Source organism: Pseudarthrobacter sulfonivorans (assembly GCF_014712225.1).
GTDB lineage: Bacteria > Actinomycetota > Actinomycetes > Actinomycetales > Micrococcaceae > Arthrobacter > Arthrobacter sulfonivorans.
Window position 1 is genome coordinate 401956 of record NZ_JACXBW010000001.1, and the last position, 56513, is coordinate 458468.

Below are 56513 nucleotides of genomic sequence, written 5' to 3' on the forward strand. Positions count from 1 at the left end.
GGCGTCGCTTCGGGAACTCGGCCTGACTGAACAGGACGTCGAAGCGGCCGTGGACCTAGCCACCAAAAACCCCTATGCCAACCCCCGCGAAATCACTCCAGCGGGCATCCGCCGACTGCTCACGCGAGCCTTGAACGGAGATCCCGTTGACGCCTGACAAGGTCCCACTTCCTTAAACCCAACGCGGGGTCACTCCACGCCCGATTCCGGAGGGATATCGGGCGTGGAGTGACCCCGTGTTGCTGTCGGCGGCTAAGCGTCGGTGCTCTTCCGCCGCCTTCTTTCGTTGTGCCGCAGCTGCAGGATGCGCGCTCCACCGGCGATCGCTACAAGGATCCCGCCCCCGACGGCAGCTATGAAGAAAGCCACCCCCTGCGCAAGGCTGCCCTCCCAGCCGAGAAACCGGACTGCGACCATGTCCTGGTTCTGGATAAAGAAAATGATCAAAAGCACCAAGACCACGAGGCTGACCGCCACCGCACTCCAGATGACCGCGGCCCTGGTTGTGCGGGTCCTGTCAGCCGCACTCTTCGCAGCTGGAGAGGCAGGCGCGATGGGTTGGGACGGCGCGATCGGTTGGCCCGCGGGTTGGGACGGCGGGATGGGTTGGGACGGCGGGGTGGGTTGGGACGGCGGGGCGGGAGGCAGGTCTGAAGGTCGCAGCGGTTCTTCTGAGCTCATACCGTCATTCTGCCCCTCCATGAGGGCTTTCGGGGCCAACCGGGCCGGTGACCCGGGGACTCATCGATTGCTCCCTACGGGCCCTTTTGAGGCGCCAAAACGGCCGTTACGGAGCAATCGATGCGAAACGCGGTCAGGCCGTGGCGTCGGCGGCCAGCCGTTCACCGTTGTAGAACTCGAGGCGCCAGCCGTCGTTCACGTGGTGGTGCGCGAGGTTGAGTACGGCGTTGTCGATGCTGTGCAGGGTGCGGCCGGTCGCGCGGCTCAGGCTCACCCGCAGGAGTGTGCCGTGGGCGACCACCAGGACACGGCGGCCGCGGAACTCCTCAGCCAGAGTCTCCAGCGCGGTCAGCCCGCGGACGGCGGCCTCGTCCTCGCTTTCGGCGCCCTGGAAACCGCCGGGGATGCGCAGGGCCTCCAGTTCAGGACCGGCCTGCATGCCTTCCGCCAGCCCGAAGCTGCGTTCGGTGAGCTCCGGGACGTGCCGGGCGACGCTGAGCCCGAGCCCCTCCGCAATCAGGTTGGCCGTTTCCGCGGCGCGGCTGAGCGGCGAGGACACCACGGTGTCCCATTCGTGGGCGGAAAGGTTGGCGACGGCGTCGCGCGCCTGGCCGCGGCCGACGTCGTTCAGTGGAATGTCAGTGGCACCCTGGAGCCGGCGCTGGGCGTTCCAGTCAGTCTGGCCATGGCGAACGAGGGCGAACGTCGTAAGGGTCATGCCTTCCATTGTCCCCGACGGCGGGTGGGAACCGGACATGGCGGGGCAGCGCCCGAACTACCCGGCTTCAAGCGGCGTCGGTTACGGCGGGCCTGGCCGCGAGAGTCCGAGCCGCGGATAGAGGACTTCGAACCCCTTGTTGAGGCCGCCGTTCAGCGCCCCGATGACGTGGCCGCCGTTGGGAACCTCATAGTTGGTGACGGTCATGCCCGCGGCCGTGGCTGCGGCCCCCAGACGGCGGGACGCCTCCAAGTAAACGGGGTCGTCGGTGGATGCCGTGAAGATCGCGTCCGTGTCAGGGTACGTCCGCTGTTTCAGGATGTTGATGGGTTTTACCGCGTCGTAGGCTGACTGGCTGCCGCCAAACATTTCCCTCAGGTTGGTCTCGGGCTCCTCGGCGCCCGGGTATTCCTCACCGGATATGTCCAGCACGTTGCCCCAGACCGAGGGGTGCTTTGCGGCGAAGGAAATGGCGCACTGTCCACCGTGCGAGTATCCGGCGATGGTCCAATATTTCCTGTCGTCGATGATGTTCAGATGGCTCCGCGCCCAGTCCACGACATCGCGGTTGATGAACGTCTCGGGGCGCCCGTGGAGGGGCGAATCCAGGCAGAGGTTGTCCACGTAGGGGTCGCCCAGCTGGTCTGCCACGATGACGATCGGCGCCAGTCCATCGTGGTGCGAAGCGTAGTTGTTCAGGACAGCGGCGATAAACTGCGGGTCCGGAGTCCCAGGCTGCCCCATCATCAGCACCACCAGCGGAAGGGCGGGCGGGTTGGGGACCTGCGCCGCAGGGGGAAGGTATAGCCCCGCCGGACGTGAGGCGAAACCGGAGATCTTCGGCGGAATGACCACCTCGGCGGTGGTTCCTTCGGCCGGCAGGTCTGCCGGCGGCTTCCAGTTCTCCCACAAGGGCGCCTGATGCTGGACCGGCGCGTGGGGTTGGACGGGGTCCAGGTCCACCTTCGGGGCGAGGGAAATTCCCAGGAACGAGGCCACGGTGGGGTGCAGCCCGTAAAACGCGTTGATTCCCAACGTGGCCGTGGCGGCGAAAAGCAGGGCACCCACGACGGCCAGGGCTTTCCGCCAGGGACGTGATCTGCGCAGATTTGCCCCGCAGACCCCCAGCCCGGCGAACAGGAGAATGACCCAGATCCTCACATGCCATCCAAGGGGGCCGCCAAACGCGTGCATGAACCGTTCCGTGACCACCAAAACCGCGGCCCCGGCGAGGGCGCCGGCAACCCCCGCCAGCCACGAAACAGCCGCCACGCGCCGCGGACGGCGCAGCAGAAGGGCCACGGCGCAGAGGGCACTGAGCACGTAGCAGACGACGATCACAGGCCCCTCAACAATATTGAGGGCCAGTACGGATGAATCCATGGCACCTATTGAAGCGTCGGGCGGCCGCCCGCCCCTGCTCCCGGGCCTTATACCTGCCCGGGCGTCCGCGGGGTTTGCCGGACCGCTGAACCAAGACCGGGCTACCCACCCGGTCACCCCGCCGATGATACCGGGTGGTCAGCCATCCAACGACTGGCACGGTCAGGATGGGCAGATCCTCAGCGGGCGCCGCCGGCCGGACCGTTTCCCACCAGCGGAACCACGGTGACCGAGCCGAGGTTGCGCAGCGAGCCGCGAGCCTCCGCCTCCAGTTCATGCGCGACGGCGGCGAACTCCCCCAGGTGCGTACCGCCCGTGGCCGGGACGGTGATCTCCGCGTGCAGCCGGTGCCCGCTCCACCGCAGACGCGAGGAACTTCCCTCCGGCGCATTCTCGGCGACCAGCGCTGCGAGCCGGTCCGAAAGGGCAGGGTCGACGCCGTCCAGCAGCCGCCGGCCGACGTCGCGGACAGTGCCCCACAACAGGACGCCGATGGCCGCGGAAATGAGCAGGCCCACGATGGGATCCGCCAGCGGGAAGCCCAGCCAGATGCCCACAACCCCGGCCATGACGGCCAGCGACGTGAAGCCGTCTGTCCGGGCGTGGACGCCGTCCGCGAGCAGCGCCGCCGACCCGATCCGGCGGCCCACCCGGATCCGGTAGATGGCCACCAACTCATTGCCGGCAAAGCCCACCAGCCCTGCCGCCAGTACCCAGCCCAGGTTGTGCACGGGCTGCGGCTCAAAGAAGCGGCGGATGGATTCGACGGCGGCAACCACCGCAGAAAGGGCGATCATGGCCACGATGAACAGCCCTGCCAAGTCCTCGGCCTTGCCCAGACCGTAGGTGAACGTCCGGGAAGCCGGCCGCCGGCCGAGCACAAACGCTATCCAGAGCGGGACCGCCGTGAGGGCGTCGGAGAAGTTGTGGACCGTGTCCGCCAGCAGTGCCACCGATCCGCTGATCAGGACGATGGCCAGCTGGAAGAGCGATGTCGCACCGAGTCCGAGCAGGGAGAGCTTGACGGCCCGGATGCCCTGGCTGCTGCTCTCCAGGGCATCATCCACGGAGTCCGCGGAGTCGTGGGAGTGCGGGACGAACAGGTTCTGAAGCCAGCCCTTGAGTGCGGAGGCGTGGTGAGGTTCGTGACCGTCGTGACTGTGGTCGCGGCTGTGGTGCCCATCCTCCGCACGGTGAGTCCCGCCGTCGGGCGTTTCCGGCTGCGCGTGCGGGTGACTTTCGGCATCGGCTTGCTTGCGGCTCATTTCCCGGCCTCCCGCGGCATGGGTGCCATGCCATGGGTCGGGGCTGTACCCATGGAGTGCTCCGCCTGATGGATCGCGTCGGCCACCAACTGCCAGGCGTGGCCGTTTTGCAGGCGGTAGAAGACCTTGGTCCCCTCCTGGCGGGTGGCGACCAGCCGTGCCAGCCGCATCTTGGCCAGGTGCTGGGAGACGGCCGCAGCCGATTTTCCGGCAATCTCGGCGAGCGCATTCACGGGAAGCTCCCCGTCACGGAGGGCCAGGATCAGCCGCACCCGGGTGGCATCGGCCAGCATCGCAAAGACTTCCACGGCCAGCTCCACGTACGGGCTGCCCGGCGTCAGCTGACAAGCCTGCGTATCTGCATTCATACGCAGATACTGACACAGCAGACTGGTTGGTTCAAGTAAGGGGAAGCGCTGGCTTGGCCTGCCAACGTTCTATGTCGAGGAAGGCTGCGAACTCGGAAGCTGCATTGTTCCCCTCCCCTGGCTGACTCTTGTGTCCCCAGAACCGCATCGTACGCCCCTGGGCTCCTGCCGTCATGAGCTTCACGACTCGATCAAAACGAGCAAAATGGCAAGTGGGAGCCCTCAAAGGAACGGCTCGCCAGACTCTGGAACGTCACCGCCGGGGGCGGCGAAGGTGCACAGCTGGGCCAGCAGCAACTCCCAGCGGACAAATGTCCCATTGGTCCACGACCATCCAAACGGACCCGCCTCACGCGCAGTGATGAGCTGCACCGAAGCGATGCGCTCCTACGTATACCGATGTGCCCGGTCCAGGCCGGCGCCAAGCTCGTCCTCGCTGATTCGCCGTATTCCCCTGCCCCTCGTAGCAGGGCCATCTGTAGGGGGCAGAATACTCTTGACGCATATACCCCCCAGGGGTATATTTGAGGTGTTGTCAGTGAAGTGGTATGTCCAGGCCGGTGCCCCGCCCCGCCGTCACAGCCGTTCAACCCCAGCGCCCATCACTACGTCGCGAAGGAAGAGATCTGACATGTCCGGATCCGGGAATGACTCCCACAACCACCGCCCCGGCGGGGTAGGCGTCCATAGCCACGGGGACGCGGCCCACGACCATGCAGGCCACGGCGCTGCGGCGCACGGCGGCCATAACCACGGCGCCGACGACCACACGGTGCACACTCACGGTCAGCATGCCGGCCACAGCACGGCCATGTTCAAGAACCGGTTCTGGCTCACGCTGGTCCTGTCGGTGCCTGTTGTCTACTTCAGCCCCATGGTGGGGCACCTGCTGGGCTACATGCCGCCTGAGTTCCCCGGTTCGGCCTGGATCCCCGCCGTGCTGGGTACGTTCATCTTCTTCTACGGCGGCCAGCCGTTCCTGCAGGGCGGCCTCCAGGAGCTGAAGAACCGCCAGCCCGGCATGATGCTCCTGATCGCCATGGCCATCACAGTGGCGTTCGCAGCGTCCTGGGTCACCACCCTGGGAATCGGCGGCTTCGACCTAGACTTCTGGTGGGAGCTGGCCTTGCTGGTGGCCATCATGCTCCTCGGCCACTGGATTGAAATGCGCGCCCTCGGCTCGGCCCAGGGCGCCTTGGATGCCCTCGCCGCACTGCTGCCGGATGAGGCAGACCGCGTCACCGACGACGGCACGGAGACGGTGCCCGTTTCGGAACTTCGGGAGGGAGACGTTGTCCTGGTCCGTTCCGGCGCCAGGATGCCGGCCGACGGAACAGTTGTGGACGGCCAGGCAGAGTTCGACGAATCGATGATCACCGGCGAGTCCAAGACGGTTCCCCGGACCGTGGGTGACGCTGTGGTGGCAGGAACCGTGGCCACGGACAACAGTGTCCGCGTCCAGGTGACCGCAGTCGGCGAACACACTGCCCTGGCCGGGATCCAGCGCCTCGTGGCCGAAGCCCAGGCCTCCTCCTCGAAGGCACAGGCCCTGGCCGACCGCGCCGCGGCATTCCTGTTTTACTTCGCGGCCGGTGCCGGCATCATCACTTTCATTGTGTGGACCCTCCTGGGCAGCGTGCCGGAGGCCGTCACCCGCACCGTCACCGTCCTCGTGATCGCCTGCCCGCACGCACTGGGCCTGGCCATTCCGCTGGTGATCGCCATTTCCACTGAACAGGCGGCCCGGGCAGGCGTGCTGATCAAGAGCCGCATGGCGCTGGAACGCATGCGCACCATCGATGTGGTCCTCTTCGACAAGACCGGCACGCTGACCACGGGCGAACCTGACCTGAAGAGCGTTGCCGTCGCGCCGGGCGCGGACGAGGACAGCCTGCTGGCGCTGGCCGCCGCCGTCGAATCCGACAGCGAACATCCTGTTGCCCGGGCCATCGTCAGGGCCGCCAACCAGCGGAACCTCGCACTGCCGCAAGCCACAGGCTTCAGCTCGCTGACCGGACGCGGCGTCCGCGCCAGCGTGGACGGACGCACCGTTCACGTCGGTGGGCCCGCCCTCCTGCGCGAGCTCGGCGTCGTCGTCCCCGTTTCCCGGGCGCGCTCCACCCAGGGCTGGATGGACCGCGGCGCCGCCGTCCTGCACGTGATCGACGGCGACACTGTACTCGGGGCGGTCAGCCTCGAAGACAGCGTCCGGCCCGAGTCCCGGCAAGCCGTGGCGGCCCTTCAGAACCGTGGAATCAAGGTGGCGATGATCACCGGAGACGCACATCAGGTGGCCCGGGCCGTGGCGGAGGAGCTGCACATCGACGAGGTGTTCGCAGAGGTCCTGCCCGCGGACAAGGACAAGAAGGTCGCCGAACTCCAGGCCCGCGGCCTGAAGGTGGCGATGGTGGGCGACGGCGTCAACGACTCCCCCGCGCTCGCCCGGGCCGAGGTGGGAATCGCCATCGGCGCCGGAACCGACGTCGCGATGGAATCGGCAGGCGTTGTCCTGGCCGGAAACGACCCGCGGGCGGTGCTGTCCTTGGTGGACCTCTCCCGGGCCAGCTACCGGAAGATGTGGCAGAACCTGGTGTGGGCCACCGGCTACAACGTCCTGTCCGTCCCGCTGGCCGCGGGCGTCCTGGCCTTCGCCGGCGTAGTGCTCTCGCCCGCCGCCGGTGCGGTACTGATGTCCGCCTCCACGATTGTTGTGGCACTCAACGCCCAGCTCCTGCGGCGCATGAAGCTGAATCCCGCGGCCGCCCAATGAAACGCTCTCTCACTTACCGCGGGTTTTTCCCGGACGCTCTCTCACTTGATGCAGGTTTTTCCCAAACGCTCTTCCTCCGGGGAGCCCTGGCCGCAGGGGTTCTGGCAATCATCGCCGGGATCTTCGGGATGCACGTGATGACCGGCAACCATGCCGCCCACGGTGATCACGCGGCAGGGCTGCAGGCGGAACGGGGTCACACGGGCCACACGGACGCGGTCGACGCCGACGCTGACCACGCCGCGGTAGGCCACCCGTTGGTAGGCCACCCGTTGGTAGGGCACACGTTGGTAGGGCACACGGACGCGGGCCACGCGGTGGCCGCCGGCATCACCTCCTGTGCAGGGTCGTGCCACCGTGTGCACGAGCCGGGAACGTCCTGCGTACCGTCCGCCAAGGCAAGCGCGTTGGCGGTCTTCCCGCCCCACGAAAACGGCCTCGTCTTCCCGGCAGCACAAGGAGGCCGCACCGGTCGGGGCGTCAACCACGTCCACATTCCCCCCAGCCCAACACCCTGCGAACTGTCCATCAGCCGGACGTAAACCGGAACTGCGCCGCGCACAAGACCACCAGTTCCCCCTACGTTAAAAGGACCCTTCCATGAACACGAAGCTTCGAAGCATCTCGATCGCTGCCGCGCTGGCAGCTTCCCTGGGCCTGGCCGGCTGCGCAGCCGGTTCCGCCCCCGCCGGCGGAAACGCCATGTCCGGCATGCATGGCACCGCCGGCCCCACGGCGAGCATGATGCCGGACGCCAACGCCGACCATAACCAGGCGGACATCATGTTCGCCCAAATGATGGTCCCGCACCACACACAGGCGGTGGAGATGAGCGACATCATCCTGGCCAAGCAGGGCATCCCGGCCGAAGTCACCACCCTGGCCGGCCAAATCAAGGCAGCCCAGGCGCCGGAAATCAAGACAATGCAGGGGTGGCTGGAGACCTGGAACCAGCCCGCCGGCATCATGGGTGCCACCACGATGCCCGGCCATGGGATGGGCGGCATGGTGGACGCGGGCGGCATCGACAGGCTCAAGGCAGCCCAGGGGACGGACGCCGTACGGTTGTTCCTCGAACAGATGATCGGCCACCACGAAGGCGCCATCGATATGGCCCAGCAGGAGATCCGAACCGGGAAGTACCCGGCCACCATCGAGCTCTGCCGGGACATTGTCACTTCGCAGCAGGCAGAAATCATCGAGATGCAGGCCCTGCTGGGCACCCTCTGAGCACCGTCCCGTCCCGGGTTTTCGGCCCCCGGGGCGGGGCGTCCGGGCGGGGCGTCGGGACATCGCTGGGGCCTCTCGTGTTAAGTTGAAAGATGCCCGGCCGTACCCGGTCCGGCGCCCCGGCTGGAAAGAGAAGTTCCGTGGAATCCCCCGCACCTGCCCCCGACGCCGCCCCCGTGAGAATCCTGACCGTCTGCACCGGCAACATCTGCCGTTCCCCGGTAGCCGAACGGCTGCTGCAAGCAGGGCTGGACCAGGTGATGCCGGGCGCGTTTGTGGTGACCAGCGCGGGGACCCGGGCCATGGTGGGCGACCCCATGCAGCCGCTGTCGGGGGACATCGTGCGCACGTTCGGCGGGAACCCTAACGGCTTTGTGTCCCGCCAGCTGACCGGCAAGATCCTGCGCGGCGTGGACCTGGTGCTCACCATGACCTCCGGCCACCGCGGCGAAGTGCTTCAGCTGGACGCGTCCCTGCTCAAGCGCACCTTCACCATTCGTGAATTTGCCCGGATGCTCGACGTTCTGGACAACCGCACCGACGGCACCTCGGGTACGGCGGACCGTGCAGGAACGGCCGACGGCGGCGATCCCCTGGGTGCCAACACCGCCTTCTGGCGCGGACTGCCCGCCCGGGCCGCGTCGGTGCGGCACCTGTCGCTGCCGGCGGATTCCCTCGAGAACGACATCATCGACCCCTACCGCCGCGGGCCGGAGGTCTACCGCCAGATGGAAGACGAACTCGCACCCGCGATCATCTCCGTGCTGCGCCACGCCCGGCTGAACGCGCCCGCATAACCCGGCACGCCGGCGTCGTGCGTTCACTTGCCGGCGAGCAGAGCAACGCGGGGTCACTTCCTGCCGCTCCCAGGCCCCGGAAGGGCAAGGAGTGACCCGCATTGGGTTACGTGAAGCGTTAGGAAAACGAAACACGCCTCCCCATGGCGGAACAGTCCCCGGGGGCGGACACTAAGTCATGGTCACCCCAAGCGGTCCTGAGCGGATCGGCCCCGGCACTACGGGCCACGAAAATCTTGCCCCTGAGGGGCAAAAACGGCGGCGCCTGATCGCGGCCGTGTTGTCCCTCTTGTTGGTGGCGGTGGTGGCTGTATCGGCCCTCGTCTTCAGCCGCCCGCCGGCGGAAGTTGCTGCGCCCGCAGCCGCGGCCACGGAAACTCCTACGCCCACGCCGTCCGAGACGACACCGCCGCCTCCACCGGCACCCGCGCCTCCGCCGCCGCCCGAGCCCATCGCGGAGCTCCCTGCCGTTCCCATGAACATTCTGCTGATCGGCAGCGACAGCCGCGCCAACGCCAGGGACCAGGCGTCCATCACCCAGGCCACCGGCGAGTACCAGGACCAGCGGGCCGACTCCATGATGCTGGTCCACGTCCCCGCAGACCGGCGGAGCGTGCAGGTGGTCTCCATCATGCGGGACCTGTACGTAAACATCCCCGGCTACGGCGCCTCCAAGATCAACGACAGCCTGTCGGTGGGCGGCATCCCGCTGGCAGCACGGACCGTGGGCGAACTGACGGGCACTCCCATTGACCACACCGTCATGCTGGACTTCAACGGGTTCAGGGCACTCACGGACGCGCTGGGCGGCATCGACGTGGACGTCGCCGTGCCGTTCCAGTCCACGCACGACACCCAGCACGTGTTCACCCAGGGCGTCAACCACCTCGACGGACAGGCCGCGCTGGAGTTCTCCCGCGAGCGCTACGCCTTTGTGGACGGCGACTTCCAGCGGGTCCGGAACCAGCAGACGTTCCTCCGCGCCGTCCTCGCCCGGCTGACCAGCGTCGGCGTCCTCACGGACGTCAATGCCTTGCGGGGCCTGGTGAACTTCGCCGGGACCTACCTCACCGTGGACCAGGGCTTCGACCCTGTCAGCGTGGCCGTCCTGGCCTATGCGATGCGCGGCATCGACCCCAACAGTTTCGTATCCCTCACACTGCCGACGGCCGGCACGGGCATAGCTGCCGGCGGTGCCTCGGTGGTGTTCCCGGACTACGGCGGGATCGCCCAGATGTCCGCGGCCTTGCGCGAAGGCAGGCTGCCCGAGTACGCGGGAGCCCGCTGACGGGGGTGGCCGGCGCCGAAAACACAGATGGCCCCCGGCTTGCGCCGGGGGCCATCTGTGTTCAACTCCGGGTGGGGTCCGGGTGCAGGGGCGTCGGCCCCGGATCCGGGATGGGCAGCGGCCCGGGAGGCTCCGGCGTTGGTACGGGGCTGGGCCTGGCCGGTCCCGGGTGCCCGGGATGGGTGGGATCCGGTGTTAACGGGTCAGGCCCGGGCTCCGGCGGAAACGGCTCGGGTTCGTGCACTGGCGGGATGGTCATGAAGCTTCCCCTCTCACGCTGGGCGGATGCGCCTTTGCGTGATCAGGATACGCCCGCCAGCGTTTCCCGATCTATGGCCGGACGCTCTCTCACTTAATGGGCGAAATCCCCGGACGCTCTCTCACTTAATGCGGCAAATCCCGGAACGCTCTATCACTGCCGACGCCGGTGCACCGGGAAGTGATAGAGCGTCGGTGAAAAACCCGCGTTAAGTGAGAGAGCGTTTGGTAGGGCGGGCCGATGCCTTGCGAGCAAAACCCTACGCGGGGCGGCGCAGGTGGTGCGGTTGGTAAGCCGGGGCGTGGCTGATGTCGTCGGCGTCGTGCATGGCGCGGACGGCGAAGGCCACCACGAGGCGGGCCTCGGCGGCGTCGGTGGACCTGATCGTCAGGCTCCTGGTGCCGGCTGGCACGGAAGGGGTGAACACCTGCAGGTTCCGCGAGCCCACGCTGGCCGAATCCTTCAGTGTGTAGACCGTGCCCCAGTGATCCTCGATGGTGATTTCGGGGACCGCGGCTCCGGCAGCGGATTCCACATGTATATTGACCACCAGACAGGTGCTCCAGACCTCCACGGAGAGCACCGTGAAGTCTGCAGCCTTCGTCATGTGCAGCCCGAACGTGGGCGGCAGAAGCATCTGGCGGAGGGTGCCTTTCGGTATCAGGTTTCTCATCATTGACCCCAATTTACAAAGTGTGTTTTTAATTACCGCGCGGTAACGAAGCCCTGTCAAGGGTCTGGCCGCGTACTTTGTGGCAAGCCACACTGAGCGTTATCCGAAGCCCAAAGTGGGTACGCCTCCAGTAGGCTCTGCACCGGCAGGGACGCGCGACGATGGGGTGGTTTGTCTTGGAAAACAGCGGTTTGACGCAGGCAGTGCGCGAGGCCGGGGCGGTGGAGCTCATCCTGGTCCGGCATGGCGAAAGCGAAGGCAACGTGGCGGCCACGGAGGCCAGCCAGGCCGGTGCCGACGTGATCGATGTGCCCGCCCGCGACGCGGACGTCACGCTGTCCCGTACCGGCCAGGACCAGTCGCTCGCGCTGGGCAGGGCCCTGGCGTCGATCGAGGAGGAGCTCCGGCCCGACGCCGTGGTGTCCTCCCCTTACGTTCGGGCGCATCAGACGGCCGAGATTGCAGTGGAAACCGCCCGGTGGCCTGTCAAGGTCCGCACCGACGAGCGCCTCCGAGACCGTGAACTCGGCATCCTGGACATGCTCACCCGCCAGGGCGTGGAGCGGCGGCTCCCGGACGAAGCCGAACGCCGGCGCTGGCTGGGCAAGTTCTACTACCGCCCGCCCGGCGGCGAGTCCTGGGCGGACGTTGTGCTGCGGCTGCGCTCCGTCCTTGGCGAACTGAACAACCTGGGCAGCGGGCAACGGGTGATGCTGGTGTGCCACGACGCCCTGATCATGCTGGTCCGCTACGTCCTGGAAGGGATGACCGAAGCCGAACTCCTGGACCTGGCCGCCAGCACCTCGGTCCTGAACGCGTCCATCACCCGCTATGTGCGCCCCCAGGGGCAGGGCCCGTGGACGCTGGAGAGCTTCAACATGGCGGACCACCTCACCGCCCAGGGCGTCGAGGTCACCGAACACGCCGGGGATGCCGATGTCCACCCCCGGTAGCCCGCCTGCCGATGGCCCTTCTGCCGATGACGGGGCAGGTTCTGGCGGCACCGGCTCCGACGGAACGCCGGCGGCCGGCTCGCGGGCGACGCCGGTCACGCCGTCGCTGCTGCGCGGCTGGCCGCTGCCGTCGGCCGGGGAGGACAAGTACTCCCGCGGCGCGGTGATGGTGATCGGCGGCGCCCGGGCCACACCGGGCGCCGCCCTGCTGGCCGGAATCGCATCGCTCCGGGCCGGGGCGGGCAGGCTCACCATGGCCGTCGCCGAATCTGTGGCCGCCCAGCTGGCTGTCAGCTTCCCGGAGGCCGGCGTCATAGGACTTCCGGAAACCAGGGACGGCTCCGTGCGGGGCTCCGGCCTGGACCCGATTTACGGCGATCTTGAGAGCGCCGACGCCGTTCTGATCGGGCCCGGACTGGACGATGCGGACCGCACGGAAGATTTGCTCAGGACTCTGCTGGAAAGGGATCACGACGGCGGCAGTAGCGACGGGGGCTCCGGAACCGGAGGTGCCACCATCATTCTGGACGCCTACGCCCTGGGCTGCCTGCCCCGGTTGGGCGATGCGCTGGAACCGTGGCATGGGCGGCTGATCCTCACCCCGAACCCGACGGAGGCGGGGATTCTGCTGGGCCGGGAGGTGGACCAACTGCAATCGGCTGTGCGCGACATTGCGGGGCAGTACCAGGCGGTGGTCAGCTGCCAGGGCTTCATCGCGCGTCCGCCTGACGGGCAGGCGCCGGAGGGTCCCGAACTCTGGGAAATCACCACCGGCTACGGCGGACTGGGTACGTCCGGCAGCGGGGACGTTCTGGCCGGTACCATCGCCGGGCTCCGCGCACGGGGTGCCAGCGACGCCCAGGCCGCGTGCTGGGGAACGCACCTTCATGCCGCAGCCGCCGACAGGCTCGCCAGCAGGCTGGGCCCGCTGGGATTCCTGGCCCGCGAACTGGCCGATGAACTGCCGGCGCTCATGCTGGAGCTGGCTACCTGATCCCGGCTTTTTCCTCAATGCCCGCGGGCGGGTTGGCTTCGGCCACGTCTCCCTCGGCACAGTGATGACCCCCGGACCGGCCGGGAGTCATCACTGTGGGAGCTGCGACGGCGGGCTACGACGCAAGCTGGTGCTGCGGCTCCTTCGTCTCGATCTCGATTTTCCGTGGCTTGGCCTTTTCGGCGACCGGTATCCGCAACGTCAGCACACCGCCGTTGTACGTTGCCTTGACGTGTTCCACGTCCAAGGTGTCACCGAGGATCAACTGACGGCTGAAGGTTCCGCGCGGTCGCTCGGAGGCGATCAGCTCGACGTCCTTCCCGGCAGGCTCGGGGCGCTGGGCCTTCACGGTCAGGACGTTTCGTTCCACGTCGAGGTCAACGGAGTCCGGGCTAACTCCAGGCAGGTCGAACGCCACAACGAATTCCTGGTCGTCCCGCCACGCGTCCATGGGCATCGCCGCAGGACGCGCGCTGGTTCCGAGGACCTGCTGGGTCAGCCTGTCCAGTTCGCGGAACGGATCGGTACGCATCAACATGATTTTCCTCCTCGTAAGAGCTGGTTCAACATACTGGAATCAGCTGATCTGTATTGGCTGATATAGATTTTTTATAGCACCAGTACCTGGTTCCGCACAAGCAGGGTTGACACGACTTTCGATGACTCCGGCCATGACAGGGCGGCCAACTTTGTTCCCGTAAACAGCGCGGACAACTGGCTGCACCTGATTCTGGGCCGGGCATGATTGCGTTGGCCATTCTCCTGTCCAGGAGCACCGACCCGGCGCGGGCCACGGTCCGCGGCAGCGACCGCGGTACGACGCGCTAGCCGCTCATAAGGATGGCCCCCGGCGAGGCCGGGGGCCACCTTATCGGAAGGGTCACCCGCAAACTGCCGATGCGCTATCTGGCGCTGTGGCGTGCCCAAAAGGCTAGCCGCCCTCAAGAGGCAGATGAAAAAGAACGCGTCCGGATCCTCCCGGTAATGCCGTTTTAGCACCGCTCGGGGGACCGTTCAAGGGGTTCCCGCCGGTAACTTTCTCAAAGCCTCTACGTTGCGGCAGCCCCCGGATCAGCGGCCGGCGCGGAGTATCCCTCCGGTTCACCTGGCCGCGGGGTTTCATGGGACCCGGAACTCGTCGGGCCCTCCAACGCCGAGTGTCCTGCGATTACGGGAGAAACGATTGCGGGGGCAATTCCCAGCAGGGCAAGAACGAGGATCAGTTCCAACGTACTGAGCCCGAAATAGAGGCTCTGCAGCCAGGAGTATCCGATGATGGCCACCTCGGTGAAGATCCAGATGAGCATGGCGAAGCCCGCAACCGCAGCCACCAGCAGAGCCCGGGGACGCTGCCTAACCAGCGCAAACGCGGCGGCCGCGTGCGTACCCCCGACGACGATGCCCAGAATGAGCCCCAAGCCAAGGACGGACGAGAACCAAGTGCCCGCGAGGTGCTCCAACGGGACCCCCGCGCCGCCAAAAGCAATGGCCAGTACTGCGCCCCCAAAAGCTGACAGCGCGTTGAAGATCAGGAGGGCGATGAGTCCGCCCGAGAATGTTTTGCTGGAAAGTGGGAGACTCACGTTGCAGACCTTCCGTTGGTCGCGATAAGACCCAGGCGCCATCTAGGAAATCCAGATCATCGGAGCCTCAGGTCCTCGTGGGCTGACTGTAGTCCCCCATACGAATGACCAACAGGGCTGAATTCGCATCCGAGGTGGTGGAACTGACCGAAGACACGGTGTTGGGAGAGGCATCCAGGAGTTGTGGGCTCGCCCGCCCGCGTGGTGCGCCAGGTCCCCACGTGAACCACGCAGCCTAAAGACAGCAACTGCCAGAGCGTTCCGGAAAAGACCACATCAAGTGAGAGGGCGTCCGTGGGGAGGGCGGCAGCTACCCCGGTAGCGAACGGGCGTGCCGTTTGCTGGCGGGGGTATCTATATTGAAGGAATGACTCAGACTCCGCTGCAGGATTCCGCCAACTCCTCCCCCGCTTCGGCCGTCACTTTCCCTGACGCCGCTAGCACCAGCAGTCTCACGCCGCCGGTCGCCAAGAAGGTCCCGCACGCGCGGACCCACCACGGCGATACCTTCGTGGACAGCTACGAGTGGCTGCGCGAAAAGGAATCTGCCGAGGTGGTTGAGCACCTCAAGGCCGAGAACGCCTACCAGGAGGCGGTCACCGCGCATCAGGAGCCGCTGCGGGAGGCCATCTTCCAGGAAATCAAGGGCCGCACGCAGGAGACAGACTTGTCTGTCCCGAACCGCAAGGACGGCTGGTGGTACTTCAGCCGCTCGGCGGAGGGCAAGGAATACGGCATCCAGTGCCGGGTCCGCGCCCGGGACACCGGCAACCCCGTGGCCGACTGGACTCCCCCGGCGGTGCAGGCCGGCGTCGAAATCCCCGGCGAGGAAGTGCTGCTGGACGGCAACGTCGAAGCTGAAGGCAAGCCGTTCTTCTCCGTGGGCGGCTCGGCCGTCACCGTGGACGGGAACCTCTACGCCTACGCCGTGGACAACGCCGGCGACGAACGCTTCACCCTGCACATCAAGGACCTGCGCACGAGTGAACTGCTGCCGGACGTCATCGAAAACGTCTTCTACGGCGTCAGCTTCTCCCCCGACGGCACCCGCATCTTCTACACCGTGGTGGATGATTCGTGGCGCCCCTACCAGGTCAAGTCCCACGTGCTGGGCACGCCCGTCACCGACGATGAGGTGATTTACCAGGAGGACGACGTCGCCATGTGGCTGGGCTTTGAGCTCTCCTCTGACAGGCGTCACCTCGTGCTGGGCATCGGCTGCTCCGAGTACAGCGAGACGCGGCTGCTCCGCTTCGACGATCCGACGGCGGCGCTCACCACCGTGATTTCGCGGGACGAGCGCGTGCTCTACGAGGCGGAGCCGTTCCTCCTCGAAGGCCCTGACGGCGAAAAGTCCGAGCGGATCATCATCACGCACAACCGGAACGCCGTGAACTCCATGGTCTCCCTCGTTGACCCGGCCGAGCTCTCCAAGCCGCTGGCCGAGCAGCACTGGAGCACCGTCGTCGAACATTCCGACGACGTCCGCGTCAACGGTGCAGGGGTCACCTCCACGCACCTGATCGTCTCCGTCCGCAAGGACACCATTGAGCGGGTCCAGGTGATGGGGCTTTCCGGGCTGGGCACCGCCGCGCAGGAGCCGCCCGTGGAACCGGCCTTCGACGAGGAGCTGTACACGGCCGGCGTCGGCGGATCCGACTATGAGGCGCCGGTCATCCGGCTGGGCTACACGTCCTACTTCACGCCGTCGCGCGTGTACGACTTTGTCCTTCCCACCGCGGCACAGCCCGCCGGCGAGCTGCTGCTCCGCAAGGAAAGCCCGGTGCTGGGCGGCTACTCCGCCGCCGACTACGTCGCCACCCGGGAATGGGCCGCCGCCGCGGACGGCACGCGGATCCCGCTCTCCGTCCTGCGGCACAAGAGCATCAAGCAGGATTCGACGGCGGCGGGGCTGGTTTACGGGTACGGCTCGTACGAGCTGAGCATGGACCCCGGTTTCGGCATCGCGCGGCTGTCGCTGCTGGACCGCGGCGTGGTGTTTGTGATCGCCCACATCCGCGGCGGGGGCGAGCTGGGCCGGCACTGGTACGAGGACGGCAAGAAGCTCACCAAGAAGAACACGTTCACGGACTTCGTGGCCGCCACCGACTGGCTGGCGGACTCGGGCTGGGTGGAGCCGTCCCGGATTGCGGCCATGGGAGGCTCCGCGGGCGGCCTGCTGATGGGCGCCGTGGCCAACCTGGCGCCGGAAAAGTACGCCGCGGTGGTGGCGCAGGTGCCCTTCGTGGACCCGCTGACGAGCATCCTGGACCCGGAGCTCCCGCTGTCCGCCCTCGAATGGGAGGAATGGGGAAACCCCATCACGGACGCTGAGGTGTACGCCTACATGAATTCCTACTCGCCCTACGAGAATGTGCGGGAAGTGGCATACCCGAAGATCGCCGCGGTGACGTCCTTCAATGACACCCGCGTTCTCTATGTTGAGCCCGCCAAGTGGGTCCAGGAGCTGCGGAACAAGACCACCGGCACGGAGCCGATCGTCATGAAGATCGAAATGGAAGGCGGCCATGGCGGAGCATCGGGCCGATACGTCCAGTGGCGCGAGCGGGCGTGGGACTACGCGTTCATCGCCGATTCCCTCGGCGCGGTTGAGCTGTTGCCGGGGGCTGGCCTGCGGTAATCCAATCGACTGCTCCGTAACTGCCCTTTTGGGCGCCCATAACGGCAGAGGGCCCACGCCGGTAGGGTTCCCTGGCCGAGCTTGCGAGGTGAGGGAACCGGTGGGGATCAACCGATGACGAAAAAGGTAACCAGGCTTACTATTGTCTGATGCAGTGCTGTCCGCTGGGGGCAGATCAACCCCCTCCGGACGTGAGGTGACGTGAGCATGGTTCCCCAGCAGCTGGTGACGCGACTCTGGCGTAAATTCCGCGGCAAGGCGCCGCAGCATGTTGTGGCCCTGACGGCCGCTGCGGCCCTTCTGGCCGGGCTCACGGGGGCATGGGGAGGCGACGGCGAATCGTACCGTCCGGTCCAGCCGTTAGAGCGGGTAACGCTGGCCGACGCCACCACGTCAGTGCCTGCGCAGTCCGGTGCCGCGCTACGGCCCGGAAACGCCGGGAGCACCGTTGAACCGGCCCTGCGAATTGCACCTGCCGGCTGGGAACGTCCCGCACCGGACTGGGTGTTCCCTTTCGACCCGCCGGATGAACCGGAAGAGGACGGCAACCAGGCCCTGGCGGTGAACACCACCGACGGCTCGGCGGCCTACAGTGTGGAATTCTCTTTGGTCTGGGCCGAAGACGGCGATCCTGTGGACACGACCAATGAAGCGTACGCTTTTGCCCACTGCACGGGCTGCGCGGCGGTGGCCGTGGGATTCCAGGTGGTACTGATAGAGGAACGACCCGAAATTATCGCTCCGCAGAACCATTCCGCGGCCGTGAACTACAACTGCCTCGAATGCCACACTAATGCGCTGGCCAACCAGTTGGTCCTGAGCGTGGGCTGTGGGCTGAGTGATGACCGGATGGATCAACTGTCAGCACTGTGGGACGAGATCGACGCGTACGGCAGGAACCTCGAGTACAGCACAAACCTTCAGAACGTCCCGCTTTCTGAAATCCAGTCCCGGCTGGAGGCGTACAAGCAGCAGATCATCGCCATCGTCCAAGCCGACCCGAGTGCCACGCCGGCACCCGCCGCTGAAATGCAGCCTGCCGGGACTTCCGCCTAAGGCACACAGCCCATCGATTGCTCCGTAACTGCCGTTTTGGACGCTCATAACGGCAGTTACGGAGCAACCGATGACGGAGAAAGCTAACCATGCTTACTATTGTCTGGCGCGGGCTGCCCGCTGGGGGTAGACCAACCCGCGCCGTACTGGAGGTTGCGTGAGCATGAACCCGGAAATGCGTCCCCTGACTGACGATGAGCTGCTGCTGGAACAGACCACCGCCCTGCCGGACAAGGAAGTTGCTTCCGTCCTGGACCTGAACGCGGACCTCGATCTCGGCATTGACGCGGCGGCCCCCATCGACCTGGCCGTGGCGGCCAACGCCAACGTGGCGGCACCGATTGACGCCGCGGCTTCGGCAAACATCCTCTCCTTTGGTTCGGACGCGCAGGCCTTGGCGGACCAGGGCGTGATCATCGACCAGGGGATCGCGGCGGACGCGAACGCCGATTCCGCCCAGGACAGCATCATCAGCCAGGGCACAGGAACCGACACGGCGCCGGAGACCCCGGCCGGAACCGCGCCGGACGCATCATCGCCGGATGCCTCACTGCCGGACCCCACACTGCCCGACGTCGGTGCGCTGCCGGCTGATCCCGCCGCAGCCCTCGACGGGGACCTCCTCAACGTCAACGTGGACCTCGCGGCCGACGCCGACATCGCCGCACCGATCAACGGTGCCGTCGCCGCAAACGCCAACGTTGCTGCTCCGATCGATGCCGCCGTGGCCGCGAACATCGGCTCCATCGACAGCCAGGCGTTTGCCGTGGCCGATCAGGACGCCATGATTACCCAGCACATTGAGGGCGCTGCCAACGCTTCGGCCGATCAGCAGTCCGACCTCGAACAGTAAGCACAGATGACCACAACGTACGGCGGCCCGCCCGGACAGGCGGGCCCGCCGTCGTCCCCTGCCACCGCGGCCGGGCACCGGCCGCACGTTCCCTCTCGGGCCGAAGGAGTGCAGCTCCTCGGCCAGTCGGAGGGGTCGGGCTACCGCGAGCCGCCTTCCCTGGTCCGCCGGGCGGATGGCCAGACCCTGCAGTTGACGCCGCTGCTGTATCTGGTGCTGGAGGCCACCGACGGGACCCGGAGCCTGGCCGAGATCGCGCAGCACGCGAGCATGGGTTCGGGGCGGCTGGTCAGCGCGGAGAACGTCCGCACGCTGATGGATTCTCAGCTGCTGCCCATGGGCCTGCTTCAACTGGCGGACGGATCACAGCCGGAGGTGCGCAAGGCCGACCCGCTGCTGGGCATGCGGTTCCGCTACACGGTGACCAATCCGGAACGCACCCGCAGGCTGACGGCCCCCTTTGCCGCCCTGTTCAATCCGCTGATTGTGGTGGCGGTGACGGCGGCGTTCCTGGCGGCCTGCTGGTGGGTGCTGATGGTGAAGGGCCTCGGCTCCGCCACCCACGAGGCGTTCGCCAACCCCGCCCTGCTCCTGCTGATTTTCGCCATCACCATCCTGTCCTCCGGCTTCCACGAGTTCGGCCACGCGGCCGGCGCGCGCAAGGGCGGCGCCACGCCCGGAACCATGGGCGCAGGCCTGTACCTGATCTGGCCGGCGTTCTTCACCGACGTCACCGATTCCTACCGGCTGGGCCGTGGCGGACGCCTGCGCACGGACCTCGGCGGCCTGTACTTCAACGCCATCGTGGCGGTGGCCATCATGGGCATCTGGTGGGCCACGGGCTTTGACGCGTTGCTGCTGGTGGTGGTCACCCAGATCCTGCAGATGGTCCGTCAACTGCTTCCCCTCGTGCGGTACGACGGGTACCACATCCTCGCCGACACCGTAGGCGTTCCGGACCTGTTCCAGCGCATCAAGCCGACCCTCCTCGGCCTGCTCCCCTGGCGTTGGGGAAAGCCGGAAAGCCGGGTCCTGAAGCCGTGGGCGCGCGCCGTGGTGACGCTTTGGGTCCTGGTTACCGTGCCAATGCTGCTGTTCAGCCTGGTCATGATGGTGCTCGCCCTGCCGCGGCTGCTGGCCACCGCGTGGGACGGCGTACTCAGGCAGCAATCGTTACTCGCTGAAAGCGCCGCCGCCGGGGACCTGGCCGGGGCCGCCGTTCGTGTCCTGGCCATCGCGGCCGTGGCCCTTCCGGTGCTGGGCATGATCTACATCCTGTTGCGGCTGCTGCGGCAGGTGGTGACCGGCCTCTGGCGAAAAACCCGCGGCAAGGCGCTGCGGCGCGGCGCCGCCATGGCGGCCGTTGCGGCCGTTCTGGCCGGACTCGCGTGGGCGTGGTGGCCCGACGGCGGGACGTACCGTCCGGTGCAGCCGTACGAACGCGGGACCCTGGCAGACGCCACCGCTTCCGTATTTCCGCAGTCCCGCACCGTGCTCCGCGAGGGGCAGCCGGGCAGCACCGTGGCCCTGTGGCCTGCGGGAGCGGCCCTGCCCACTCGGGAGAACCCGCAGCTGAGCATGGTCCTGGTGCCCGCCGGTTCCGCTGCGGCCACCAGTTCCGCGGGCGCCCGCCCGGGCGTGCCTTCGGCCCCGTCCTGGGTATTCCCCTTCGACCGGCCCGCCGCTCCCGAGGCCGGCGGCAACCAGGCGCTGGCAGTGAACACCACCGACGGATCGGTGACGTACAGCGTGGCCTTCGCCCTGGTCTGGGCCGAGGACGGCGAACCGGTGGACGCCACCAATGAGGCCTACGCGTTCGCCAGCTGCTCGGGATGCGCGGCAGTGGCGGTCGGCTTCCAGGTGGTGCTTATTGTGGGCCAGGCGGATGTCATCGTCCCGGAAAACCTGTCTGCTGCCGCCAACTACAACTGCCTGGAGTGCCTCACGTACGCCCTGGCGAGCCAACTGGTCCTCACCCTGGACGGCCCGCTGGGCGAGGACAGCATGGCACGGCTGAATGAACTCTGGGCCCAGATCGCCGCTTACGGCAGGAACATCCAGAACGTGCCGCTGTCCGAAATCCAGTCCCGGCTTGAGGCGTACAAGGAACAAATCACCGCGATCATCAAGGCCGACCCCAGCGCCACGAAGGCCGGCACCGCAACGTCCGCTGAAACTGCCAGCCCGGGCCCCACGCCGGGCCGGACAGCGCCGCCCTCCCCCGGTTCCACGGCACCAGCGCCGGCCCCCACCGGCAACGGCGCGGCCTCTGCGCCGCCGGCTGTGCCGCCCACGACGCAACCGACGCAATCGGCTCCAGGCGACCCGCCGCCGTCGTCCGCTCCCACCGCTGAGGCGCCCGCACCACCGCCGGCGCCCGCACCGCCAACAACGGGTGCCGGCGGAACGGCACCCGCGGCCGGGCAGCCAACCCCATCGATTGCTCCGTAACGGCCCTTTTGGGCGCCGAGAACGGCGGTTACGGAGCAATGGATGGGGGTCCTGGAGCGATCAGGGGGGCTCGAACCCGTGACCCGCGATACTAACCATGCTTACCATTGTGTGCAGCCGGTTTCTCACGCCGGGCCAAAGGAGCAGACATGTCGCTACGCAAGGGAACCTCCGTGGAATGGAACACGCCCCAGGGGCCCACGCACGGCAAAATCGTGGAGAAAAAGACGAGCGACTTTGAACTGGACGGGAACACCCACCGGGCAACGGCTGACGAACCCCAGTACGTGGTGGAGTCCGCCAAGACCGGGGCGCGGGCGGCCCATAAAGCGTCGGCCCTGACCGAGAAGGACTGAGGCCATGTCTGACGCCGCGCATCACGAGGTCCTCATCATTGGCGGCGGCAACGCAGGTATTTCGCTGGCGGCACGGCTGCACCGTTACGGCGTTGCTGATATCGCCGTCGTCGAACCCAAAGACCACCACCTGTACCAGCCGCTTTTCTCCCACATTGCCGGCGGCAGGGCCAAGGCCGCGGAGGCCATCCGTTCGCAGGCTTCCGTCACTCCCCCGGGAGTGGAGTGGATCCGGGACGGAGCCCTGGTGATCAATGCCGTAGCCAACACGGTCACGCTGAACTCCGGCGATCAGATCACCTACGACCAGCTGGTGGTCTGCCCGGGCCTGCAGCTGGACTGGGACAAGATCCCGGGCCTCGAAGCCGCGGTCCATTCGCCCTTCGGCGCCTCACATTACGAGTTCGCTCTCGCCCCCAAAGCCTGGACCCTGCTCAGCAGCCTCACGTCCGGCACCGCCGTGTTCACCATGCCTGCCGGACCGGCCAAGTGCGCCGGCGCGGCCCAAAAGCCCATGTACCTGGCCTGCGACTACTGGAAGGAACATGGAGTCCTCGATGACATCCGGGTGGTCATGGTCCAGCCCTATCCCACCGTTTACGGCGTCCCCGGCGTTGATGACGAGCTCAACCGGAAGATCGCCGAATACGGCATCGAACTGCGCCTGAACAGCGAGCTGACAGCCGCTGATCCCCTCGGGCGGACCGTGCTGATCCGCGATAACGCGGCGGGTACCACCGAGGAGATCCGCTACGACGTCCTCAACGCCGTCCCGCCGCAGTCGGCACCGGACTGGCTCAAGGCCACGGACCTGCCGGCACCGGGCAATGGCGGCGGGTTCGTGCAGGTTGACCCGGAAACCCTCCGGCACGTCCGCTACCCCAATGTCTGGTCCCTGGGGGACGCCGCCGCAACCGCCAATTCCAAGTGCGGCGGCGCGCTGCGCAAACAGACCAAAGTCCTGGCCAAGAACCTCATGGCTGCCCGGAAGGGAGCGCCCCTGACCCAGAAGTACGACGGCTACGCGGTGTGCCCGTTCACGGTCTCCCGCTCAACCGTGGTGTTCGCCGAGTTCGACGCCGACTACCGGCCTAAGCCCACCATCCCCAAGGTACCCACGTGGAAGGAAAGCCGGGCGTCATGGGTGGTGGACCGCGACGTTTTCCCGCAGGTCTACTGGAACCTGATCCTCAAGGGCCGGGCGTAGGGCGGACGGCGGCCCTGTTCGGATGGCAGCGTGATTTCCGGCATGGAGTGAAGGCTGCGCCATGCCCGTCAGGCTCGACCGAAACTGTCAGACTGTCTGTGTGGCAAAGGGAACTCATCGCATATTTCCGGGCGCGGCTCCCGGCGTGGGCAAGACTTTCACCGTGCTGCCCAAGGCCGCCGCCCCGCTGACGCTCGGCCGCGCCCGGACAACGGCCGGCTTCATTCTCGCCGTGCTCCTGCCGGCACTCGCCACGTTTGTCCTTTCCCTGGCCCCGGATCTGAACCTTGCCACGCATGTGCTGGTCCATCTGACCGGGGTGATGGCAGTGGCCTTCGTCGGAGGGCTGTGGCCGGCGGTGGTGGCTGCGCTGCTGGACTCCCTGCTGCTCAACTACTTCGAGACGGACCCGGTGGGGACGTTCAGCGTCAAAGATCCGCAGAACATTTTCGCGCTGCTGGTATTCCTTGGCTCAGCGATTGCGGTGTCCCTGCTGGTCGGACTCTCGGCCAGGCGCGCCCGCGAGGCCGCCCGCGCACGGTCCGAGGCTGCAACCCTGGCGGATCTGGCCCGGGAAGCGCTGATCGAGGATGATACGGTTCCCGCTTTTCTTAATAAGGTCCGGAAGACCTTCCAGGTCCAGTCCGCAGGGCTGTATACCCTGCCCGCGGATACCCTGCCCGCGGATACCCTGCCAGCGGCTACCCGCGGGGACTGGGTGCTTCAGGCCTACTCCGGCCAGGCGCCGCCCGCGTCCCCCGGCACCGGCGATCCCGCCGCCGGTGCCCCCGCCGCCGGCGCCGTTGAACTGGCGGACCCGGCGACTGCACTGGTGGTCGCCGGGAGGGACCTGACCGCGGGAGACCGGCGGCTGCTGACGGCCTACGGGTCCCACCTCCTCCTGCTGCGGCAGCGTCAGTCACTCCAGCTCAAGCTGCGCGAGACGGCAAAGCTGGCGGAGGGCAACAGCATTCGGACGTCCATTCTGCGCGCCGTCAGCCACGACCTGCGGACACCCCTGGCAGGAATAAAGCTTGCCGTCACAGCCCTGCGGCGCCAGAACGTGCGGCTCCCGGAGGAGGTCAGGGCCGAAATGCTCGAAACCATCGAGTCGTATTCAGACCGCCTTGAGTCCCTGGTGGGCAATCTTCTGGACATGTCCCGGATTTCGAGCGGTTCCGCGGCACCGCTCACAGCGCCGGTGACCTGGAGGGATGCCATCGAAGAAGCGCTGCGGGGAATCCCCGCCGGTGCCATCAGGGTCGATCTCGCCCCGAACATGCCCGTCATCGACGCCGACCTGGGCATGCTGGAGCGGGTCATCGCCAACATCGCGGAGAACGCTTTGAAATACGCGCCGGGCGCCGACGTCGTCATCGTGGGCCCCTCCAGCGGCTCTGCCATGGCCACCCTCAACGGACGTCCCTGCGGCGAACTGAGGATCGTCGATCATGGCCAGGGAGTTCCCGCCGCGAATGTCATCACCATGTTCGAACCCTTCCAACGCCTCGACGACGCCCCGGACGGCCTCGGAATAGGCCTGGGACTGGCGGTCGCAAAGGGTTTCACCGAGGCAATGGGCGGCGAACTGTCCGCCGAACCGACCCCCGGAGGGGGCCTGACGATGGTCATCCGGCTCCCGCTCTCCCCAGGACCCGAAAACGCACACCTCATCTCCGCGGATGACGGACACTCCACAGAAGACGGCGGGCGATGAGAACAGTCCTCGTCGTCGACGATGAAGCCCAGCTCCTGCGGGCGCTGCAGGTCAATCTGCACGCGGAGGGGTATGCGGTGCTTACCGCCCTGGACGGAGCCACTGCCCTCCAGCACGCCGAAAACAGCCGGCCGGACATCATCGTGCTGGACCTTGGCCTGCCTGACATCAACGGGGTGGACGTCATTACCAGAATCCGCCGGTCCAGCAACACACCAATTATTGTGCTGTCTGCCCGGCACGGATCCGTGGACAAAGTCCGGGCCCTCGACGCGGGAGCCGATGACTACGTGACCAAGCCGTTCGGGCTGGACGAACTCCTTGCGCGGTTGCGGGTGGCCGAACGCCGGCTCAGTTCCTCCGACGGAGGCGCGCAGGTGAGGACGGTCGACGTCGGGGACTTCCAGGTGAACCTGGCCAGCCAAAAGGTGACCCGCGACGGGGCACCGGTACGGCTTACCCCGCGGGAATGGGCCATCCTGCAGCTGCTGGTCCGCAACCCGGGACGGCTCATAACGCAGCAGCAGATGCTGACGAAGATCTGGGGCCCGGGCTATGGCAACGAAACCCACTACCTGCGGGTGTACATGGGGCAGCTGCGCCGCAAACTTGAAGCCGACCCGGCCCGGCCCAGGCACCTGCTCACCGAGGCCGGCATGGGGTACCGCTTCGAACCGTAAATGATTCGTCAATAATTTCGTCTTTCCCGGGTCGGCATTTTCCGCCGGTGTTAGCTTCGGAGTGTGATCGCGGGTGCGTGTGTATGCACCCGGAAAGGACTCCATGACCACGTTGAGCAGGACCCCGACAGACCCGTCGGCCCCGCGTCCGCACGGCAAAACTGCCCTGCGAAACTGGCTCCTCTTCGGGCTGCAGGACAGCAAGGGCACGCATCAGGGCCCGGGCGGGGTGACCACCGCCCACGAGAAGAAGCACACATGGTGGCAGGTCATGTGCCTGACCGGTGTGGACTACTTCTCCACCCTGGGCTACCAGCCCGCCATCGCGGCCCTGGCCGCGGGCGTCATCTCCCCGCTGGCCACCATCGTGCTGGTCCTTGTGACGCTGCTCGGAGCGTTGCCCGTCTACCGGCGCGTGGCCGGGGAAAGCCACCGCGGCGAGGGCTCCATCGCCATGCTGGAGCGGCTTCTGCCCCGCTGGAGCGGCAAGCTCTTCGTCCTGGTCCTCCTGGGCTTCGCGGCCACGGACTTCATGATCACCATGACCCTGTCCGCCGCCGACGCCACGGCCCACCTGATCCAGAACCCCCTAGCCCCCGGTTGGCTGGCGGGACAGAACATCACCGTCACCCTCTTCCTGCTGGCGCTGCTCGCTGCGGTGTTCCTGCGCGGTTTCAAGGAAGCCATCGGCGTCGCCGTTGTCCTGGTGGTCCTCTATCTGGGCCTCAACGCCGTCGTCGTCGTCCTGACGCTGTTCGAGGTGTTCACCCACACCGCTGCCGTCGGTGACTGGTGGCAGGCACTGACCACCTCGCACGGCAACCCGTTCATGGTGATCGGCATCGCCGTGCTCGTCTTCCCGAAGCTGGCGCTCGGCCTATCGGGTTTTGAAACCGGGGTGGCGGTCATGCCGCAGATCCGGGGAGCGGAAACCGACACCGAGGCGAACCCCGCGGGCCGGATCAAGGGCGCCCGGCGGCTGCTGACCACGGCTGCGGTAATCATGAGCGCGTTCCTGGTCACCACTTCCTTCATCACCGTGGTGCTGATCCCGCAGCAGGAATTTGAACCCGGCGGCCAGGCCAACGGCCGGGCCCTGGCCTTCCTGGCGCACGAATACCTCGGCGTCGGCTTCGGCACCGTCTACGACATCAGCACCATCGCCATCCTCTGGTTCGCAGGCGCTTCCGCCATGGCCGGGCTGCTGAACCTGGTCCCGCGGTACCTGCCGCGCTACGGCATGGCGCCGGGATGGGCCAAAGCCGTCCGCCCCCTGGTCCTGGTGTTCACCCTGATCGGGTTCCTCATCACCTTCCTGTTCAAGGCCGACGTCGATGCCCAGGGCGGCGCGTACGCCACCGGGGTGCTGGTGCTGATGACCTCCGCCGCCGTGGCGGTCACCCTCTCGGCCCGGCGCAGCCGGCAGCGCAAGCGCACAGTCGGCTTCGGGATCATCGCTGTGGTGTTCATTTACACCACCATCGCGAACATCTTCGAACGCCCCGAAGGCATTCGGATCGCCGCCGTCTTCATCGCCGGGATCATCATCATCTCCCTGCTGTCCCGGATCCGCCGCTCCTTTGAACTGCACGCCACCCATGTGCACATGGACCGGCAGGCACTGGAGTTCATGTCAGAGGTGGTGGACGGGCCGCTGGCCATCATTTCCCACGAACCGCTCAGGACCAGCGCTGCCGCGTACGAGGACAAGCTCACCTCGGCGATCGAAGTCAGCCATCTTCCGTTGAACCACCAGGCGCTGTTCCTGGAAGTTATCGTGGACGACTCTTCGGACTTCGAGACCGAACTGCACGTCCGCGGCGTGGAGCGGCACGGCTACCGGATTTTGGAAGTCCACGGCCCCGTGGTCCCGAACACCATCGCCTCGGTGCTGCTCCACATCAGGGACGTGACCGGGCTGATGCCGCACATCTACTTCCGCTGGACCGAAGGGAATCCGGTGACGAATCTCTTGCGGTTCCTGTTCCTGGGCGAGGGTGAGATCGCTCCCGTCACCCGCGAAGTCCTGCGGGAGGCCGTGCCGGAGGTCACCAACCGCCCCTGGGTCCACGTCGGCTGACCGGAACTGCACCATGAGTTGGCGTGATGTGGGCGGAGAAGGCGGGGTCAGGTTCGATGCTCCGGCTTACGAGGTGGTGGGTTACCAGGGCCGCGGCGTGGACGGCGCCGCGTATTTGCCGAGCGCCGGCATCGTGTTCCTGGACGCCGCCGGGGACCCGTGGTGGATCATCTTCCAGGAATCCCCCGGCGTAGATTCCCGCCGGGCCCAGGTTCGCGGTGACGTCCTGGCCTGCAGCGAGCACCACGATGAACTCGTCCACGTGCGGATCCTTGCCGCAGATGTGCTCCGTGTCGACGCCGATGCCGCCTTCCGGCAGAACGCACCAGTCAGCTTTGAGGAAGCCGCCGAAGTCGCCGCCCGCATCCCCGGCCCCGTTGGCTAAACCTCATCCACTGCTCCGTAACCGCCGTTTTGGGCGCCCATTCGGCCCTAGGGCCCACGCCGGCAGGGTTCCCTGGCCGAGCTTGCGAGGTGAGGGTGCCGGTGGGGATCAATGGATGGGGTTAGTGCTGCCGGGCGCGCCATTCATCTTCGAGGATCGCATAGACCAGCTCCGTGGCCCACTGGCCCTTGTACCGCCATTTGTCCACCAGCCGGGCCTCCAACCGCATGCCCAGCCGTTCGCAGAGGGCGGCGGAAGCCGTGTTCAGTGCGTCGAGCCGCGCCTCAATCCGATGGAAGCCCAGGTCCTCGAACCCAACCCTCAGCACCGCATCCGCGGCCTCTGCCGCATACCCTTTGCCCCTCGCCGCCGGTGCCAGGCTCCAGCCGATTTCGGCCTGCCCGGTCCCCTCCAGCCACTTGAGCACCACCTCGCCCAGCAGTCCGGGCGAGTCCTGGGCCTCGACAGCCAAGGCCAGCCAGTCACCCTCCTTCTCGAAGACAAAGTTGGCGTATTTCCCGACGTACTCCATGGACTGGGTATAGGTCTTGGCTTCCCGTGGCAGGAACCGGGCCGTCTCGGGCAGCGAGTGGTACGCGTGGAAGGCGTCCAAATCCGCGCCTTCGAAACGCCGCAGGACCAAGCGGTCAGTGCGGATCGGCAAAGTGATCTCAGGCATGGACTGAACGCTACCCGCACCCCCATCCGTTGCTCCGTAAGCGCCGTTTTGAGCGCCCAAAAGGGCCGTTACGGAGCAGTGGATGGGTGGACGACGGCGGCGGTCGCCTCCGCGATGGCCTGTTCCTCGTCGGTGGGCACCACCAGAACAGGAATTGCCGACTCAGGTGTGGAAATCACGCGCGGTTCCTTGGACCGCTGACTGTTCAGGCCGGCGTCGAGCTCTATGCCCAGCGCGCCCAGCTTGTCCGCCACCAGGGCGCGGAACTGGTACGAATTTTCGCCGATGCCCGCGGTAAATACGAGCGCCTTCGCGCCGCCGACCGCCACGTGATAGCCGCCGATGTACTTGGCCAGCCGGTAGGACGTGACCGCGAGCGCCATGGACGCTTTGGCATCGCCCGCCTCGGAGGCCTCCACAACGGAGCGCATGTCGTTGTTGCCGGCCAGGCCCTTCAGCCCGGATTCACGGTTGAGCATGGTGTCGATGTCCTCCGGCGTCCAGCCGGCCCGCCCGAGGAACACCAGGATGGAGGGATCCAGGTCGCCCGAGCGGGTGCCCATCACCAGGCCTTCAAGCGGCGTGAAGCCCATGGACGTATCCACGGATTTGCCGCCCCGGATGGCCGTGACGGAGGCGCCGTTCCCGAGGTGGGCGATGACGCCGTCGAACTCGTCCACCGGAACGCCCAGCAGCCCGGCGGCCCGGTGCGTGACGTACTCGTGCGAGGTGCCGTGGAAGCCGTAGCGGCGGATGCCGTGGTTGGTGTACAGCTCGTCGGGGACGGCGTACCGCCAGGCGTGCTCGGGGAGGCTGCGGTGGAAAGCGGTGTCGAACACGGCAACCTGCGGCAGGTCCGGCCATTTCCTGGTGATGGCGCGGATGCCCAGCACGTTGGCGGGGTTGTGCAGCGGGGCCAGCGGGTTGAGCCGCTCGATGGCGCGGGTGATCTCGTTGTCGATCAGGACGGGCTCGGCGAACCGCTCCCCGCCGTGCACCACGCGGTGGCCAACAGCGCCCAGCTCAAGGTCGCCGAGTTCGGCGTGGATGGCCGCGCCCACCTGCTCCAGCGCCTCCGCGTGGTCCCGGGGACCCTCGATTTCGCCGTCGCCATCGCCGCCGTTGCCCATGCCGATCTTCTCGATCAGCCCTTCGGTCAGCACACTGCCGGCGGCGACATCGCGCACCTGGTACTTGAGCGAGGACGAGCCGGAATTGATGACGAGCACAAGCATGGGGGCCTCCTGAGCCTTGCTGGCGTGGTTACTGCCACTATATGTACTGCCAGCCCGTGTTGGGCGGGACCACCAGTGGTGATGTCAGCCCCCCGCGATGTCCCGCAGGGTCTGCAGATGCTCTTCCCATGCTGTCCGCCCGGCCGGAGTCACACTCGCCGCGGTCCGCGGCATCTTGCCTGCAAAGCTCTTCCTGATCCTCACATAGCCGGCCTTTTCCAGGACGGCCAACTGCTTGCTGAGGACGGAGTCGCTGACCTGGATGGCGTCCCGCAGGTCCTTGAAATCCATCGATTCCGCGCCGGCCAGGGCGGCCATGATGGAGAACCGGACCGGCGCGTGGATGAGGTCGTTGAGCCGGTGGCGGGGATGGTCCGCGGCCGTGCTCATGCCCGCAGCTCGCGGAAGGCCCCTGCCAGGCCCACTCCTGCGAGTACGACGGCGGCGCTTGCGTAATACCAGAGGTTTCCGTCGCGGAAGAGGCTGACTCCCGCCCCCAGTGCGATGCCGTAGAGAACCATGTAGGCACCCAAAGACGTCAGGAACCGCTTGGTGAATCCGGCCTTGGTGGACCGCTGGAACATGGGCCAGATGCAGGCCGTGGCCGCGGCCCAGATTCCTACGGCGGCGGCGAGCATGGGCGCACCGTACCCGGTGTGGGACACGATGTGCATGCCGACCATCAGCATGGAGCCCAGGATGGCGAGGCTGGTGAACACCATGGCAACGGGCCACGCGGCAGCGTTGATGGAGGTGGCACCGATTGACTGCGCCTTCGCCAGGAGCTCCTGCGCCTCGGCAGGGGTGGGGCTGCGGGTTGCCTCGTCCATGGTGTTGCCTTTCGGTGGCGGTGGCGGTTGCTGCGTCCAGTCTAGGAAAGTACTTTCCATTGCGTCAAGTACTTTCCACACCGCGTTACGTCAGCGGCCCGTTGCGTCAGCGGCCCGAGCCTGCATAGAGTCGGCGGACACGTTGCACTACGCAGAGAGGGACTTCCATGCCGAACGACACCACTCAGCCCGACAACTCCAACCCGGACGCCGAGACCGCGGATTCCGCCAACACCGGCGGAACGCAGGACCCCACCGGCGTTGAAGGCGCCAACCCGGCCCTGGACGACACCGGAAAGCCCAAAGCCGCGGAAGTGGGCGATGCCGCGGAACAGCCAGAAGATCCGCAGAACCTGGACCTCACGCCCGAAGGCCTGTCCGATGAGCCGGCCAAGCAGGAGGACCCGGACAGCCTGGCCAAGCCAGAGAACAGCTAGGGCCTCTAACCTCCACTGATCTTCCCCGAGATGGCATTTCGCGGCATTGTCTTCGCCGAACGTTGCCGCGAAGTACCATCTCGTTGCTCACCGTCCCGGACTTTGGCCTTCGCATCCGCTCAGTCCACGGCTTCCAGGGGCTCCACCGCCTCCACCGAGATCAGCACAATCCCGAGGTCCCGGACCTTTGTGAGCACGCCAAACAGCGCTGCCTGATCCGGGACGACACCGCAGAGTTTGGTGGTGCCGTCGCCTTCCTGGCTCAGCGCGAGGTCATCGAACCAGGCCGACCAGCGCTGGTCCAAGTGCCCGCCGATACGGATTTCGTATCGGGTGGGCACCTCATGCTTTGGGGACGCTGTCATGATGCACCGGCTCGCTCGGCCGTCCGGATGCTCACTTGGCTCGTTCCGGCTGGACCGGGGAACCTTCCCTGCCGGATACCGGCAGGGAAGCCGCCGGGCGGAGGCCGCTCCACAGGGAATACCCGAGGCCGATCAGTGCCACGCCGATGGGCACGGCGAACAGCCTGTCGTTTATTTGCGGCAGCAGCGGGAGGAAGAGGGTTGCCACGGACCCGGCGGCGAGCAGCGCCGCGGCCCACCGGGCAAGCACCTTGGCGCGGAACAGTGCGATCCCGAAGACCAGCCCGCCACCAAGGAACGTGACCGCCGACGCGAGGTTGAGGACGAACATCAGGCCGATGTCGCCGCTGACGGGATCCCCCATGACCGTGGCGAAGACGTCGTTGACGTACCTGGGCGTGGTGCGGGCAATGGTCGGCAGGACAACCGCCCCGATGACTTCGACGCTGAACATGATGAGGTAGCCGGCGCCAAAGATGAGGTAGCCGATCAGCCCGAGCACCCCGGCCTGGGTCACCTGGCGGAGGTACATGCCGGTGACGCCGACGAGCGCCAGGCCGGACATCAGCACCTTCAGGGATTGGCGGAGCGTGTACTCCGTGGTGGTGGCGAACTCTGCATCCAGGTGGGGGTGGTTGATCTGGACGCCGATGAACAGCAGGCCCGCGGCGGCTGCGGACAGCCCTGCCCAGCGGGTGAGTTTGGTGGTGGTGATGGACATCTCCGGCTCCCTGACTTGTTGGTTGCAGCAGCGTGGCGCTGCCGGATAACTCCAAGGTAGGGACAGGCGGGGTGAGCGGGCGTCACACCATGATGTGACCGGGAGGGTGAATCTCCTCAGGCCGCGGCCGGGGCGTGAACGGGCGGGCCGGTTACAGCAGGCCGCGGTCGCGCGCGCGGCTGACCGCAGCCCGGCGGCTGGAGACGCCGAGCTTGGTGAAGATGTGTTTGGTGTGTGTGCGCAGCGTGTTGTGCGAAATGAACAGCGCGCGGGCGATCTCCGGACCGCTCAGTTCACCGTCGAGGAGCCGCAGGACCTGGAGTTCCCGCTCGCTCAGGGGGTCAACGTCCGACGCCGGATGCTCACCCTGGTGCCCCGGTGCCCGGTGCGCGGGTGTCGTGAGCGCAGGTGCTGGGTGCGGGGGCGCGCCCAAGGTGAGGAGACGTTGTGCGTGGGCGGCAGCGCCGCCGTCGTGCGTTGCGTCATGCGCAGGGTCGCGCGTGACTGCTCGAAGCAACTCGATCATGGGCTGCCCTTCGTCCAGGAACAGCCGCACATGTTCTTCCGGTTCGGGCGGTCCGGCAAGCGCAGCACAGAGCTCCACATGTGCTTGGCGGTGCCGGCCCAACGCCTCGTAGGCGAGAGCCTGGAGCATGCGGATTTCCGCCACACTGCCCTCCCGTCCGGACGCGGTGGCGCTGGCGAGCAAGCGGTCCAGCAGGCCCATCACGCCGTGGGCGGCGTCCCCGTCCGGCCGGGCCCGCTGTTGGGCAATCAGCAGCCGGACCAGGGTGAGGTGGTTGTACTCCTGCATATAGCTGGCCTCGTCTGAGACGGATGCACCCGCAGCATGTGCCCAGCCGGCGCCGCCGGACAAGTTGCCCCGGCGCACCCACGCCCGCGCTTTGATGGCCGGAACGGGGCGTACCTCGGGGAAAAACCCGGGACGGAAAAGCTGCTCCGCCTGATCCAGGAAGTTGACGGCGGTGTCCGGGTCGCCCTCGTCCTCGGCCACGAGCGCGCTCGCAACGAACCACCGGTAGCGGCTCTCGGTCATGGGCCCTTTGTGGACGAATTCCGCGGCGGCCTCGAGGTGGTTCCTGGCGCCGCCGAGGTCCCCGCCCTGCCGGCAGATCTCGCTGAGTGCCACGTGCAGCTCGGCGCTTGCCCGCAGCATCGAGGCTCCTCCGGCGTCAGCTTGCTGCAGGGCACGCTCACTGATTCGGCGCGCCTCGCCGGGCCGGCCGGCAGCCAGCCACATGTCCGCGAGGATGACGGTGCTGCTGAGCTCGTCCAGCAAGTTTCCGGCTGCGTGCAGGCTGGCAACGGCCTCCGTGAAGGTCTGCAGCGCTTCCGTCACATCGCCCTCCGCCCAGGCTGCCAGCCCCAGGAAGGCGCCCGCTGCGCCGCGCGCAAAGTGGTGGTCCGGCGCCGCCAGCTCGAGGGCCCTCCGTGCGTGGGCCGACGTGCCGGCCACATCGCCCATTGCCTGCGCCAGCGAGGCACGGTACATCGCGATGGTGGCCGGCAGCATCCGGAGTTCCTCGACGGCAGGCCCCTCAGGTCCGGCAGACGCCGCCGCGCGCTCCGCGTCGTCGAACCGCTGCTCCACGCCGGCGAGGTCACCAGCCGCCATCAGCATCCCGCCGTAGAAGACACTCAGCAACGGACTGCGCCGGATGGCGGCGTCCGGCAGTGCCTTCAGCCAGCCGAACAGCACGGCGTCCTGGCGGTTGCGCCGGAGCACCGGCACGGCCAGTTCCGCCAGGTGGGCTGCGCGGTCAAAGTCACGGCCCCCCAGGGCGTGCCGGACAGCGTCCTCAACATGTCCATGGGACTCATACCAGCGACTGGCACGCTGATGCAGCAGCGGAATCCGGCCGGGTTCCTCGCCGAGGAGGCGGCCGCGCAGGACGTCGGCAAAGAGGTGGTGGTAGCGGTACCACTCGCGCTGGTTGTCCAGCGGGACGACAAAAAGATTGGCGTGTTCCAGGGTCAGGAGCATGGTGCTGCCGTCGTTACGGCCAGTGACGGCATCGCAGAGCGGGCCGGTGAGCCGGTCGAGGACGGCTGTGTGGAGCAGGAAGCTCCTTACTGCGTCCGGCTGGTGCTCAAGCACTTCCTCCACGAGGTAGTCCACGATGTAGCGGTCGTTCCCGGCAAAGCGTTCGATGAATCCGGCGGTGTCGCCGCGCCCCTCGAGCGAAAGCGCGGCGAGCTGGAGCGCGGCAACCCATCCCTCGGTCCTTTGGTCCAGCGTGGCGACCTGCTCTGCCGCCAGGTCCAGTCCCGCCACGTCATTGAGGTAGGCCGCGGTCTCGTCGGGGGTAAACCGGAGGTCGGCGGCACGGATTTCCACCAGCTCTCCCCTGACCCGCCACCGGGACAGCGGCAGGTCAGGGTCCGATCTCGTGCTCACCACAACATGGACCTGCGGTGGAAGGTGCTCCAGGAAGTAGGCCATGCCGGCGCCGATCGCCTGGCTGTCCACCGTGTGGTAATCGTCCAGGACCAGCCACACATCCTGGGGCACCGCGTCTTCGGACACCGCCGCGAGGTCGTTCACGAGGGCGGTGAGGACAAGCTCGTGTGCCGGCGGCGCTGACCCGAGGAGTTCCAGCGCCCCGGCACCAACTCCCGGCACCGCGGTTCGGAGCGCGGCAACCACGTAGCTCCAGAACGTGACCGGCTCGCTGTCCGCCGGATCCAGCGACAGCCACGCCACGCGCCGGTCCTGGGCAGCGGAGTCGCTTACCCAGTCAGCGAGCAGGGCCGTCTTTCCGAACCCCGCCGGGGCGGACACAAGCGTCAGTCCGGACTCCGCGCCGAGGCGCAGCTTCTCCCGCAGCCGGGGGCGTGGCACAAACCCCCGGCGCGGCGCGGGGACATACAGCTTGGTGGCAATCATCGAACGTTTCACGTTCTCCCGTTCCAGCCTCGGCGACGGCGGCACCCAGCCAGGTGCCGCCGTCGGACGTTTGGGCCTGTAAAACCCCTAACCCCAACGCGGGGTCACTCAATGCCCAAAAATCCCTCCGGAAGGGGCATTACGTGACCCCGCGTTGCTTACGGAACCGGCACCTGCGCCTGGATGGCCGTGATGGCCACGGTGTTCACGATGTCCTCCACGGTGCAGCCGCGGGACAGGTCGTTGACCGGCTTGCGGAGCCCCTGCAGGACAGGCCCGACAGCGACCGCCCCCGAGCTCTGCTGCACCGCCTTGTACGTGTTGTTGCCGGTGTTCAGGTCCGGGAAGATGAACACGGTGGCCTGCCCCGCCACGGACGAACCCGGCATTTTGGACTCCGCGATGGACGCGTCCACGGCGGCGTCGTACTGGATGGGACCTTCGACGGCGAGATCCGGGCGGCGCGCGCGGACCAGTTCGGTGGCCTGCCGGACTTCGTCCACGGCCTCGCCGGAGCCCGAGCCGCCGGTGGAGTAGGACAGCATGGCCACCCGGGGCTCCACGCCGAACTGCGCGGCCGTCTCTGCCGAAGCCAGGGCGATGTCCGCCAGCTGCTCAACGTTGGGGTCCGGGTTCACGGCGCAGTCACCATAGACCAGCACGCGGTCCGGCATCAGCATCAGGAACACCGAGGAGACGATCTTGACGCCGTCGCGGGTCTTCACGAACTCCAGCGCGGGCCGGATGGTGTGCGCGGTGGTGTGCGCGGCGCCGGAGACCATGCCGTCCACCACGCCCAGCTGGACCATCATGGTGCCGAAGTAGCTGCCGTCCTGCATGGTCTCCAGCGCCTTGGGCAGATCCACGCCCTTGTGCGCCCGCAGCCCGGCGTACTTCTCGGCAAACTTCTGGCGCAGCTCTGACGTGGCCGGATCCACGATATTGATTCCGGACAGGTCGATGCCGTTGGCCGCGGCCAGCTCGCGGACGTCCGATTCGGGCCCCAGCAGGGTGAGGTCGCAGACGTCGCGGCGGTGGAGGATTTCGGCGGCGCGCAGGATCCGCACGTCAGTTCCCTCCGGCAGCACCACGTGCCGGCGCTGCCCGCGGGCCCGTTCGATGAGCTCGTGCAGGAAACGCAGGGGGGTCATCCGTTCCAGGCGGGGCAGGTGGAGACGTTCCACCAGTTCGGCCTCATCCACGCGCTTGGACCAGAGGCCCAGGGCCGAGGCCACCTTGCGGCGGTGCCCGGACCAGATTTCGCTGCGGACCTCGGAGACGCGCTTGGCCGTCATGTATGTGTCCTCCCGGGAGGCAAAGACGGGGAAGGGAGACTGGGCCAGGAGGGGGAGGATGTTGGCGTCCGGGGCGAGGCCGCCGGTGAGGATCAGCGCGGACGGCACCGGAAATTCCGGTGAGAACGACGACGCCAGGCAGGCCACCATCACGTCCGCCCTGTCGCCGGGGACGATCACCAGGGCACCCTCGTCCAGGACGTTCAGGAAGTTGCCCACGTTCATGGCCGCGACCTTGATGTCCTTCACGTCGCGTTCCATGTCCGCACGGCCGGCGATCTGCCGCACGCCCAGGGCCGCGGCCACCTCGCCGGTGGTGGGCCGGGCGATCTCCTCCAGCTCGGGCAGGACGTAGACCGGCCGGCCGGAGGCGCCCACCGTCACCTCGGCGGCGATCCTGTCCACGAGTTCCGGATCGGCGCGGTTCACCATGATGGCCAGCAGCGCGCACTTCTCCGCGATCAGCTCCTTGCGGGCAACCTCGACGGCGGCGGCCGCCTCCGCCACGCTGAGCCCCTTTGCGCCGACCACGGCGACCACCGGGGCGGCGAGGTTGTTTGCCAGCCGGGCGTTGAGGTCAAACTCGACGGCGGCGTCCTGGCCGGTCAGGTCCGTTCCCTCCACGATCACCACGTCGCAGTACTTGGCGATCTCGGCGAAGATCTCCACGCAGCGGGCGTCGATCTCGGCCCGTTTTCCGTCTGCGAGGAGGGCGCGCACCTCGCCGGACGTCAGGCCGCCGCGGCACCGGTCGTCGTCGAGCCCGAAACGCGCTTTCATCAGGGCCACCATCGGGTCGTCCGCCGCGTCCGGGCCGTGGACCACCGGCTTGAAGAAACCGATCCGGTCCGCGTGCCGGTGAAGTGTGTCCGCGAGGCCCAGGGCGACAAGCGATTTGCCCGAGCCCGGAGTGGTTGCGCTGACGTAAATGCCTTTGGCCATGGTCCGCCCTTTGCTGTGCTGGTGCAGGTACCAACCATCCTTGCACTTGAGAGGGCGGCACAGGTCAACCCATCCAGGACAAACGCTCTCTCACTTAACGTCGGTTTTTCGTTGACGCTCTCTCACTCAACGCAGGAAAGCTGCAAGCGCTCTCTCACTCTCTTTAGGAAAGTGAGAGAGCGTCCGGGAAAAACCCGCATTAAGTGAGAGAGCGTCGCAACGGGGGGGTGCCGAAACTCCCTGTGGAAGCCCTTGGCAACAAGTTGCAACTTTGTCGCAACCGATTGCCAAAAGCTTGTTTCCTCCTATACGGTGGTACCGCGTCGACGGAGCTGTGGGCGCCGTCTCAGAACAGGAAAAGCAATGACGCAAAGCCCCTTGCCTACGGGCGCAAAGACACACGGTGCCGTTTACCCGGCCGCCGCCAATAAGACCGAACTGCGCCGCGCAGGCTGGGCGGGCTTCATCGGCACCGTCCTGGAAAACTACGACATGGTTGTTTACGGTGTTGGCACTGCCATCATCTTCAACACCCTGTTCTTCCCCAATGTCTCCCCCGCAATCGGCTTCATCGCAAGCTTCGGAGCTTACGCCGTCGGCTTCATCGCGCGGCCCATGGGCGGCCTGTTCTTCTCCCGCTACGGCGACAAGATCGGCCGCAAGTTTGTCCTCGTGGCCACGCTGGCCCTGATGGGAACCGCCACCTTCGCCATGGGCCTGCTGCCCACCTACGAATCCGTGGGCATCCTCGCCCCGATCCTGCTGACCGTGCTGCGCTTCATCCAGGGCTTCGGCGCCGGCGCCGAAATGGCCAGCGCCGTGGTGCTGCTCGCCGAGTTTGCTCCCAAGGGCAAACGCGGAGCCATGACGTCCCTCGTCTGGGCGGGTGCCGCCGTCGGCTCCGTCTTGGGTTCCGGCGCCTGGATCCTGGTCCAGATGTTGCCGCGTGAAGACCTCGAGTCCTGGGGCTGGCGCCTGGTGTTCCTGTCCAGCGCCCTGGTGACGGTGGCGGCCTACCTGATCCGCCGCAACATGAAGGAATCCCCGGTCTTCTCCGAACTGAAGAAGGAGCACGTGGAGGCCGCTTCCCCGGTTTCGGAAGTGCTCAAGAAGGGCCGCCGTCCGCTGCGCCAGGTCTTCCTCATCAACATGGGCACGCACGCCCACTCCTACATCTACCAGGCGTTCCTGGGCACCTTCCTGATCTCCGTGGTCAACATCGATAAAGCCCTCATCCCCCAGATGCTGGCCATGGGCGGCCTGTTCGCCATTCCGGCAGCACTGATCGCCGGACGCGCCACGGACCGCTGGGGCCGGAAGCCGGTGAACGTCTTTATCCTCGCGTTCCTCTTCCTGTTCTCCTTCCCCGCGTTCTGGCTCAGCAGCACGGGCAACGTCTGGCTGATCGCACTCGTATATGCCGTGGGCTTCACCTTCGCCGTCGAGGGCGGCATCGCGGCCCAGTCGGCCATGTATGCCGAACTGTTCGGCTCCAAGTACCGCTACGCCGGCGTGGCGATCGCCCGCGAGTTCTCCGCCATCTTCGGCGGCGGCATCGCACCCATCATCTGCTCCGCCCTGCTGGCATGGGCCACTAATTCCTACTGGCCCATCGCCGTCTACATGATGATCATCGTCGGCATCTCGCTGTTCCAGGCGATCAAGGCACCCGAGACCAGGGACCGCGACCTCACGCTGGAGGAAAACGCCAGCTAACCGCGCTCCGTCACGAAGCGGCGGACCACCCCGGGGGTGGTCCGCCGCTTTTGTTTTGTCTCCGACCACATGGGACTACGGTGGAAGGACAGAGCCAGCCACAACCGAAGGAAGGCCAGTTATGAGCGACCAGAAAGAGCCGGATCCCGGATTCATCATTCCCGACCCCTCCACCCTCCGGGAGGACAGCCCCGGCGACGTCGGTGACGAGGCAAACGTCATCCGCTTCAGCGAAGAGCAGGCGCTCATCGAGGAACAGCTGCACGGCATCCGCCCGGACACCTACAGCGTCCCGCGCGGCGGACCCACCATGGAGGAAGCGCGCGGAAACATGGACTTGACCGACACCGGCACCGGCCGGTCGGATGACAGCAGCGACGACGGCCTCCACGGCGGCGCGGAAGCCTGAGGACGCCTGCCCCCGCAGGCTGTTTTCGGGGCTGGCTTAGTTTTAGCGGGCTGGCTTAATTGACCGCCTCAGAGCTGGTAGTCGGCCTGGGCTCCCAAGGTTTCGTGGACGCAGAGGATGTTGTGCTCCGTGTCCATGAACCAGGCGCACTTCTCGGAGTCCGTGGTGCAGATATGGTTTTCGGTCCTCAGGTTGGGCAGGTCGTAATCTTGGAACCGGACGCCCCGGGCCTCCATGTCCTGCACAACGCGCTCAATATCGCGCACCTCGAAACTGAGGGCGGTGTGCTCGGAGTGTTTTCCATCCGAGACTGGCTTCAGCTGCAGCATCGGGCCGCCGTCGGCACCGAGCAACTCGCTTCCATCCTCTGTCATTCCGCGGCGCGGCAGGCCCAGTTTTTCTGTGTAAAAACTGTGGGCGCGCGCTACGTCATCAACGGGCAGGATGGTTGTGGCTGTGTTCAGGGCTAGGTTCATTTCGCCACCTCCTACGGGGAAAATCTTACGCCTGGCCGCCCCGGAAAGACCCGCCCCGACCCCCTGTACCCCTCCCCATATCAGACGCTCTCTCACTTGATGTAGGTTTCTGGCCATCCCTCTCTCACATCCCCCGGCGAGCAGAGGCCGGAGTGGTAGAGGGTTCCGAAAAAACCCGCATTAAGTGAGAGAGCGTCCCGGGGTTGGGGCGGGGGGCTGCCGCTTCCGCCGCCGGAGCACCGCGAGCAACACACCGCCGACCGCGAGCGCCGCTGCCGCAAGGCCTGCCGCCAGGAAGAGCCCGGACGCGCCGGTTTTGGCCAGAGCTGTGGGGGGCTCGTCTGCGAGCGGACGTACGACGACGGCGGCGCCAGTCGCGGGGGCCGGCGCACCGTTCGCGGCGGTCACCTGAGCCGGAGTTTCGGCGGGCGGTGAGGCTGCGGGCGGGGCGGCGGGCTGTACGGCGGGCGGGGTGACCGGAGCCGGAGCCGCCACCGGCGGTACTGCGGCGAACTCGAACGCGACAGGTCCCGAGGCGCTGAAACCGTTCACCGTTTCGGCCGTGAAGTTCAGGCGCCCGGATCCGGCGGGGGCCGTAAACGACCACGCCCCGTCGCCGTCCACGGGCACTTCAAAGGGCGCTTCCCCTGCCAACGTGACCTTGACTGTGGAGCCGGCCGCGACTGCCGAGGCCGGCGCCGCGGCAACCGTACCTGTGATGGTCTGGCCGGCGTCGAACGTTGCACCCGTGGCGGGCGCGGTGACGGACGGCTTGTTGAGGAAGAGATCCAGCTGGACTCCGCCGGGGATGCTGGCGAGGGAGTCCTCGAGGGTGGCTGCAATGGCCCGCGTCTGCACGCCGTTGAGAATTTCCGCTCCGGTGTGCGTCCCCACCGCATAGTTGCCGCTGATCCAGGGGCCGCCTGAATCACCGCCCGCCGACGTTACGGACGTTGAGTCGAAGGCCCGGACTGGACGCAGGTCGTTGTCATAGTCCGGCGGCGCGCTCTTTGACCCGGGCATCATCAGGATCGCAATGGAATCGATGAAGCCACACTTCCACCCTGTGGTCCGTCCCGACCGGCACACGGGTCCGCCCAGCACGGGCGCGGCGGCCCCCACAATCTTGACGGGTTCCGGAGTCTCTGCATCGTCCCAGGTTGTGGCGGCCGGCTGAAGATTGAGGCCCGGGCTAATGTCCGTGATGACCGCAATGTCGGTGCCGACTGGAGATCCGTCCGCTGTTGCCGCCGCGTTGTTCAGGCCGCCGAACTGGCTGAACCCAAAATTGCCGAGCGGGGCCAGCGGAGGCAACGGCCACGGGGTGGGAGTAGCGCTCCCACTGGCCGGAGCCCAGCCGAGCGGCTCAAGGCCGGCGGCCTTCGCCGAACCGTCCTGAGTGCAGTGCCCGGCTGTCAGGATCAGCGGAAGTCCCGTGGGGTCAAACGCGCTGAATCCTGTGGAGCACCGGAGCATGTTGTCCACGAAGAATCCTTGGCCGCCGAAAATGTCGTCCTCGGTTTTGACGGCCGCGCCCTTCTCCAGTTGGACATTCGCGTAGCGGGACACGAACTGTGCAGGTGTCAGCTTGCCGGCAGCGGCCGATTCGCTTGCGGTCGCCTGCGCGGTGAGCTGTCCGCTCACGGTCACGGGGACGTCGGCTTCCGCAGTGTTCACGGAACCGGTGCGGATCACAAAATGCCCGGCAGTGTAGGCAACGGCCTGCAGGCCCCGGGTCCCAACGTCACTGACGTAGGCCTGGAACAGTTGATCAATATCGTGCGCCACCAACTCCGGTGCGGAGGCAGCGGGCTGGACCTCGGCGGCGCCGGAGGTGGCACCTGGCTCGGCGGCGGGCGAGGCGGCCGTGGGTTCGGGCGTCCGGGAGGACTGCGCAGGCGGTTCAACCGTTGACGGCGCCACCAGCACAAAATTTGCAGGGCCGGGCTGGTTCAGCTCAGCGACTTTGGCCTGGAGGGCCGGGCCCGCACCTTGAACCAGGATTTTGCCGTTCTTCAGGCTGACGCCCACAAAGCCAGGAAGCCCCTGCAGGGTATCGAGGGCGCCGGCAGCCTGCCGGCCAAGCTCCCCGGCGGCGTTGAATTCCGCAACGCTCATGCCCAGATCACGAAGCACCGCCTCCGAAAGACCTGCCTCGGATGGCCCGGTTGAAGGACGCGCAGCTGTTGAAGGACGCGCAGCTGTAGGAACGTCGACTGCCTGACTGGCAACACCGCTCGCGGGAAGCTCCTTCGACCCCGAGAGACCCCAGGCTGCGCTTTCCGTATGGACAGCTCCCGGGCCGGCCACGGCCGGGACTACACCGAGTCCCAGCGCCAAAGCCATGCCGGCTACTGTCCCTGCGGCAAAAACTCGTTTCATTCGGATAGCCGTTCCGCTCAAGTACGCCAAATTCCGCCCGCGAGTGGTAACCCCTCCCCACGCGCATCGCCACCACGTGCAACACTGGCCACGTACGTCACAAGGGTACCCGGCCTGCAGCGAGACGCTGAATGTCGGCGATCTCTTCAGCAGTCAGTCCGTTCTCCTGCAGGAACGCCCGGGTATCCAGTTCCCTGACGAACTTCACCACCGTCCGGCCGCGCACTTCCAGCAGGGGCGCCAGTTCGGCGTCGGCGAGGTACCGTTCCCGTGCGTGCGGAGGCCCGTGCGTCCGGTAACGCCCGTTGATGCCGCGGGCGGCCTTTGAGTAGCCGTCAGCGATGAGCTGGTCGGAGTGGCCGGCGAGATCCTGGATCATGGCCGCCACCAATCCGCTGCGGTCCCGGCCTGCCGCGCAGTGAATGACGACGGCGCCCGTTGCGGCAGCCACCGCGCGGAAAACCGCAACAAGTTTCTTCGGATACAGCCTGACATTATGCAGATAATGGGCGGGATCGTTGAGGTAAGGACCGCACACGGCAGTGAACCGCGGATCGTCGGGCTCTTCGGTGGGGGCTATGACGATGTTCACGCCCGACCATGCGTGGTCAGGCACAACAGGGTCCGTGTCCCGGCGCAGCGCCTCGCGGGGGTGACGCAGATCCACCACGGTGCGGATGCCGTCGTCGTACGCCTGCTGCCACCCCGTTTCGGTGAGCCATTCGCGCCGCCCCATGCGGTAGACGCCGCCGGCGACGTGCCAGGCATTAACGGCTCCGTCCCACCCGACGGCACACCCTTGTTTGTCCACGCGCAAAGCTAATCACAAAGCCGCTCCCGGCTGCACGCGGGTGGCAGTATTCACGCGTGACCGGAAAGGGGAAATCGAGTACCCCAACTCAGTGACGGGCGCCTGCTTGGGGCGTACGGTGACACTACGCGCCTGCGCAGCATTGTTACGGTGATCAGAAAAAGGGGAATCCGATGGCAACGACAACAGTACGACGGCGGTGCTCGGCTTTTGCAGCCGGCCTCGCCACTCTGGCGATGACCCTGAGTCTCGCGGCTCCTGCCCAGGCGATAGACAAATACGACTACTACGTGGCCCTGGGCGACTCCTACGCCGCCGGGCAGGGTGCGGGACCGTACTTGGGCACGGACCGTTGTTTCCGCAGTGACAACGCCTACTCCGAACTCGCGGATGCACTCAAAACGGTGAAGGTCACCACGAACGCGGCTTGCAGCGGTAGAACGACGCAGAAGGTCGTGGAAGAGCAGCTCGGCCAGCTGAACAGGAAGACCGAACTCGTTACCATCACCGCTGGTGGCAACAACCTCGCATTTGGGACAATCACCAGCTCCTGCCTCACCGCCATCTTCGATTCCAGCAACCCCGTCGCACCTCAGGTCTGTGCAGAGTCCGTCGCAACCGCCTACGCCCTCATTGGCGATGGCAGAGGAACTCTTTACAACGACGTGAAGGCGATGATTAAAAGCGTGAAGTCCGCCGCACCCAACGCCAAAATTGTGGTGACCGGCTACCCCTACCTCTTCGAACCGCTGACCTCCGATCCAACCGATTCCCTGTCCATGTTCAGGGGCCAGGCCACTCAGTTGGCGTACGGTCTGAATGGATCCATCGCCAACGCCGCACTCGATACCAGGGTTCAATACGTCGACGTCAGAACTGCCTTCGCCGGCCATGGCGCCTTATCAACATCGGGCCTCCCCTGGATCAATTTCGACCTTGGCGACCCGGACAGCCTCCTGCACCCGAACGCTGAGGGCTATAAGGCGTACTTCGCAGCGCTGCGGGCTGCTGGGGCCTATACGCCTTAAGGCCGTTTAGCCAGTCTGTGGTCAAGGCCGTTACGGACCATGGGCCACTCGTGTTCCAGGATGGAGAACACCACGGTGTCCCGGAGTACGCCGTCGCTGGTCCGGCGGTGGCTTCTCAGCACGCCGTCCTGCTTGGCGCCGAGCCTGGCGATGGCCTCCCGGGACTGCTGGTTCATCCAGTGCGTGCAGAATTCCACCGCCACGCAGCCGATTGTCTCGAAGGCGTGGCGCAACAGCAGCAGTTTCGAGTCCGGGTTGGTACCGGTGCCATGGACGGACGCGGCATTCCAGGTGTAGCCGATCTCCACGCGGGGTGTGGCGGCATCGAAATTGCAGTACGTGGTCATGCCGATAATCCGGCCCGGGCCCCCGGTGGCCGGATCAATGAGCCGGGTGGTGAACGGCAGCATGGACCCCTGCTCCTGCATCGCCAGCCTGCGGTCAATCTCCGCGGTCATCCCCTCCGGTCTGGGAACGGACGTGTACCAAAGATTCCACAGCTCACCATCGCGCGCTGCCGCCGCCAGCCCGTCGTGGTGCTCATAACTGAGCGGCTCAAGGATGACGTGCCGGCCGGTCAAGGTGATGGGTTCGAGAAAAGTCACAGCATCAGCCTAGGCCCGTCAACAGCTGGCAGTTAGTCTGGGGACACCACCAGGACGCCGAGCCGAGGGAGTTACCGTGACAGGACCTAACCCCGATCCGCAGGACGACAAGATCACCGGCCTGGAACCCGGCGGCGGTGTTCCACCGGGCGAGACACCGCCCGGTGAGGGTTCCGTGGCGGGAACGCATGAACCCGTGCTGAAGGGGTCCGGAAAAGGACAGCAGGTCTTCTGGATCGCGGCCATCGCCGGTGGCGTCCTGCTGTTCCTGCTGTTTTTCATCGGCTACATCGTGGGTTTCTTCGACTGACCGGCTCTGGACCGGAAGCCGTTACACCACCCGGATACCCAGATGGCCGGCCAGGAGCGGGGACAGCAGGCTCAGCTGGTAGTCATCGATCACCAATCCGGCAAGGCTGCCCAGGCCGCTGATGGTCCGGAAATCGCTGCCGCGGAGGTCGAAGTCCTTCAACCGCGCCCCGGTGAGGTCCAGCGTTCCAATGGTGCAGTTCTTCAACACCACCCGCGTCCCGGCGGCGGACCCCAGGTCCAACTCATTGATGATGCAATCAGTGATCAGCACGTCGGTCAGCTTGGCACCCCGCAGGTTGAGGAAGTCCAGTTTGCCGCCGTCGATCCGCACGGACTGCATGCCGCTTTCATAGAGTTCGGCCGACCCAAGCCTGGGGTTGTTCAGGTGCACGTCACGCCACGTGGACCGCGCTGCCCGGAATACCGGCGCGTACAGCTCGGACAGGATGCAATCGCGGAAGCCTGCCCCGCGAAGCTGGGTGTCATTGAACGAGACGCCCTGGAAATCGCACTCAGCGAAGTCCGTACCGCTCAGTTCGAGACCGTCGGCAGCCACGCGGCTGTACCGGACGCCGTCGTACTTTTCACCGCGCCGGAAATTCGGGGCGGCGTCATCGGTCAGGTCCTCCAGCCGGACCTCGGTGAGGCGGGGACCGACGACCTTGGGCAGCTTGGCCGCCACTAAAGCGATTCCGCTTTGGCCGCGATTTCTGCAAGATCCTTCGCGAGGGCCTTGCGGGTGATGCTCATGCCGATCCTGCCGAACAAGGCCATGGTGACCTTGCTGAGCACCGTGGGCTTCACTATGTCGGCGCCGAACGTCAGCGTAAGCTCCGTTCCGCCGTCGCGCCCGTCAAGGCTGAAGCGGGTGGTGTAGTCGGCACCGCCCTGATGCGCCTTCACGGTGGTGCTGCGGGGCGGATCAACCTTGGACACCCACATCTCCACCGTTTCCGCCCGGCCCAGCATGGTCCGGGTTTCCTTCCAGCGGGTCCCCTCGCCGTAGGGCCCTTCAGTGAGCATCTGCACGGCGTTGATGCCGGACAGGGTAGCGGCCGAGCCCGGGATGTCCGAAACCACCGCCCACACCTTGTCCGGGCTGGCATGGATGTGCTGGGTCAGGGTGGTCTTGTGCTCCATGCATCGAGCCTAGCCGGGGCCGCGGACATTCGACAGGCAACGCTCACAGCAGGCCCTTGAAATACTAAGCATGCTTTGTGTTAGGGTGAAATGGCAGTGTTTGATCAACAGGAAACGAAAGGCGGCTAGCGACATGGGCCTCGGAGACAAGATCAGTAACGAAGCGGAAAACCTCGGCGGTAAGGCCAAAGAAGCGGCCGGAAACGCCACGGACAATGACAGTCTGAAGGCTGAAGGCCAGACGGATCAGGTCAAGGCTGACGCCAAGAAGGTCGGCGAAGATATCAAGGACACCTTCAAGAAGGACTAGTTCTTCAAGACCGGACGGCGGCGGATTCCCATGGGGATCCGCCGCCGTCCGTTTGCCCTCCTTACCCATCAGCTGCTCCGCAACAGCCCTTTTGGGGCCCATAGGAGCAATCGATGAAGCGCGGCGGCTACCCTTGGCCCATGACGTACGCCGACCTGAGCGCCGAAAGTGCCGCAGCCGGAGGTTCGCCTTCGCTGGGCGGCTACCTCGCCACACCGTCCGGAACGGGACCTTTTCCCGCCGTCCTGATGATCCACGAAGCGTTCGGGCTGAACGACCAAATACGCGCACACGCGGACAGGCTGGCCCGGGCCGGCTACCTGACACTGGCGGTGGACCTCTTCAGCGACGGCGGCGCCCGGCGCTGCCTGGTCAGCACCATGCGGAGCATGATGACGGGCAGCGGCCGGGTCTTTACCGACCTCGCCACAGCCCGGACCTGGCTGGCCGCTTCGCCGCTGTCCACAGGCAAAACCGGCGTGATCGGGTTCTGCATGGGCGGCGGCTTCGCCCTGCTGGTGGCCCGCGACGGCTTTGACGCGGCCTCGGTCAACTACGGCCGGCTGCCCCGCGACCTGGAGGGAGCCCTCCGCGGGGCCTGCCCCATCGTGGCCAACTTCGGCGGCAAGGACAAGACCCTCAAGGGCGCCGCCCGCAGGCTCGAGACTGCGCTGGACGACCTGGGCATCGAAAACAGCGTCAAGGAATTTCCCACCGCCGGCCATTCGTTCCTCAACGAAACCGACGAGGGCCCGGCACTGTTCCGGCCCCTGATGCGCGTGATGGGCATCGGCCCGGACCCGGCCTCCGCCGCCGAAGCCTGGCAGCGGATCGAGGACCACTTCGCCCGGCACCTCAAAGGTGTGGGCGCAAAGCAACCCCCATCGACTGCTCCGTAACGGCCCTTTTGAGGCCCCATAACGGCGGTTACGGAGCAGTCGATGGGAATTAACGACGTCGGCGGGCCGCCCCCGGGAGGGCGACCCGCCGTCGTCGTACTACTTAGCGTCTGCCGGGGCGGAAGCCCCTAACTGAAGAGCTCGCTCTTGGGCTCGTTGTGCTTGACCTTCTGCCAGCCCAGCCAGAGCACCAGGGCGAAGAACGGGATGGTGGCGAGGGTCCAGAGGCCCAGCATGAACACGTCGCCGGTGGCCTTGTCGGTCATGGTGTCGAAGCCGATCAGCACGGTGATGGCCAGCAGCGCGATGAGGCCCGCCCAGCTGGTCCACGGTGCACCGGGCATGGGCAGGGAGGAGACCTTGCCCTTCTTTTTCCGCAGCGCGATCTGGCTCGCGAAGATGGAGCCCCACGTGAAGATGACGCCGATGGAGGCCGAGTTCAGCGCGAGGTCGAACGCGTGGGAGCCGCCCAGCCAGATGTTCAGCAGGATGCCCACGAGGTAGACGGACGCGATGGCCAGGATGGCTGCGTACGGCACGTGCCGGCTGGACATTTTGGTAAGCCATTGCGGGGCGTGCCCGTTGTTGGCCATGGTGCGGAAGATGCGGCCGATCGAATACAGGCCGGAGTTGCAGGACGAGAGTGCCGCGGTGATGACGATCATGTTCATCACATCGCCCATCCAGGCGAGGCCCATCTGGCCGAACACGGTGACGAACGGGGATGTGCCGGCGACGTACTGGTCTGACGGCAGGAGCATGGCCAGCAGCGTCACGGAGCCCACGTAAAACACCACGATGCGGAACACCACGGCGCGGATTGCCTTGGGGACTTCGCGTTCCGGGTTCTCCATCTCGCCGGCGGTGATGCCCACGAGTTCGATCGCGTTGTAGGCGAAGATGACGGCGTTGAGCACCAGGATCATCACCAGGGCGCCCTTGGGGAACATACCGCCGTCGTCGTGGAAGAGGTTGTTGACGGAGGCATGGCCGTCGCCCACCTTGGCGTTGGTGACCACCATGAAGGTGCCCACGGCCAGGAAGATGACAATGGCGGCCACCTTGAGGCAGGAGGCCCAGAACTCGAATTCGCCGAACGCCTTGACGCTGAGCAGGTTCACGGCCACCAGCAGCACCAGCGCGGCGATGGCGGACAGCTCAACGGGGACGTTGGGGAAGAAGAACTGGAAATACAGCCCGATGGCGATCAGTTCGGCGATGCCCGTCATGGCCCAGTTGATGAAGTACATCCAGCCGGACAGGAACGCGCCCTTTTTGCCGAACATTTCGCCCGCGTAGCTGACGAACGAGCCGGACGTCTGGCGGTACATGATCAGCTCACCGAGCGCACGCATCAGCAGGTACGCGATGACGCCGGCGATGGCGTAGGAGAAAATCAGGGCAGGTCCGGTGGAGGCCAGGCGTCCGCCGGCGCCCATAAAGAGCCCGACGCCGATGGCGCCGCCCATCGCGATCATGGTGACGTGGCGGCGGCCCAGGGTCTTTTTGTAGCCCTCGGCGCTGAGGGAAGAGTCGACGGCGGCGGATGGTGCCGTCTGGCTCTGAAGTTCTGTGGGGGTACTTTGAGGCACAACAATTCCTTGTGGGGTCGGAGGTTGGCCGGCACCGGACACCGGGAGCTTTTGTCCAGATAATTCGCGTTTATCACCCGTTTAGGGGAATTATGTGGACAAAAACTCTCAGGAAGTCGAATTTGCGCGGCCTATCCATCCTACAAGCCCGCGTCGGCCGATCGTGACGCGGGCTACATTCAGCGGGAGTTAAGCTGAATAATTGCCAGCCCCTTGGATGCTTTGCAAAATAATGTTCTGCGCTGGGTCGATCTGAATGTCGTAGGTGCGCAACGATTCGGCCCCCGTGGTGGAGCAGCCTGTGTCCAGCTCGAAAGCGTGCTGGTGGAGCGGGCACATCACCACCTGCCGGTCGATGGTGCCGTCTGCGATGGGACCGCCTTTGTGCGGGCAGACAGCCGACAATGCCCGCAAGGACCCGTCGCGAAGCCGGAAGACGGCCACTTGCTCGCCGTCCACCCCGAAGGCCCGGCCCTCGCCGAAGGGGATCTGGTCCACGGGGCCCAGGTTGTGGCTGGCGGGCATCGGACGTGTGCTCATCGGACCGGCGCTCATCGGACCGGTACCTGCGGCAGGACCGTGAGCGGCAGGGACGTGCGGAACTGGCCAGGCGTCAGCGGATCGTCGCGTTCGCTCCACGGATCCACATAGCTGTCCACGGACGCCTGCATGGCGGCATCCAACCGCCCCGCGCTGCCCTCGGAATCCTCCACAATCACCGCCCGGAGGTGCTCAATGCCCACCCGCGGCACAAACGCGTAGGTCCGCTCCAGCCAGTTGGCCTGCTCCCTGTAGTACTGCATAAAGCGGCCGGTGAGGAGCTTGACCTCCTCGGGATCGTCCACGGTGGCCAGCAGGTCGCCCTTGCGGATATGGGCGCCTGCCGCTCCCCCGACGTAGAGCTCCCAACGGCCACCTTCGACGGCCACCACGCCCACGTCCTTGACGAGGGATTCTGCACAGTTCCGCGGACAGCCGGACACCGCCAGCTTCAGCTTGGCCGGCGACTCGATCCCCTGGAACCGGGACTCAATCTCGATGCCCAGCTTCGTGGAATCGCCCGTCCCGTACCGGCAAAAGTCCTTGCCCACACAGGTCTTCACCGTCCGGAAGCTCTTCCCGTACGCGTAGCCGGAGGGCATGTCCAGGTCAGCCCAGACCTGCGGCAGGTCTTCCTTGGGGATCCCCAGCAGGTCGATCCGCTGCCCGCCGGTCAGCTTGATCAGCGGCACGTGGTGCTTTTCCGCAACGTCGGCAATCCGGCGCAGCTGCTGCACGGACGTGACGCCGCCCATCATTTGCGGCACCACGGAGAAGGTGCCGTCCCGCTGGATGTTGGCGTGGACGCGGTCGTTGATGAAGCGGGCGTCGCGTTCATCGATGTACTGGTCGGCGAGCATCATCTTCAGCAGTGAGGCCAGGCCCATCTTGGACTTCGCGTCCTCGGCTTTACCGGGGGCCAAGGCGGAAAATACCTGGGAAACGGAGCGCAGCCCCTGCTTGCGGATGGCCGCCATGAGGGCCGGCTTGTCCAGCGGAATCCCGGGCACGTAATAGCTGGCGGCCGGATCCTCCTCCACAGCGAAGTCCGCCGCCCATTCCACCACCTGCTTGACCAGAAGCTTGCAGGAGCCGCAGCCCTTGCCGGCCCGGGTGGCGTCCATGGCGCCGGAAACCGACGTGCAGCCGCCCTTCACGGCGGCCACGAGTGCCCCCTTCGAAACGCCGTTGCAGTTGCAAACCTGGGCGACGTCGTCGAGCTCAGCCACACCCACGTCCTCACCCGGCCCACCGACGTCGAACATCAGCGCGATCCGTTCCGCCGGCAGGGGCAGCCCGCGGTCGTAGGCCTGCGTCAGGTAGGCCACCTTCCGGCTGTCGCCCAGGAGCGTGGCGCCCACCATTTTGTTGTCGCGGACCACAATGGACTTGAAGACGCCGCGGCTGGGCTCCGAGAAGACGATGTGCTCGTCCGTGTCGAGTTCCGGGCCGTGGAGCCCCATGGAGGCAACTTCCACACCCGCCACCTTGAGTTTCGTGGCTGTCCGCGAGCCGAGGTAGGCCGACGACGTGTCGGCGCCGGTCACGTGGTTGGCGAGCACCACGGCCTGTTCCCACAGCGGCGCCACCAGGCCGTAGACCTCGCCGCGGTGCTGGACGCACTCCCCTACCGCATAAATGTCATCCTCGTCCTGGACGCGCAACTGGTCATCGACCACGATGGCACGCTCCACCGGCAGCCCGCTCAGCACGGCGAGGTCCACGTTGGGCCGGATCCCCGCGGCCACCACCACCATGTCGCAGGCGATGTCCTCCCGGTGCCGGAGGCTCACGCCGCTGACCCGGTCCATGCCCAGGACGGCGGTGGTGCGGCTGTTGGTGTGGACGCGGATACCGAGGGCCTCCACGCTCATACGGAGCACCGCACCGCCGTCGGGCCCCATCTGCGCGTTCATGAGATGCCCGCCGGAGTGCACCACCTCCACCTCGATCCCGTGGTTCTTCAGTCCGTAAGCCGCCTCAAGGCCCAGCAGGCCGCCGCCGATCACCACGGCGCGGCGGTGGTGCTCCTGCTGGGCGTGCTGGACCATCCTCCGCGTGTCATCGATGGTGCGGAAGCCGAAAACGCCGTGCTTCACCGACCCGGCAGGCGTGTAGAGTCCGTCCATCGGCGGCATGTGGGAGCGGCTCCCGGTGGCGATGATGAGTGTGTCGTAAGGCGTCACACGGCCGTCGTTGGAGAACACATGTTTGGTGGACTTGTCGATTCGGTCAACCCGGACGCCAGCGTGCAGGGTGATGCTGTTCTCGCCGTACCAGGAAAGTGAGTTCAGGAAAATGTCGGCATCACTTTCCTCGCCGGAGAGGACGTGGCTGAGCATGATCCTGTTGTAGTTGCCGTACGGCTCGTCCCCGAACATGGTGATGGTGAACTGGTTCACGCCTCCCCGGGCAAGGATCTCCTCAACCGCCCGGGCGCCCGCCATCCCGTTGCCCACCACCACCAGCCGACGGCGGGGCGCGCCGCCCAGGTGCCTGCCCTGCGGCCGCTCCATCACACTGGTCATCAGTGTTCCACCATGCCCAGGTCCACCACCACGAATCCCGTCACCCCGTCCGGGGCCGCGAGATGGAGCTCAATCACGGAGCCGCCGTCGATGTCCTCTACCACACGCAGCGGCACGTGGACCTCACTCTTGGCACCGATGGGAAAGTAGCGCATGGGCACGCCGTTCCGCATCAGTACCACCGTGATCAGGTCACTGGTGGAATTTCCGCCCCTGAAGTAGAGCGTCTGGTTGATGACGCCGTCCGGAACGTAGTGCGACAACGCGCTGTGGATCAGGACGGGTTTTTCCAATCCAGCCCCCTCAAACGGGAAGATGCCCTGCAGGAAGAGGTTCTTGGTGATCACGGACAGATCCTTTCGGCCGGCGGAAAGACTGGCATGGGCCAATCCTCCGCCGCCGATGTTTCCACCCGCCGGTCCGTGCGTAACAGTTCCTTTGCGCAAAACTCACCGTTTTCCGGGGAACCGTGGAGCAGGCGGCCTGGATGCAAGATTTATGCCGGCCGCACCGAGACAGACCCGGGCGGGGCAGGCAATCAGGCCCGGGCCAGCACCCCGTTGTCCATCGAGTAGCGGATCCAGCGGCTGGCCTCGTCAGTCCGCGATTTTTCGCTCTTCTTCGCGTTCCGCGCAAACCAGTCGCGGAGGGCGCGGTCGTGGCTGACCATCACGAGGGTCCCGCCGAAGTCCGCGAGCGCTTCCTCGAGCTGCTCCACCAGCACGGGCGCCAGGTGGTTGGTGGGTTCGTCCACGATCAGCGTGCTGAAGCCGCCCAGCAGCAGTCGGGCGAGGGCGAGCCTGCGCTGCTGGCCCGCGGACAGGCTGCCCACCGGGACGTGGAACTCGCTGGTGCGGAACAGGCCAAGGCGCAGCAGAGCCTCGGCATGTTCATCGATGTTGCCGCCCAGGCCTGCCACGAAGGCCGGCAGCAGCCGCAGCGAGGGCCGTTCCGGCAGTTCGAGCTCCTGTTGGAGGTAGCCGACGCGCGCCGGGCGAATCACGCTCCCCTCGGCAGGTTCCAGCGTGCCGGCCAGCACGGAAAGCAACGTGGACTTGCCGGCGCCGTTGGGACCGGTGATGAGGATCTTGTCGCCGGTCCAGGCTTCGAAATCCGCGGGGCGCAGGCGGCCGGGGACGCTCACGCCACGGACTGAGAGCACCGCTGAGGGCTCAACCAGGCCAGCCGGCGCCGGCGCAGTTTCCGGATCCACCGCCAGGTCCGCGTTCAGGCGCAAGGGAACCGGCGGGCGGTCAACCGGGCTGGCCTCAAGCCGGCGTAATCGCTCCTGGGCGTTGCGGACCTTGCTGGTCGCCGCCTTCTGCCAGGTGCCGGCTTTGAAGTCGAAGCCCATCTTGTCGCCGTCGCGTTTGCGAGCGTAGCCCATTTTCCCGGCCACGGTGTCCGCCTGCCGCTGTTCGGCCTCCATCGCGCCGATCCAGGCGTGGTACTCCTGGACCCAGCGCTGGCGTTCGGCGGTCTTCTCGCGGAGGTAACCGTCATAGCCGTTTCCGTAGCGGGTCACGGCACTGCGCTCAGCATCCACTTCGATGATGGTGCTGGCCACCTTGCGGAGCAGCACACGGTCGTGGGACACCAACACCACGGTGCCGCGGTGCGCAGCCAGGCGGTCCTCCAGCCACGCCGTTCCCCGGGCGTCCAGATGGTTGGTGGGTTCGTCCAGGAGCAGGATGTCCGCAGGATCGGCCAGGACACAGGCCAGCGCCACGCGTTCCTGTTCACCGCCGGACAGCGAGCCCAAGAGCCGGTTTCGGTCAAGACCGCCCAGGCCCAGCCGGTCCAGCGCAGCCTCCACCCTGGATTCCGCCGCGTAGCCTTCGCGCAGCTGGTATTCGGTCTGCAGCCGGCCGTAAGTCTCCAGCTCTTCATCCTCGGCATCGGCCAGGCCCGCCTCCCGCCGGTCCAGCTCGGCCTCGAGGGCCCGCAGCGACGCCAGGGACGCGTCAATGGCGGCACCCACGGTGAAGGATTCCGGCAGGCCATGGGTTTGGGCAAGGTAGCCCACCCGGCCGTGAATGCTCGCGGCGCCTTCGTCGGGAGCCTCGAGGCCGGCCAGGATCCGGAGCAGCGTGGATTTGCCGGCGCCGTTCTCACCGACGATTGCCACGTGCTCACCTGCGGTGATGACCAGGCTGACGCCGTCAAGCAGGAGCCGGTCGCCGTAGCCATGGGAGACGCCCGAAAGGTTGAGGTGTTCAGTCACGAGAAGTCCTTGTTTTCCGCAGTGTGACCGCCGGAGCTGACTGAGGTGCAGGTGAGGCTCGACGGCGGCCGTGGATTCGGGGGTGCAGTCCGGTGTGACCCGGCTGGTGTTTAGGACTTCATCGGTCCAGCCTGCCTTGGACGGGCACGCAGGTCAATGTGGGACTCCGAAATAAATGTTTTCGGTGCGCCTAAATTACGCTATCTTGGTGGTATCAGTTCGCCCCCGATGACGAGGAACAGAATGGCTATACGAACACTTCAGGCACGCCCCGCGGCGGGGCGGCGATGGTCGCGTCTGCTGCTGATGGGGCCGGCATTTGTTGCTGCCATTGCCTACGTGGATCCCGGAAACGTTGCCGCCAACCTGACCGCGGGCGCCAGCTACGGGTACTTGCTGGTCTGGGTCCTGGTGGCGGCGAACGCCATGGCTGTCCTGGTGCAGTATCAGTCGGCGAAGCTGGGCCTGGCCACGGGCATGAGTCTTCCCGAGATTATGGGCAGGCGCCTGGGCAAGGGCCGCAGGCGGTTGTACTGGGCCCAGGCTGAAGTTGTGGCCGGGGCGACCGACATGGCCGAAGTCATCGGCGGTGCGGTGGCGCTGAACCTGCTCTTCGGGCTGCCGTTACTGGCCGGCGGCATCATCATCGGTCTCGCGTCGATGCTGCTGCTGGCACTGCAGTCCTCCCGCGGTCAGAAGTCTTTCGAGTACGCGATACTGATCCTTCTGGGCGTGATAGCTGTCGGTTTCGTGTCGGGGCTTTTCGTGAACCCCCCGGATGCCGGAAGTGCCTTGAACGGCCTGATTCCCCGCTTTGAGGGAACGGATACGGTTCTTCTCGCGGCCAGCATGCTCGGGGCAACAGTAATGCCGCACGCCATCTATCTGCATTCGGCGCTGGCCCGGGACAGGCATGGCTTCTCGGAGGATCCTGCCGTCCGGACACGGCTTATACGGGCTACCCGGTACGACGTTGCCGGGGCCCTGATGCTCGCCGGGGTAGTCAATATCGCGATGCTCCTGCTGGCCGCGTCCAGCCTTCGCGGCATTGAAGGGACGGATACCATTGCCGGTGCTCACGCCGCCGTCAGCTCAGCTCTCGGTCCGGTCATTGGTGTGGTGTTCGCGATCGGGCTGCTGGCTTCGGGCCTGGCCTCAACATCGGTCGGCTGCTACGCAGGTGCCACCATCATGGGCGGGCTGCTGAGGGTCCGCGTGCCGCTGTTGACCCGCCGCGTGATCACCCTGATCCCGGCACTGGTGGTCCTCGGGGCCGGGATCGAGCCGACTCTGGCCCTGGTTCTGAGCCAGGTCCTGCTCAGCTTCGGCATTCCCTTCGCCCTGATCCCCCTGATCCGGCTCACCGGGAAACGCGACGTCATGGGCATCCACACGGACTCAATGCCGCTGAAGATCGCAGGCTGGACCAGCGCGGCGCTGATCGTTGTCCTGAACTGCGTCCTCATTGCCCTCACCATCGCGGGGCAAGCCTGACATCCCCCGCTGCTCCCACCAACTGACCTTGCCCCCTAAATGGCACCGAAAAGCGATAGAGCAACGAGGCGGAAGTTAAGCTGAATGCATGACAACCACGCACCGGCGACCACCCGCTCCGCAGCCTGAGCTGTATCGGTTTTCCCCGCTGGATTTCGGCACCGTGGGCCTGTACGTCGCCGTGGCCGGACTGTTCGCCGTCGCCGGTGAACTGCTCGCTCCGCTCCTGCGGCAACTGGCCCCCAGC

The 56513-nt window shown here is 66.4% G+C and carries 54 protein-coding genes (2 of these 54 only partly in view); 27 read left to right on the top strand and 27 right to left on the bottom strand.

The features are described 5' to 3' along the window. A protein-coding gene (locus IAQ70_RS01875; protein WP_190987589.1) for a maleylacetate reductase crosses the window boundary here: on the top strand, positions 1-157 show its 3' portion. The gene continues 908 nt to the left of window position 1, outside the view; the window shows 157 of its 1065 coding nt (coding positions 909-1065); its start codon lies beyond the left edge, outside the window; the stop codon is at positions 155-157. Positions 158-252: 95 nt separating this feature from the next. Here IAQ70_RS01875 and IAQ70_RS01880 read toward each other — a convergent pair whose 3' ends face one another. The 5 genes from IAQ70_RS01880 to IAQ70_RS01900 all read right to left on the bottom strand — a co-directional run bounded on the left by IAQ70_RS01880 (position 253) and on the right by IAQ70_RS01900 (position 4415). Beyond that, positions 253-681, bottom strand: a complete 429-nt coding sequence (locus IAQ70_RS01880; RefSeq protein ID WP_190987590.1) for a LapA family protein — start codon at positions 679-681, stop codon at positions 253-255. 133 nt (positions 682-814) lie between these two features. Continuing rightward, entirely contained in the window at positions 815-1399 is a 585-nt protein-coding gene (locus IAQ70_RS01885) for a histidine phosphatase family protein (RefSeq protein ID WP_190987591.1), read from the bottom strand. Between the two features lie 81 nt (positions 1400-1480). Beyond that, complete coding sequence (locus tag IAQ70_RS01890; protein WP_190987592.1) at positions 1481-2782, bottom strand: alpha/beta hydrolase; 1302 nt, start codon at positions 2780-2782, stop codon at positions 1481-1483. 179 nt (positions 2783-2961) lie between these two features. After that, entirely contained in the window at positions 2962-4047 is a 1086-nt protein-coding gene (locus IAQ70_RS01895) for a cation diffusion facilitator family transporter (protein WP_190987593.1), read from the bottom strand. After that, the gene (locus IAQ70_RS01900; protein ID WP_190987594.1) at positions 4044-4415 is read right to left on the bottom strand and encodes an ArsR/SmtB family transcription factor; all 372 of its coding nucleotides are present in this window, start codon (positions 4413-4415) and stop codon (positions 4044-4046) included. Before IAQ70_RS01900 ends, IAQ70_RS01895 begins: the two co-directional genes overlap by 4 nt. Before the next feature lie 631 nt (positions 4416-5046). Here IAQ70_RS01900 and IAQ70_RS01905 point away from each other — a divergent pair. From IAQ70_RS01905 to IAQ70_RS01925, 5 genes are all read left to right on the top strand, one after another. Continuing rightward, a complete protein-coding gene (locus IAQ70_RS01905) occupies positions 5047-7185 on the top strand; it encodes a heavy metal translocating P-type ATPase (RefSeq protein ID WP_190987595.1) in 2139 nt (712 codons plus the stop codon). After that, on the top strand, positions 7182-7727 hold the full coding sequence (locus tag IAQ70_RS01910) for a hypothetical protein (RefSeq protein WP_190987596.1): 546 nt from the start codon (positions 7182-7184) through the stop codon (positions 7725-7727). Before IAQ70_RS01905 ends, IAQ70_RS01910 begins: the two co-directional genes overlap by 4 nt. A 58-nt stretch (positions 7728-7785) precedes the next feature. Then, positions 7786-8415: a DUF305 domain-containing protein gene (locus tag IAQ70_RS01915; protein ID WP_190987597.1), complete on the top strand. Its 630-nt coding sequence runs from the start codon at positions 7786-7788 to the stop codon at positions 8413-8415. Between the two features lie 140 nt (positions 8416-8555). Further along, positions 8556-9212, top strand: a complete 657-nt coding sequence (locus IAQ70_RS01920; RefSeq protein WP_317983551.1) for an arsenate reductase/protein-tyrosine-phosphatase family protein — start codon at positions 8556-8558, stop codon at positions 9210-9212. Positions 9213-9390: 178 nt separating this feature from the next. Beyond that, entirely contained in the window at positions 9391-10500 is a 1110-nt protein-coding gene (locus tag IAQ70_RS01925; RefSeq protein ID WP_190987599.1) for an LCP family protein, read from the top strand. Between the two features lie 518 nt (positions 10501-11018). Here IAQ70_RS01925 and IAQ70_RS01930 read toward each other — a convergent pair. Next, positions 11019-11432 (bottom strand): hypothetical protein, encoded by a 414-nt coding sequence (locus IAQ70_RS01930; protein ID WP_223858603.1) that lies wholly within the window; start codon positions 11430-11432, stop codon positions 11019-11021. A gap of 161 nt (positions 11433-11593) precedes the next feature. Between IAQ70_RS01930 and IAQ70_RS01935 the strand changes: the two genes are divergently transcribed. Together IAQ70_RS01935 and IAQ70_RS01940 are read left to right on the top strand one after the other, a co-directional pair. Beyond that, positions 11594-12385 carry a histidine phosphatase family protein gene (locus IAQ70_RS01935; protein WP_190987600.1) on the top strand — a complete coding sequence of 264 codons (792 nt, stop codon included), beginning with the start codon at positions 11594-11596 and terminating at the stop codon, positions 12383-12385. Continuing rightward, positions 12369-13379: an NAD(P)H-hydrate dehydratase gene (locus tag IAQ70_RS01940; protein ID WP_190987601.1), complete on the top strand. Its 1011-nt coding sequence runs from the start codon at positions 12369-12371 to the stop codon at positions 13377-13379. The genes IAQ70_RS01935 and IAQ70_RS01940 overlap by 17 nt, the downstream gene beginning before the upstream one ends. Before the next feature lie 115 nt (positions 13380-13494). Here IAQ70_RS01940 and IAQ70_RS01945 read toward each other — a convergent pair whose 3' ends face one another. Both IAQ70_RS01945 and IAQ70_RS01950 read right to left on the bottom strand, forming a co-directional pair. Further along, entirely contained in the window at positions 13495-13917 is a 423-nt protein-coding gene (locus tag IAQ70_RS01945; RefSeq protein WP_190987602.1) for an Hsp20/alpha crystallin family protein, read from the bottom strand. A 511-nt stretch (positions 13918-14428) separates the two neighbouring features. Then, positions 14429-14962, bottom strand: coding sequence for a hypothetical protein (locus tag IAQ70_RS01950; RefSeq protein WP_190987603.1), 534 nt, complete (start codon positions 14960-14962; stop codon positions 14429-14431). 367 nt (positions 14963-15329) lie between these two features. Here IAQ70_RS01950 and IAQ70_RS01955 point away from each other — a divergent pair, with 367 nt between their 5' ends. The 10 genes from IAQ70_RS01955 to IAQ70_RS02000 all read left to right on the top strand — a co-directional run bounded on the left by IAQ70_RS01955 (position 15330) and on the right by IAQ70_RS02000 (position 28388). Then, complete coding sequence (locus IAQ70_RS01955) at positions 15330-17603, top strand: S9 family peptidase (RefSeq protein WP_190987604.1); 2274 nt, start codon at positions 15330-15332, stop codon at positions 17601-17603. Positions 17604-17804: 201 nt separating this feature from the next. Continuing rightward, positions 17805-18659, top strand: a complete 855-nt coding sequence (locus IAQ70_RS01960; RefSeq protein ID WP_190987605.1) for a hypothetical protein — start codon at positions 17805-17807, stop codon at positions 18657-18659. Between the two features lie 163 nt (positions 18660-18822). Next, complete coding sequence (locus IAQ70_RS01965; RefSeq protein ID WP_223858707.1) at positions 18823-19512, top strand: peptidoglycan-binding protein; 690 nt, start codon at positions 18823-18825, stop codon at positions 19510-19512. A 6-nt stretch (positions 19513-19518) separates the two neighbouring features. Beyond that, positions 19519-21963: a zinc metalloprotease gene (locus IAQ70_RS01970; RefSeq protein WP_223858604.1), complete on the top strand. Its 2445-nt coding sequence runs from the start codon at positions 19519-19521 to the stop codon at positions 21961-21963. 149 nt (positions 21964-22112) lie between these two features. Then, a complete protein-coding gene (locus IAQ70_RS01975; RefSeq protein ID WP_190987606.1) occupies positions 22113-22319 on the top strand; it encodes a hypervirulence associated TUDOR domain-containing protein in 207 nt (68 codons plus the stop codon). Positions 22320-22323: 4 nt separating this feature from the next. Continuing rightward, positions 22324-23526: an NAD(P)/FAD-dependent oxidoreductase gene (locus IAQ70_RS01980; protein ID WP_190987607.1), complete on the top strand. Its 1203-nt coding sequence runs from the start codon at positions 22324-22326 to the stop codon at positions 23524-23526. Between the two features lie 145 nt (positions 23527-23671). Next, positions 23672-25243 carry a DUF4118 domain-containing protein gene (locus tag IAQ70_RS01985; RefSeq protein WP_317983552.1) on the top strand — a complete coding sequence of 524 codons (1572 nt, stop codon included), beginning with the start codon at positions 23672-23674 and terminating at the stop codon, positions 25241-25243. Then, a complete protein-coding gene (locus IAQ70_RS01990; RefSeq protein WP_190987609.1) occupies positions 25240-25923 on the top strand; it encodes a response regulator in 684 nt (227 codons plus the stop codon). Before IAQ70_RS01985 ends, IAQ70_RS01990 begins: the two co-directional genes overlap by 4 nt. 103 nt (positions 25924-26026) lie before the next feature. Next, positions 26027-28003, top strand: a complete 1977-nt coding sequence (locus IAQ70_RS01995; protein ID WP_190987610.1) for an APC family permease — start codon at positions 26027-26029, stop codon at positions 28001-28003. A gap of 13 nt (positions 28004-28016) precedes the next feature. Further along, positions 28017-28388, top strand: a complete 372-nt coding sequence (locus tag IAQ70_RS02000; protein ID WP_190987611.1) for a hypothetical protein — start codon at positions 28017-28019, stop codon at positions 28386-28388. 121 nt (positions 28389-28509) lie between these two features. On the opposite strand, the gene IAQ70_RS02005 is transcribed toward IAQ70_RS02000, so the two are convergent. From IAQ70_RS02005 to IAQ70_RS02020, 4 genes are all read right to left on the bottom strand, one after another. Continuing rightward, positions 28510-29067, bottom strand: a complete 558-nt coding sequence (locus IAQ70_RS02005) for a GNAT family N-acetyltransferase (RefSeq protein ID WP_190987612.1) — start codon at positions 29065-29067, stop codon at positions 28510-28512. Positions 29068-29135: 68 nt separating this feature from the next. Beyond that, complete coding sequence (locus IAQ70_RS02010) at positions 29136-30302, bottom strand: acetate kinase (protein WP_190987613.1); 1167 nt, start codon at positions 30300-30302, stop codon at positions 29136-29138. Positions 30303-30386: 84 nt separating this feature from the next. Beyond that, positions 30387-30692, bottom strand: coding sequence for a winged helix-turn-helix domain-containing protein (locus tag IAQ70_RS02015; RefSeq protein ID WP_190987614.1), 306 nt, complete (start codon positions 30690-30692; stop codon positions 30387-30389). After that, entirely contained in the window at positions 30689-31132 is a 444-nt protein-coding gene (locus IAQ70_RS02020) for a hypothetical protein (RefSeq protein WP_190987615.1), read from the bottom strand. Before IAQ70_RS02020 ends, IAQ70_RS02015 begins: the two co-directional genes overlap by 4 nt. A gap of 167 nt (positions 31133-31299) precedes the next feature. Here IAQ70_RS02020 and IAQ70_RS02025 point away from each other — a divergent pair, with 167 nt between their 5' ends. Then, a complete protein-coding gene (locus IAQ70_RS02025) occupies positions 31300-31569 on the top strand; it encodes a hypothetical protein (protein WP_190987616.1) in 270 nt (89 codons plus the stop codon). 119 nt (positions 31570-31688) lie between these two features. Here the strand turns inward: IAQ70_RS02025 and IAQ70_RS02030 are convergent, their stop codons facing one another. The 4 genes from IAQ70_RS02030 to pta form a co-directional block, all read right to left on the bottom strand. Next, positions 31689-31934: a hypothetical protein gene (locus tag IAQ70_RS02030; RefSeq protein ID WP_190987617.1), complete on the bottom strand. Its 246-nt coding sequence runs from the start codon at positions 31932-31934 to the stop codon at positions 31689-31691. A 31-nt stretch (positions 31935-31965) separates the two neighbouring features. Beyond that, complete coding sequence (locus IAQ70_RS02035; RefSeq protein ID WP_190987618.1) at positions 31966-32655, bottom strand: hypothetical protein; 690 nt, start codon at positions 32653-32655, stop codon at positions 31966-31968. 151 nt (positions 32656-32806) lie between these two features. After that, on the bottom strand, positions 32807-35563 hold the full coding sequence (locus IAQ70_RS02040; protein ID WP_223858605.1) for a LuxR C-terminal-related transcriptional regulator: 2757 nt from the start codon (positions 35561-35563) through the stop codon (positions 32807-32809). A gap of 158 nt (positions 35564-35721) precedes the next feature. Continuing rightward, entirely contained in the window at positions 35722-37800 is a 2079-nt protein-coding gene (pta, locus tag IAQ70_RS02045) for a phosphate acetyltransferase (RefSeq protein WP_190987620.1), read from the bottom strand. A gap of 363 nt (positions 37801-38163) precedes the next feature. On the opposite strand from pta, the gene IAQ70_RS02050 reads away from it, so the two are divergent. Together IAQ70_RS02050 and IAQ70_RS02055 are read left to right on the top strand one after the other, a co-directional pair. Further along, positions 38164-39516: an MFS transporter gene (locus IAQ70_RS02050; RefSeq protein WP_190987621.1), complete on the top strand. Its 1353-nt coding sequence runs from the start codon at positions 38164-38166 to the stop codon at positions 39514-39516. A gap of 121 nt (positions 39517-39637) precedes the next feature. Beyond that, on the top strand, positions 39638-39925 hold the full coding sequence (locus IAQ70_RS02055) for a hypothetical protein (protein WP_190987622.1): 288 nt from the start codon (positions 39638-39640) through the stop codon (positions 39923-39925). Between the two features lie 68 nt (positions 39926-39993). Here IAQ70_RS02055 and IAQ70_RS02060 read toward each other — a convergent pair whose 3' ends face one another. From IAQ70_RS02060 to IAQ70_RS02070, 3 genes are all read right to left on the bottom strand, one after another. Next, a complete protein-coding gene (locus IAQ70_RS02060) occupies positions 39994-40401 on the bottom strand; it encodes a VOC family protein (protein ID WP_190987623.1) in 408 nt (135 codons plus the stop codon). Positions 40402-40581: 180 nt separating this feature from the next. Next, a complete protein-coding gene (locus IAQ70_RS02065) occupies positions 40582-42519 on the bottom strand; it encodes a S1 family peptidase (RefSeq protein WP_190987624.1) in 1938 nt (645 codons plus the stop codon). A 361-nt stretch (positions 42520-42880) separates the two neighbouring features. Then, positions 42881-43594: a tyrosine-protein phosphatase gene (locus tag IAQ70_RS02070; protein WP_317983553.1), complete on the bottom strand. Its 714-nt coding sequence runs from the start codon at positions 43592-43594 to the stop codon at positions 42881-42883. 173 nt (positions 43595-43767) lie between these two features. Here IAQ70_RS02070 and IAQ70_RS02075 point away from each other — a divergent pair, with 173 nt between their 5' ends. Further along, positions 43768-44622, top strand: a complete 855-nt coding sequence (locus tag IAQ70_RS02075) for an SGNH/GDSL hydrolase family protein (RefSeq protein WP_190987625.1) — start codon at positions 43768-43770, stop codon at positions 44620-44622. Here the strand turns inward: IAQ70_RS02075 and IAQ70_RS02080 are convergent. Next, positions 44619-45227 (bottom strand): GNAT family N-acetyltransferase, encoded by a 609-nt coding sequence (locus IAQ70_RS02080; protein WP_190987626.1) that lies wholly within the window; start codon positions 45225-45227, stop codon positions 44619-44621. The genes IAQ70_RS02075 and IAQ70_RS02080 overlap by 4 nt on opposite strands. A 76-nt stretch (positions 45228-45303) precedes the next feature. Here IAQ70_RS02080 and IAQ70_RS02085 point away from each other — a divergent pair, with 76 nt between their 5' ends. Further along, a complete protein-coding gene (locus IAQ70_RS02085; RefSeq protein WP_190987627.1) occupies positions 45304-45537 on the top strand; it encodes a DUF6480 family protein in 234 nt (77 codons plus the stop codon). Positions 45538-45558: 21 nt separating this feature from the next. On the opposite strand, the gene IAQ70_RS02090 is transcribed toward IAQ70_RS02085, so the two are convergent. After that, positions 45559-46221 (bottom strand): pentapeptide repeat-containing protein, encoded by a 663-nt coding sequence (locus tag IAQ70_RS02090; protein ID WP_317983554.1) that lies wholly within the window; start codon positions 46219-46221, stop codon positions 45559-45561. Then, positions 46221-46679: an SRPBCC family protein gene (locus tag IAQ70_RS02095; protein ID WP_190987628.1), complete on the bottom strand. Its 459-nt coding sequence runs from the start codon at positions 46677-46679 to the stop codon at positions 46221-46223. The genes IAQ70_RS02090 and IAQ70_RS02095 overlap by 1 nt, the downstream gene beginning before the upstream one ends. 133 nt (positions 46680-46812) lie before the next feature. Here IAQ70_RS02095 and IAQ70_RS02100 point away from each other — a divergent pair, with 133 nt between their 5' ends. Then, positions 46813-46989, top strand: a complete 177-nt coding sequence (locus tag IAQ70_RS02100; RefSeq protein WP_190987629.1) for a CsbD family protein — start codon at positions 46813-46815, stop codon at positions 46987-46989. A 140-nt stretch (positions 46990-47129) separates the two neighbouring features. Beyond that, positions 47130-47888 (top strand): dienelactone hydrolase family protein, encoded by a 759-nt coding sequence (locus IAQ70_RS02105; RefSeq protein WP_190987698.1) that lies wholly within the window; start codon positions 47130-47132, stop codon positions 47886-47888. A gap of 128 nt (positions 47889-48016) precedes the next feature. Here the strand turns inward: IAQ70_RS02105 and IAQ70_RS02110 are convergent, their stop codons facing one another. The 5 genes from IAQ70_RS02110 to IAQ70_RS02130 form a co-directional block, all read right to left on the bottom strand. Next, positions 48017-49480, bottom strand: a complete 1464-nt coding sequence (locus IAQ70_RS02110) for an amino acid permease (RefSeq protein ID WP_190987630.1) — start codon at positions 49478-49480, stop codon at positions 48017-48019. Positions 49481-49669: 189 nt separating this feature from the next. Then, positions 49670-50020, bottom strand: coding sequence for a Rieske (2Fe-2S) protein (locus IAQ70_RS02115; RefSeq protein ID WP_190987631.1), 351 nt, complete (start codon positions 50018-50020; stop codon positions 49670-49672). Positions 50021-50031: 11 nt separating this feature from the next. Beyond that, complete coding sequence (nirB, locus tag IAQ70_RS02120) at positions 50032-52548, bottom strand: nitrite reductase large subunit NirB (RefSeq protein WP_223858607.1); 2517 nt, start codon at positions 52546-52548, stop codon at positions 50032-50034. Next, complete coding sequence (locus IAQ70_RS02125; RefSeq protein ID WP_190987632.1) at positions 52548-52895, bottom strand: molybdopterin oxidoreductase; 348 nt, start codon at positions 52893-52895, stop codon at positions 52548-52550. The genes nirB and IAQ70_RS02125 overlap by 1 nt, the downstream gene beginning before the upstream one ends. A gap of 191 nt (positions 52896-53086) precedes the next feature. Continuing rightward, positions 53087-54772: an ABC-F family ATP-binding cassette domain-containing protein gene (locus tag IAQ70_RS02130; RefSeq protein ID WP_190987633.1), complete on the bottom strand. Its 1686-nt coding sequence runs from the start codon at positions 54770-54772 to the stop codon at positions 53087-53089. 243 nt (positions 54773-55015) lie between these two features. On the opposite strand from IAQ70_RS02130, the gene IAQ70_RS02135 reads away from it, so the two are divergent. After that, complete coding sequence (locus IAQ70_RS02135) at positions 55016-56266, top strand: Nramp family divalent metal transporter (RefSeq protein WP_190987634.1); 1251 nt, start codon at positions 55016-55018, stop codon at positions 56264-56266. 88 nt (positions 56267-56354) lie between these two features. Beyond that, positions 56355-56513, top strand: partial view of a CPBP family intramembrane glutamic endopeptidase gene (locus IAQ70_RS02140; RefSeq protein ID WP_190987635.1) — the 5' portion only. It continues 603 nt past the right edge of the window; the window shows 159 of its 762 coding nt (coding positions 1-159); its start codon is at positions 56355-56357; the stop codon falls past the right edge of the window.

Bases quoted from the DNA above. Each gene is read 5' to 3' on its own strand.
- IAQ70_RS01880 (WP_190987590.1), bottom strand. From the start codon at position 681: ATGAGCTCAGAAGAACCGCTGCGACCTTCAGACCTGCCTCCCGCCCCG.
- IAQ70_RS02010 (WP_190987613.1), bottom strand. From the start codon at position 30,302: ATGCTTGTGCTCGTCATCAATTCCGGCTCGTCCTCGCTCAAGTACCAG.
- IAQ70_RS02025 (WP_190987616.1), top strand. From the start codon at position 31,300: ATGCCGAACGACACCACTCAGCCCGACAACTCCAACCCGGACGCCGAG.
- IAQ70_RS01915 (WP_190987597.1), top strand. From the start codon at position 7,786: ATGAACACGAAGCTTCGAAGCATCTCGATCGCTGCCGCGCTGGCAGCT.
- IAQ70_RS01910 (WP_190987596.1), top strand. From the start codon at position 7,182: ATGAAACGCTCTCTCACTTACCGCGGGTTTTTCCCGGACGCTCTCTCA.
- IAQ70_RS02135 (WP_190987634.1), top strand. From the start codon at position 55,016: ATGGCTATACGAACACTTCAGGCACGCCCCGCGGCGGGGCGGCGATGG.
- IAQ70_RS02075 (WP_190987625.1), top strand. From the start codon at position 43,768: ATGGCAACGACAACAGTACGACGGCGGTGCTCGGCTTTTGCAGCCGGC.
- IAQ70_RS02065 (WP_190987624.1), bottom strand. From the start codon at position 42,519: ATGAGCGTTGCGGAATTCAACGCCGCCGGGGAGCTTGGCCGGCAGGCT.
- IAQ70_RS01925 (WP_190987599.1), top strand. From the start codon at position 9,391: ATGGTCACCCCAAGCGGTCCTGAGCGGATCGGCCCCGGCACTACGGGC.
- IAQ70_RS02055 (WP_190987622.1), top strand. From the start codon at position 39,638: ATGAGCGACCAGAAAGAGCCGGATCCCGGATTCATCATTCCCGACCCC.
- IAQ70_RS02040 (WP_223858605.1), bottom strand. From the start codon at position 35,563: ATGATTGCCACCAAGCTGTATGTCCCCGCGCCGCGCCGGGGGTTTGTG.
- IAQ70_RS01885 (WP_190987591.1), bottom strand. From the start codon at position 1,399: ATGACCCTTACGACGTTCGCCCTCGTTCGCCATGGCCAGACTGACTGG.
- IAQ70_RS02035 (WP_190987618.1), bottom strand. From the start codon at position 32,655: ATGTCCATCACCACCACCAAACTCACCCGCTGGGCAGGGCTGTCCGCA.
- IAQ70_RS01940 (WP_190987601.1), top strand. From the start codon at position 12,369: ATGTCCACCCCCGGTAGCCCGCCTGCCGATGGCCCTTCTGCCGATGAC.
- IAQ70_RS02050 (WP_190987621.1), top strand. From the start codon at position 38,164: ATGACGCAAAGCCCCTTGCCTACGGGCGCAAAGACACACGGTGCCGTT.
- IAQ70_RS01895 (WP_190987593.1), bottom strand. From the start codon at position 4,047: ATGAGCCGCAAGCAAGCCGATGCCGAAAGTCACCCGCACGCGCAGCCG.
- IAQ70_RS02005 (WP_190987612.1), bottom strand. From the start codon at position 29,067: ATGCCTGAGATCACTTTGCCGATCCGCACTGACCGCTTGGTCCTGCGG.
- IAQ70_RS01935 (WP_190987600.1), top strand. From the start codon at position 11,594: ATGGGGTGGTTTGTCTTGGAAAACAGCGGTTTGACGCAGGCAGTGCGC.
- IAQ70_RS01965 (WP_223858707.1), top strand. From the start codon at position 18,823: ATGAACCCGGAAATGCGTCCCCTGACTGACGATGAGCTGCTGCTGGAA.
- IAQ70_RS01980 (WP_190987607.1), top strand. From the start codon at position 22,324: ATGTCTGACGCCGCGCATCACGAGGTCCTCATCATTGGCGGCGGCAAC.
- IAQ70_RS02105 (WP_190987698.1), top strand. From the start codon at position 47,130: ATGACGTACGCCGACCTGAGCGCCGAAAGTGCCGCAGCCGGAGGTTCG.
- IAQ70_RS02115 (WP_190987631.1), bottom strand. From the start codon at position 50,020: ATGAGCACACGTCCGATGCCCGCCAGCCACAACCTGGGCCCCGTGGAC.
- IAQ70_RS01990 (WP_190987609.1), top strand. From the start codon at position 25,240: ATGAGAACAGTCCTCGTCGTCGACGATGAAGCCCAGCTCCTGCGGGCG.
- IAQ70_RS02015 (WP_190987614.1), bottom strand. From the start codon at position 30,692: ATGAGCACGGCCGCGGACCATCCCCGCCACCGGCTCAACGACCTCATC.
- IAQ70_RS01970 (WP_223858604.1), top strand. From the start codon at position 19,519: ATGACCACAACGTACGGCGGCCCGCCCGGACAGGCGGGCCCGCCGTCG.
- IAQ70_RS02100 (WP_190987629.1), top strand. From the start codon at position 46,813: ATGGGCCTCGGAGACAAGATCAGTAACGAAGCGGAAAACCTCGGCGGT.
- pta (WP_190987620.1), bottom strand. From the start codon at position 37,800: ATGGCCAAAGGCATTTACGTCAGCGCAACCACTCCGGGCTCGGGCAAA.
- IAQ70_RS01905 (WP_190987595.1), top strand. From the start codon at position 5,047: ATGTCCGGATCCGGGAATGACTCCCACAACCACCGCCCCGGCGGGGTA.
- IAQ70_RS01995 (WP_190987610.1), top strand. From the start codon at position 26,027: ATGACCACGTTGAGCAGGACCCCGACAGACCCGTCGGCCCCGCGTCCG.
- IAQ70_RS02095 (WP_190987628.1), bottom strand. From the start codon at position 46,679: ATGGAGCACAAGACCACCCTGACCCAGCACATCCATGCCAGCCCGGAC.
- IAQ70_RS02020 (WP_190987615.1), bottom strand. From the start codon at position 31,132: ATGGACGAGGCAACCCGCAGCCCCACCCCTGCCGAGGCGCAGGAGCTC.
- IAQ70_RS01955 (WP_190987604.1), top strand. From the start codon at position 15,330: ATGACTCAGACTCCGCTGCAGGATTCCGCCAACTCCTCCCCCGCTTCG.
- IAQ70_RS02060 (WP_190987623.1), bottom strand. From the start codon at position 40,401: ATGAACCTAGCCCTGAACACAGCCACAACCATCCTGCCCGTTGATGAC.
- IAQ70_RS01945 (WP_190987602.1), bottom strand. From the start codon at position 13,917: ATGTTGATGCGTACCGATCCGTTCCGCGAACTGGACAGGCTGACCCAG.
- nirB (WP_223858607.1), bottom strand. From the start codon at position 52,548: ATGACCAGTGTGATGGAGCGGCCGCAGGGCAGGCACCTGGGCGGCGCG.
- IAQ70_RS02030 (WP_190987617.1), bottom strand. From the start codon at position 31,934: ATGACAGCGTCCCCAAAGCATGAGGTGCCCACCCGATACGAAATCCGT.
- IAQ70_RS01975 (WP_190987606.1), top strand. From the start codon at position 22,113: ATGTCGCTACGCAAGGGAACCTCCGTGGAATGGAACACGCCCCAGGGG.
- IAQ70_RS01900 (WP_190987594.1), bottom strand. From the start codon at position 4,415: ATGAATGCAGATACGCAGGCTTGTCAGCTGACGCCGGGCAGCCCGTAC.
- IAQ70_RS01930 (WP_223858603.1), bottom strand. From the start codon at position 11,432: ATGAGAAACCTGATACCGAAAGGCACCCTCCGCCAGATGCTTCTGCCG.
- IAQ70_RS02000 (WP_190987611.1), top strand. From the start codon at position 28,017: ATGAGTTGGCGTGATGTGGGCGGAGAAGGCGGGGTCAGGTTCGATGCT.
- IAQ70_RS01890 (WP_190987592.1), bottom strand. From the start codon at position 2,782: ATGGATTCATCCGTACTGGCCCTCAATATTGTTGAGGGGCCTGTGATC.